At 71.3% G+C, this 57,671-nt stretch carries 44 protein-coding genes, 6 tRNA genes and 1 riboswitch; of the genes, 21 read left to right on the plus strand and 29 right to left on the minus strand.

Annotation, left to right across the window (positions count from 1 at the left end):
* Positions 1-421: 421 nt before the first annotated feature.
* Positions 422-970 (minus strand): MarR family winged helix-turn-helix transcriptional regulator, encoded by a 549-nt coding sequence (locus ACZ4O3_RS17615; protein WP_362727621.1) that lies wholly within the window; start codon positions 968-970, stop codon positions 422-424.
* Positions 971-1,110: 140 nt separating this feature from the next.
* Between ACZ4O3_RS17615 and ACZ4O3_RS17620 the strand changes: the two genes are divergently transcribed.
* On the plus strand, positions 1,111-2,382 hold the full coding sequence (locus ACZ4O3_RS17620; RefSeq protein ID WP_467723249.1) for an MFS transporter: 1,272 nt from the start codon (positions 1,111-1,113) through the stop codon (positions 2,380-2,382).
* 144 nt (positions 2,383-2,526) lie between these two features.
* Here the strand turns inward: ACZ4O3_RS17620 and ACZ4O3_RS17625 are convergent, their stop codons facing one another.
* Positions 2,527-4,173, minus strand: a complete 1,647-nt coding sequence (locus tag ACZ4O3_RS17625; RefSeq protein ID WP_362727619.1) for an ATP-binding SpoIIE family protein phosphatase — start codon at positions 4,171-4,173, stop codon at positions 2,527-2,529.
* Positions 4,174-4,354: 181 nt separating this feature from the next.
* The gene (locus ACZ4O3_RS17630) at positions 4,355-5,734 is read right to left on the minus strand and encodes an NAD(P)/FAD-dependent oxidoreductase (protein ID WP_467722867.1); all 1,380 of its coding nucleotides are present in this window, start codon (positions 5,732-5,734) and stop codon (positions 4,355-4,357) included.
* A 394-nt stretch (positions 5,735-6,128) separates the two neighbouring features.
* On the opposite strand from ACZ4O3_RS17630, the gene ACZ4O3_RS17635 reads away from it, so the two are divergent.
* Positions 6,129-6,896, plus strand: a complete 768-nt coding sequence (locus ACZ4O3_RS17635) for a TetR/AcrR family transcriptional regulator (RefSeq protein WP_362729416.1) — start codon at positions 6,129-6,131, stop codon at positions 6,894-6,896.
* A 254-nt stretch (positions 6,897-7,150) separates the two neighbouring features.
* Complete coding sequence (locus ACZ4O3_RS17640; protein ID WP_467722869.1) at positions 7,151-9,064, plus strand: sigma-70 family RNA polymerase sigma factor; 1,914 nt, start codon at positions 7,151-7,153, stop codon at positions 9,062-9,064.
* Here the strand turns inward: ACZ4O3_RS17640 and ACZ4O3_RS17645 are convergent.
* Entirely contained in the window at positions 9,051-12,335 is a 3,285-nt protein-coding gene (locus ACZ4O3_RS17645; protein WP_467722871.1) for an AfsR/SARP family transcriptional regulator, read from the minus strand. The two genes, ACZ4O3_RS17640 and ACZ4O3_RS17645, sit on opposite strands and share 14 nt — an antisense overlap.
* A 512-nt stretch (positions 12,336-12,847) precedes the next feature.
* Positions 12,848-14,926: an asparagine synthase-related protein gene (locus ACZ4O3_RS17650; protein WP_467722873.1), complete on the minus strand. Its 2,079-nt coding sequence runs from the start codon at positions 14,924-14,926 to the stop codon at positions 12,848-12,850.
* Between the two features lie 725 nt (positions 14,927-15,651).
* Between ACZ4O3_RS17650 and ACZ4O3_RS17655 the strand changes: the two genes are divergently transcribed.
* The 4 genes from ACZ4O3_RS17655 to ACZ4O3_RS17670 all read left to right on the plus strand — a co-directional run bounded on the left by ACZ4O3_RS17655 (position 15,652) and on the right by ACZ4O3_RS17670 (position 20,807).
* The gene (locus ACZ4O3_RS17655; protein ID WP_362578463.1) at positions 15,652-17,076 is read left to right on the plus strand and encodes an MFS transporter; all 1,425 of its coding nucleotides are present in this window, start codon (positions 15,652-15,654) and stop codon (positions 17,074-17,076) included.
* 224 nt (positions 17,077-17,300) lie between these two features.
* Positions 17,301-18,521: an L-2-hydroxyglutarate oxidase gene (lhgO, locus tag ACZ4O3_RS17660; RefSeq protein WP_467722875.1), complete on the plus strand. Its 1,221-nt coding sequence runs from the start codon at positions 17,301-17,303 to the stop codon at positions 18,519-18,521.
* Positions 18,522-18,598: 77 nt separating this feature from the next.
* Positions 18,599-19,480 (plus strand): tRNA (guanosine(46)-N7)-methyltransferase TrmB, encoded by an 882-nt coding sequence (gene trmB, locus ACZ4O3_RS17665; protein ID WP_467722877.1) that lies wholly within the window; start codon positions 18,599-18,601, stop codon positions 19,478-19,480.
* 10 nt (positions 19,481-19,490) lie between these two features.
* Positions 19,491-20,807, plus strand: coding sequence for a PrsW family intramembrane metalloprotease (locus tag ACZ4O3_RS17670; RefSeq protein ID WP_467722878.1), 1,317 nt, complete (start codon positions 19,491-19,493; stop codon positions 20,805-20,807).
* Positions 20,808-20,820: 13 nt separating this feature from the next.
* On the opposite strand, the gene ACZ4O3_RS17675 is transcribed toward ACZ4O3_RS17670, so the two are convergent.
* The 5 genes from ACZ4O3_RS17675 to ACZ4O3_RS17695 form a co-directional block, all read right to left on the minus strand.
* On the minus strand, positions 20,821-21,798 hold the full coding sequence (locus tag ACZ4O3_RS17675; RefSeq protein WP_467722880.1) for an aldo/keto reductase: 978 nt from the start codon (positions 21,796-21,798) through the stop codon (positions 20,821-20,823).
* A gap of 155 nt (positions 21,799-21,953) precedes the next feature.
* Positions 21,954-22,988 (minus strand): M23 family metallopeptidase, encoded by a 1,035-nt coding sequence (locus ACZ4O3_RS17680; RefSeq protein WP_384990752.1) that lies wholly within the window; start codon positions 22,986-22,988, stop codon positions 21,954-21,956.
* Between the two features lie 9 nt (positions 22,989-22,997).
* Positions 22,998-23,156, minus strand: a riboswitch (cyclic di-AMP (ydaO/yuaA leader).
* A 267-nt stretch (positions 23,157-23,423) separates the two neighbouring features.
* Positions 23,424-23,636, minus strand: coding sequence for a hypothetical protein (locus ACZ4O3_RS17685; protein ID WP_467722882.1), 213 nt, complete (start codon positions 23,634-23,636; stop codon positions 23,424-23,426).
* Between the two features lie 343 nt (positions 23,637-23,979).
* Positions 23,980-24,053: transfer RNA gene (locus ACZ4O3_RS17690), tRNA-Met, on the minus strand.
* Between the two features lie 56 nt (positions 24,054-24,109).
* Positions 24,110-25,240, minus strand: a complete 1,131-nt coding sequence (locus tag ACZ4O3_RS17695) for a dihydrofolate reductase family protein (protein ID WP_467722884.1) — start codon at positions 25,238-25,240, stop codon at positions 24,110-24,112.
* 69 nt (positions 25,241-25,309) lie between these two features.
* Between ACZ4O3_RS17695 and ACZ4O3_RS17700 the strand changes: the two genes are divergently transcribed.
* A complete protein-coding gene (locus ACZ4O3_RS17700; protein ID WP_467722885.1) occupies positions 25,310-25,837 on the plus strand; it encodes a MarR family winged helix-turn-helix transcriptional regulator in 528 nt (175 codons plus the stop codon).
* A gap of 182 nt (positions 25,838-26,019) precedes the next feature.
* Positions 26,020-26,661, plus strand: coding sequence for a GTP cyclohydrolase II (locus ACZ4O3_RS17705; protein ID WP_362724443.1), 642 nt, complete (start codon positions 26,020-26,022; stop codon positions 26,659-26,661).
* A 43-nt stretch (positions 26,662-26,704) separates the two neighbouring features.
* Here the strand turns inward: ACZ4O3_RS17705 and ACZ4O3_RS17710 are convergent, their stop codons facing one another.
* The 9 genes from ACZ4O3_RS17710 to ACZ4O3_RS17750 all read right to left on the minus strand — a co-directional run bounded on the left by ACZ4O3_RS17710 (position 26,705) and on the right by ACZ4O3_RS17750 (position 36,559).
* Positions 26,705-27,433, minus strand: a complete 729-nt coding sequence (locus ACZ4O3_RS17710) for an SDR family oxidoreductase (RefSeq protein WP_467722887.1) — start codon at positions 27,431-27,433, stop codon at positions 26,705-26,707.
* Between the two features lie 107 nt (positions 27,434-27,540).
* A complete protein-coding gene (locus tag ACZ4O3_RS17715; protein ID WP_467722889.1) occupies positions 27,541-28,209 on the minus strand; it encodes a nitroreductase in 669 nt (222 codons plus the stop codon).
* Positions 28,210-28,438: 229 nt separating this feature from the next.
* Entirely contained in the window at positions 28,439-28,924 is a 486-nt protein-coding gene (locus ACZ4O3_RS17720; protein ID WP_362724432.1) for a MarR family winged helix-turn-helix transcriptional regulator, read from the minus strand.
* A 245-nt stretch (positions 28,925-29,169) separates the two neighbouring features.
* Positions 29,170-29,242: transfer RNA gene (locus ACZ4O3_RS17725), tRNA-Lys, on the minus strand.
* A 98-nt stretch (positions 29,243-29,340) separates the two neighbouring features.
* The gene (locus ACZ4O3_RS17730) at positions 29,341-30,855 is read right to left on the minus strand and encodes an amino acid permease (protein WP_467722890.1); all 1,515 of its coding nucleotides are present in this window, start codon (positions 30,853-30,855) and stop codon (positions 29,341-29,343) included.
* 84 nt (positions 30,856-30,939) lie between these two features.
* The gene (locus ACZ4O3_RS17735; protein ID WP_467722891.1) at positions 30,940-33,069 is read right to left on the minus strand and encodes an FG-GAP repeat domain-containing protein; all 2,130 of its coding nucleotides are present in this window, start codon (positions 33,067-33,069) and stop codon (positions 30,940-30,942) included.
* 148 nt (positions 33,070-33,217) lie between these two features.
* Complete coding sequence (locus ACZ4O3_RS17740) at positions 33,218-35,386, minus strand: DEAD/DEAH box helicase (RefSeq protein ID WP_467722893.1); 2,169 nt, start codon at positions 35,384-35,386, stop codon at positions 33,218-33,220.
* A 215-nt stretch (positions 35,387-35,601) separates the two neighbouring features.
* The gene (locus ACZ4O3_RS17745; protein WP_467722895.1) at positions 35,602-36,126 is read right to left on the minus strand and encodes a hypothetical protein; all 525 of its coding nucleotides are present in this window, start codon (positions 36,124-36,126) and stop codon (positions 35,602-35,604) included.
* Between the two features lie 79 nt (positions 36,127-36,205).
* The gene (locus tag ACZ4O3_RS17750) at positions 36,206-36,559 is read right to left on the minus strand and encodes a metallopeptidase family protein (protein WP_362723100.1); all 354 of its coding nucleotides are present in this window, start codon (positions 36,557-36,559) and stop codon (positions 36,206-36,208) included.
* 217 nt (positions 36,560-36,776) lie between these two features.
* Between ACZ4O3_RS17750 and ACZ4O3_RS17755 the strand changes: the two genes are divergently transcribed.
* The 8 genes from ACZ4O3_RS17755 to ACZ4O3_RS17790 all read left to right on the plus strand — a co-directional run bounded on the left by ACZ4O3_RS17755 (position 36,777) and on the right by ACZ4O3_RS17790 (position 44,340).
* Positions 36,777-38,330 carry a metallophosphoesterase family protein gene (locus ACZ4O3_RS17755; protein WP_362723097.1) on the plus strand — a complete coding sequence of 518 codons (1,554 nt, stop codon included), beginning with the start codon at positions 36,777-36,779 and terminating at the stop codon, positions 38,328-38,330.
* Between the two features lie 80 nt (positions 38,331-38,410).
* Positions 38,411-38,483 (plus strand) — tRNA-Glu (locus ACZ4O3_RS17760).
* A gap of 37 nt (positions 38,484-38,520) precedes the next feature.
* Positions 38,521-38,595 (plus strand) — tRNA-Asp (locus ACZ4O3_RS17765).
* 24 nt (positions 38,596-38,619) lie between these two features.
* Positions 38,620-38,693, plus strand: a tRNA-Phe gene (locus ACZ4O3_RS17770).
* Positions 38,694-39,030: 337 nt separating this feature from the next.
* Positions 39,031-39,342, plus strand: a complete 312-nt coding sequence (locus ACZ4O3_RS17775) for a hypothetical protein (protein WP_362723094.1) — start codon at positions 39,031-39,033, stop codon at positions 39,340-39,342.
* A gap of 81 nt (positions 39,343-39,423) precedes the next feature.
* Complete coding sequence (hrpA, locus tag ACZ4O3_RS17780; RefSeq protein WP_467722896.1) at positions 39,424-43,368, plus strand: ATP-dependent RNA helicase HrpA; 3,945 nt, start codon at positions 39,424-39,426, stop codon at positions 43,366-43,368.
* Positions 43,369-43,461: 93 nt separating this feature from the next.
* Positions 43,462-43,536, plus strand: a tRNA-Asp gene (locus ACZ4O3_RS17785).
* 612 nt (positions 43,537-44,148) lie between these two features.
* A complete protein-coding gene (locus ACZ4O3_RS17790; protein ID WP_362729472.1) occupies positions 44,149-44,340 on the plus strand; it encodes a DUF6274 family protein in 192 nt (63 codons plus the stop codon).
* Positions 44,341-44,866: 526 nt separating this feature from the next.
* Here ACZ4O3_RS17790 and bldC read toward each other — a convergent pair.
* Entirely contained in the window at positions 44,867-45,073 is a 207-nt protein-coding gene (gene bldC / locus ACZ4O3_RS17795) for a developmental transcriptional regulator BldC (RefSeq protein WP_003949541.1), read from the minus strand.
* A gap of 619 nt (positions 45,074-45,692) precedes the next feature.
* The gene (locus ACZ4O3_RS17800) at positions 45,693-46,535 is read right to left on the minus strand and encodes a DUF8083 family protein (RefSeq protein ID WP_467722897.1); all 843 of its coding nucleotides are present in this window, start codon (positions 46,533-46,535) and stop codon (positions 45,693-45,695) included.
* 235 nt (positions 46,536-46,770) lie between these two features.
* On the opposite strand from ACZ4O3_RS17800, the gene ACZ4O3_RS17805 reads away from it, so the two are divergent.
* Positions 46,771-47,862 (plus strand): Leu/Phe/Val dehydrogenase, encoded by a 1,092-nt coding sequence (locus ACZ4O3_RS17805; protein WP_467722898.1) that lies wholly within the window; start codon positions 46,771-46,773, stop codon positions 47,860-47,862.
* 300 nt (positions 47,863-48,162) lie between these two features.
* Positions 48,163-48,423 carry a DUF3073 domain-containing protein gene (locus ACZ4O3_RS17810; RefSeq protein WP_132888208.1) on the plus strand — a complete coding sequence of 87 codons (261 nt, stop codon included), beginning with the start codon at positions 48,163-48,165 and terminating at the stop codon, positions 48,421-48,423.
* A gap of 93 nt (positions 48,424-48,516) precedes the next feature.
* On the opposite strand, the gene purM is transcribed toward ACZ4O3_RS17810, so the two are convergent.
* The 4 genes from purM to ACZ4O3_RS17830 form a co-directional block, all read right to left on the minus strand.
* On the minus strand, positions 48,517-49,587 hold the full coding sequence (purM, locus tag ACZ4O3_RS17815) for a phosphoribosylformylglycinamidine cyclo-ligase (RefSeq protein WP_362727288.1): 1,071 nt from the start codon (positions 49,585-49,587) through the stop codon (positions 48,517-48,519).
* A 31-nt stretch (positions 49,588-49,618) separates the two neighbouring features.
* On the minus strand, positions 49,619-51,148 hold the full coding sequence (gene purF / locus ACZ4O3_RS17820) for an amidophosphoribosyltransferase (protein WP_467722900.1): 1,530 nt from the start codon (positions 51,146-51,148) through the stop codon (positions 49,619-49,621).
* 221 nt (positions 51,149-51,369) lie between these two features.
* Positions 51,370-51,849, minus strand: coding sequence for an META domain-containing protein (locus ACZ4O3_RS17825; protein ID WP_467722902.1), 480 nt, complete (start codon positions 51,847-51,849; stop codon positions 51,370-51,372).
* An 18-nt stretch (positions 51,850-51,867) separates the two neighbouring features.
* On the minus strand, positions 51,868-52,665 hold the full coding sequence (locus tag ACZ4O3_RS17830; protein WP_362732134.1) for a maleylpyruvate isomerase family mycothiol-dependent enzyme: 798 nt from the start codon (positions 52,663-52,665) through the stop codon (positions 51,868-51,870).
* 87 nt (positions 52,666-52,752) lie between these two features.
* Between ACZ4O3_RS17830 and ACZ4O3_RS17835 the strand changes: the two genes are divergently transcribed.
* Together ACZ4O3_RS17835 and ACZ4O3_RS17840 are read left to right on the plus strand one after the other, a co-directional pair.
* Complete coding sequence (locus tag ACZ4O3_RS17835) at positions 52,753-52,956, plus strand: helix-turn-helix domain-containing protein (protein ID WP_181803533.1); 204 nt, start codon at positions 52,753-52,755, stop codon at positions 52,954-52,956.
* Positions 52,957-52,963: 7 nt separating this feature from the next.
* A complete protein-coding gene (locus ACZ4O3_RS17840; RefSeq protein ID WP_384990803.1) occupies positions 52,964-53,428 on the plus strand; it encodes a Clp protease N-terminal domain-containing protein in 465 nt (154 codons plus the stop codon).
* A gap of 13 nt (positions 53,429-53,441) precedes the next feature.
* Here the strand turns inward: ACZ4O3_RS17840 and ACZ4O3_RS17845 are convergent, their stop codons facing one another.
* The 4 genes from ACZ4O3_RS17845 to purS form a co-directional block, all read right to left on the minus strand.
* Positions 53,442-53,954: a GNAT family N-acetyltransferase gene (locus ACZ4O3_RS17845; protein WP_362716662.1), complete on the minus strand. Its 513-nt coding sequence runs from the start codon at positions 53,952-53,954 to the stop codon at positions 53,442-53,444.
* A 215-nt stretch (positions 53,955-54,169) separates the two neighbouring features.
* A complete protein-coding gene (gene purL, locus ACZ4O3_RS17850) occupies positions 54,170-56,428 on the minus strand; it encodes a phosphoribosylformylglycinamidine synthase subunit PurL (protein ID WP_362716659.1) in 2,259 nt (752 codons plus the stop codon).
* Positions 56,425-57,105 carry a phosphoribosylformylglycinamidine synthase subunit PurQ gene (gene purQ / locus ACZ4O3_RS17855; RefSeq protein WP_362716656.1) on the minus strand — a complete coding sequence of 227 codons (681 nt, stop codon included), beginning with the start codon at positions 57,103-57,105 and terminating at the stop codon, positions 56,425-56,427. The genes purL and purQ overlap by 4 nt, the downstream gene beginning before the upstream one ends.
* On the minus strand, positions 57,102-57,365 hold the full coding sequence (gene purS / locus ACZ4O3_RS17860) for a phosphoribosylformylglycinamidine synthase subunit PurS (protein ID WP_093501106.1): 264 nt from the start codon (positions 57,363-57,365) through the stop codon (positions 57,102-57,104). Before purS ends, purQ begins: the two co-directional genes overlap by 4 nt.
* Between the last annotated feature and the right edge of the window lie 306 nt (positions 57,366-57,671).

Consider the following 57,671-nt stretch of genomic DNA (forward strand, 5'->3'; position numbering starts at 1 on the left):
AGACCGTTTTCCGATCCGATTTCCTCGGTGCTTTCCAGGTTCCCGCTCTCGCGTTTCCCTTTCCGGCGGTTCCGACTCTATCAGACCCTTTCGGCGTCTGATTCCCAGTCAGCGGGTGTTGTCTTCGCGGCTGTTGGGCCGTTCCGACGTCTCAAACCTTAGCGGATCCGCTCCCCGATGCCCAATCGGGCTTTAGCGGCTCGACCGGACAGCACGGAGACCCGAAATCGAATTGAATTCGGGCACGCCGAAATCAACCCGGTCGGGAGATCGTACTGATGGTGTGAGTGCCGCTTTATGCGGCGGACGTGCTGTCGAAGAACCGTTACGGCTCGGCGGCAACCCGAAGAACTTTACGGATCAGGCAGGGCGGCGTCAAGTACCCCCTGTCAAGATTTTTTTCCCGACCCCGTGACCTGCGTCAGTCCAGGTCGGTGAGCCGGCCGCCTGCGTCGGGCTGGGCATGCTCGACGCGGCGCAGCAGCCTGGTGAGGACCTCCCCGAGCACACCGCGCTCGGCGGAGGTGAGGTCCTGGAGCAGCTCCTCCTCGAAGACGGAGGCGAGGCGCATGGCCTCCAGCCACTTCTCACGTCCCTCGGGGGTCAGCTCGACGATCACCCGGACACGGTTGGACTCGTCCCGCTCCCGGGTGACCAGACCCTCGGCGACCATCCGGTCGATGCGGTGGGTCATCGCGGCCGGGGTGAGACCGAGCCGCTTGGCCAGCTCGCTGGGGCCCAGACGGTAGGGGGCGCCGGAGAGGACGAGGGCCTTGAGGACCTCCCACTCGGCGTTGCTGATGCCGAGGGCCGCCGTCTGACGGCCGTAGGCGACGTTCATCCGGCGGTTGAGCCGGGACAACGCCGAGACGACCTTCTCGACCTGGGGGTCGAGGTCCTGGAACTCGCGCTGGTAGGCGGCGATCTGCTCGTCGAGTGTCGGCTCGCCGGCGCCGGTGGTCTCGGCCATGCCCGCAGTATCGCACGAACGAGCTTGGCGTTGAAGTCCTTCACGATGTAGTCTTTAGCTTCGAACTTTAGCTTCTAAGTCTTCAGGCTTCAGCAGTCCGGGGACTTCACGACCTGAGAGAGGTGAACGTGACCAGGGCGATGGGCGCAGCGATGCGCCGGATCCACGTGGGCAACGCACTCAGCGCGTTCGGGCTCGGCTTCACCGTCCCCTACCTGTACGTCTACGTGGCGCAGGTGCGGGGGCTGGGAGCCATGACAGCGGGTCTCGTGCTCGCTGTCTTCGCCGTGGCCGCGCTGATCGTGCTGCCGTTCGCCGGCCGGGCGATCGTGCGGCGAGGCCCCCTGCCGGTCCTTCTCACCGCCTTGGTCATGGCCGCGATAGGTGCGCTGAGCCTCGGTCTGGCGGGACAGGCGGCGACGGTGCTGGCCGCGGCCGCGCTGCTCGGGGCCGGACAGGCCGTGATGCAGCCTGCACTGGCGACGATGATCGTGGACTGCTCGTCGGCGGAGACCAGGTCACGGGCGTTCGCGATGCAGTTCTTCCTGCAGAACCTGGGGCTTGGTGTCGGTGGCCTCATCGGCGGCCACCTGGTCGACACGACCCGCGTCTCCTCGTTCACGCTCCTGTTCGCGATCGAGGCCGCGATGTTCCTGCTGCTGGCCGTGGTGATGGGGACGGTACGGATGCCGCGCGCCCCGCGGATCGCGCACGCTCCGGCCTCCTCCGCCAGGAGCGGCCGGCAGCAGTTGCTCGGGAACCGGGCGATGGTGCAGCTGTGCGTACTGGGTTTCGTGCTGTTCTTCGCCTGCTACGGGCAGTTCGAGTCCGGGCTGAGCGCGTACGGCGTGGAGGCGGCGGGGATCTCGACGTCCGCGCTGGGGACCGCCCTGGCGGCGAACACGCTGACGATCGTCGTCGCCCAGTTCGCCGTGCTCAGGTTCGTGGAGCGCCGGCGGCGGTCCCGGGTGATCGCGGGGGTCGGTCTGATCTGGGCCGTCGCCTGGGTCACGGCGGGCTACGCCGGACTGGGACACGGCAGCCAGGAGATGGCGACGGCCGCGTTCGTGTCGACCTACGCGCTGTTCGGGCTGGGCGAGGCGATGCTGTCGCCGACGGTGGCCCCGCTGGTGGCGGACCTGGCTCCGGCCGGCCAGGCAGGACAGTACAACTCGGCGTTCGCCCTGGTGAAGCAGCTCGCGCTGGCGGTAGGCCCGGCGGTGGGCGGCCCCCTGGCGGCGTCACTGCCCGCCCCGTACGTCGTGACGTTCCTGCTGTTCTCGCTGGGGATCAGCGTGCTGGCGATACGGCTCGGGCGGCGGCTGACCCCCGCCCAGGACCAGCCGTGGCTCGCCTCGAAGAGCGTGGTCGTGGCACGGGGTGGTGCTGCGGCGGAGTCCGTGTCCGCTTAGGGGCTGGACTGGGGGTCGCCTGCCGGCCCTGGCAGGGTGCCGGCGTGAGTGGAGCACCCCGCAGGGGCGCTGGGGGTACCCCCAGGCCGGAGGCTGGGGTTGCGCGACCAGCCCCCACTCACCCGCGGACGAAGCTCGGCCCTCTCACCCCTTCGGCAGGACGAACTCGCACCACACCGCCTTGCCGCCCCCGGGGGTTCTTCTCGACCCCCACCCGGAGGCGATCGTCGCCACGATCGCGATGCCCCGGCCCGACTCGTCACCCGGTTCCGCGCGTCTGCGGCGCGGCAGGTGGTCGTCGCCGTCGGTCACCTCGATGATCAGGCGGCGGTCGGTGCGCCGGAGCCGCAGCCGCATGGGCGGGGTGCCGTGCTGGAGGGAGTTGGCGACCAGCTCGCTCGTGGCGAGGACGCCCAGGTCGTGGAGCTCGACCGGGAAGCGCCAGCTGGTGAGCACACCGGAGGCGAACGCACGCGCGCGTGGCGCCGCCTCGACGCCGCCGAGGAGTTCCAGGGCCGCGTTGCGGAACAGCTCGCCGTCGGGTCCGGTACGGGCCGGGTGCTGGAGGACCAGGACGGCGACATCGTCGTCGTGGTCGGCCGTGACGCCGGCCGAGCGGACCAGGCGGTCGCAGATGACCTGCGGGCTTCCGGTGGCTCCTGCCAGCGCGCGTTCGAGCGCGGCGATGCCCTCGTCCAGGTCCTCGTCACGGCGTTCCACCAGGCCGTCCGTGTAGAGGACGGCCGTGGAGCCGGGGCCCAGCGGTACCGAACCCGACGTGTGGATCCAGCCGCCCGTGCCCAGCGGCGGGCCGGTCGGCTCGTCGGTGCGGAGCACGCTGCCGGTCTCGTCGCGGACCAGGATCGGCAGATGGCCGGCCGACGCGTAGACCAGCCGGCCCTCGTTCGGGTCGTGGATGGCGTAGGCGCAGGTGGCGATCTGGTTGGCGTCGATCTCGGTGGCGAGGCCGTCGAGGAGCTGGAGTACCTCGTGCGGGGGGAGGTCCAGACGGGCGTAGGCGCGGACCGCCGTCCGGAGCTGGCCCATGACGGCCGCCGCCCGCACGCCCCGGCCCATCACGTCGCCGATGACGAGGGCGGTGCGGCCGCCGCCGAGGGTGATGACGTCGTACCAGTCGCCGCCGACCGCGGCCTCGGTGCCGCCGGGCTGGTAGGTCGCGGCGATGCGCAGGTCGTCCGGCTGTTCGAGTTCCTGCGGGAGAAGGCTGCGCTGGAGCGTCACGGCCGTCTCGCGCTGGCGGCGCTCGCTGGCGCGCAGCCGCTCGGCCGCCTCCGCGTGGTCGGTGACGTCGGTGGCGAAGAGCAGGACACCGCCGTCGTGGTCGCTGTTCTCGGCGACCGGGGTGCAGGTGAATGTGTAGGTGCGGCCGTCGAGTGCCTTGCGTGACTTCAGGGTGCGCGGCCTGCCGCTGCGCAGAACCTGGTCGAGGAGCGGGAGGAGACCGAGCTCGGCGAGTTCGGGCAGGGCCTCGCGGGCGGGGGCGCCAGGGACGCGTACACCGAACGCCGTCGTGTAGGCGTCGTTGACGTAGGCGATGCGGTGGTCGGGGCCATGGACGAGGGCGACCAGGGCCGGGACGCGGTCCAGGACGTCACGGGCGGGCAGTTCGTCGACGGCGGGCACACAGGGCGGATCGTCGGTCAGTTGTTCGACGCGGGCTGCGGGTACGGAGCCATCCCCCCGTCGGTCCGGGGGGACCGCGTGCTCGGTCCGCGCTGCGGCGCGGCGCTGCGTTCCGGGGAGCCGGGCGCTCCAGCGCGTGAAGTTCACGAATCCTTGCCTCGTGTCGTCGTCTCCGGCCTGCTGCGTGAGCGGCCGGGGTCCGGGGGAGATCCCCCGGTGCAGTTCTGGGGAGAAGCCTTGTGCTCGGTCGGGGGGCAGTCTGGCAGGGTGGCCGTCGGCGGCGACATCCGTCAGACGCCGGGGCGGGCCGTGGAGTTCCTCGGTTCCGTCAGAACGACCCGTTCGAGTCGTCGGAGGGACTGTGAGGAGGCTTTCCACCGGCCGCGAGTTCGAACTCCGCTCGGGGGTGTTCGAGTGATCCGAGCGAGACGATCTCCCGTTTGAAGAGTCCGGAGAGGATCCATTCGGCGAGCACACGGGCCTTGCGGTTGAAGGTGGGCACCCTGCTCAGGTGATAGACGCGGTGCATGAACCAGGCAGGGTAGCCCTTCAGCTTGCGCTCGTAGACCTGGGCGACGCCCTTGTGCAGTCCGAGGGAGGCGACGGAGCCGACGTAGGCGTGGGCGTAGGTGTCGAGGGGTTCGCCGCGCAGGGCGTGCGCGATGTTGTCGCCGAGGACCCTGGCCTGGCGGACCGCGTGCTGAGCGTTGGGGGCGGTCTCGGTGCCGGGTTCGGCGGCGGTGACGTCGGGAACGGCGGCGGCGTCGCCCGCGGCCCACGCGTGGTCGACGCCGTCGATCGTCAGCTCGGCGGTGCATTTCAGCCGCCCGCGCGCGGTGAGCGGCAGGTCGGTGGCGGCGAGCACGGGGTGCGGTTCGGCGCCGGCCGTCCACACGAGCGTGCGGGTCGGGAAGCGCTGGCCGTCGCTGAGCACGGCGATGCGGTCGGCGCAGGATTCCAGGCGGGTGCCCAGCAGCACCTGGATGTTGCGGCGGCGCAGCTCGGTGACGGTGTAGCGGCCCAGCTCGTGACCGACCTCGGGGAGGATCCGGTCGGTGGCCTCCACGAGGATCCATCTCAGGTCCTCGGGCCGGACGTTGTGGTAGTACCGGGTGGCGTAGCGGGCCATGTCCTCCAGTTCACCGAGGGCCTCCACGCCCGCGTAGCCGCCGCCGACGAAGACGAAGGTGAGGGCCGCGTCGCGGATCGCGGGGTCACGGGTGGAGGAGGCGATGTCCAGCTGCTCGATGACGTGGTTGCGCAGGCCGATGGCCTCCTCGACGGTCTTGAAGCCGATGCCGTGCTCGGCGAGACCGGGGACGGGCAGCGTGCGCGCGACCGAGCCGGGGGCGAGGACCAGTTCGTCGTATGTGAGGAAAGTGGCGCCTTTTCGCTCCTCGGCGGTGGCGAGGGTGGTGACTTCGGCGGTGCGCTTGGCGTGCTCGATGGACGTCACCTCACCGATGACGACATGGCACCGGTCGAGAACGCTGCGCAGGGGTACGACTACATGACGAGGGGAAATCGAACCCGCGGCCGCTTCGGGAAGGAACGGCTGGTACGTCATGTAGGGGTCGGGGCTGACGACAGTGATGTCGACCTCGTCCCGCCTGAGCTCCGCCTTCAGCTTCCGCTGGAGCCGCAGGGCCGTGTACATCCCGACGTAGCCACCGCCGACAACGAGAATGCGCGCACGTTCCTTCACCATCCCATGACGCACCCGTGACTGTTGTTTGTCCACAGCCCCGGCAATTTGTGTGACCGGCGGTCTGCCGCGGGGCGCTTCCGGCGCGCGGCCGGGACCGGACGAAAGGGACCAGGTCAGCGGCGGCGGGCGAGGGGGTGCGAAGGCAGCGGATCGGGAGGTAAGCGACCCGTACTCCGATCGGGGGGCGCTCCGTGCGGAACGTGCCCCTTCTGAATTGACAGCCTCTCAACTATGTTCGTGTGTCGACGGGGTGTAGGGGATGTGGCCGAACGGTCCGCGACAGGCGGGTCCGCCCGGCCGCCGGCCGATGGATCGGCGACAGTTCCACTCGCTCCGGCCTTCACAGTGCGGGGAGCGTCTCCGGGGGGAGACGTCATTAACCGGGGGAACACAGATGCATATTCAGGACACGCATTGGGCATCGGCTTCCGCGCTCGCGACGGGCGGCGGAACGGTGAGCGCGGCGACGGGCAACGGACGCGGCGACGGGCCGCGCACGACCCCGCTGCGGGTGGACGCACAGCGCAATCTGGAACACGTGCTGCGTGCGGCACGGGAGGTCTTCGGCGAGCTGGGCTACGGCGCGCCGATGGAGGACGTGGCACGGCGGGCGCGGGTCGGGGTCGGCACGGTGTACCGGCGCTTCCCCAGCAAGGACGTGCTGGTCCGGCGGATAGCCGAGGAGGAGACCTCCCGGCTGACCGACCAGGCGCGCGCCGCACTCGGGCAGGAGGACGAACCGTGGTCGGCGCTCTCGCGCTTCCTGCGGACGTCGGTGGCATCGGGGGCGGGGCGGTTGCTGCCACCGCAGGTGCTGCGCGTCGGGGTGCCGGACGAGGTCGGCGCCTCCGGGGCCGGGGCCGAGGAGGTCCGGGTGCCGCAGCAGCGGACTCAGCCGGGCGTCGGCGAGTTGCGGCTGGTGCCGGAGGAGCGGGAGCCGGTGGCCGACGAGGACGCGGGAGCGGCCGCGCTGCTCGAAGTCGTCGGGCGGCTGGTGGAGCGGGCCCGCGCGGCGGGTGAGTTGCGGCCCGACGTCTCGGTGTCGGACGTGCTGCTGGTGATCGCCACGGCGGCGCCCTCGCTGCCGGACCCGGCGCAGCAGGCGGCCGCTTCGTCGCGGTTGCTGGACATCCTGCTGGAGGGACTGCGGTCCCGCCCCTGACGGCTTCCTGGCCGTGCCCTGTCGCTCGACGGGGCGGCGCAGCAGCATGTGCCGTCGAACCCGCGCCCCTTGCCAGGGCGCGGGCTCGCGGCCGTTGACGCCTCCCCCTCCGGGTGAGCGCCGGTGCACGGCGCTGACCGGTGCGCTCGGACGAGTGGTAGGTCCGTCGCGCAGGGGCCTGAACAAAAGCCAGTGTGGCAGTCTGAGCCGGTGATTCGGTCGGGGTTGGGCAGGGGCATCGGGGGCGTTGCGCGATGAGCGTTGACGGGCGGGACGAGTCCGCCGATGAGTCCGCGGGTGAGGAACTGGCCTCGCCACAGGTGCCCAGTCAGGGCGGGCGGGCCGCCGTACCGCCCGCCGGCGAACCGCCGGAAGGGAACGTGCCGGCGCAGCGGAGCGGGAGCGTGCTGCCCCCTCGCCGGGAACTGCCGCCCGCCGACGCCGGGTTGATCGAGCGGATGCGGAGCGGCGACGACGCGGCGTACGAGGAGCTGTACCGGCGGCACGCGAACGCGGTGCGGCGCTATGCGCGGACCTGCTGCCGGGACGGGCACACCGCCGACGACCTGACCGCCGAGGTGTTCGCCCGGATGCTGCAGGCCGTGCGCGGCGGCTCCGGGCCCGAGTACGCCGTGCGCGCCTATCTGCTCACGTCCGTACGGCGGGTCGCCGCGCAGTGGACCAAGTCGGCCCGGCGGGAGCAACTGGTCGACGACTTCGCGCTGTTCGCGGCGCAGTCGGCACGCGGCTCCGAGGGGGACGACACCGCGTCCGGCGGCCCCTTCGGAGCGGGGACGGACCTCGGCGCCGATGTGCGCGCGATGCACGAGGCCGAGCAGTCGATGGCGATGCGGGCCTTCCGTTCACTGCCCGAGCGCTGGCAGGCCGTGCTGTGGCACACCGAGGTCGAGGACGAGTCGCCGAGCGAGGTGGCCACCCTGTTCGGGCTGGACGCCAACGGCACCCGCGTCCTGGCCAGCCGGGCCCGTGAGGGGCTGAAGCAGGCCTATCTGCAGGCCCATGTGAGCGCCTCCCTCATCGACGACGAGGAGTGCGCCCGCTACGCCGACCAGCTCGGCGGCTACGCCCGCCGCAAGTTGCGCATCCGCGCGGAGCGGGGGCTGCGCAAGCATCTGGAGGAGTGCGCCAAGTGCCGGCTGGCCGCCACCCAGATCGAGGAGGTCGCCGCCGGCATCCCGGCCGTCGTACCGGTCGCGGTCATCGGCTGGTTCGGGGTCGCCGGGTACGCCAAGGCACTCGGGATCATCGCCGGCGGGGCCGGAGCGGGGGCCGCGGGCGCGGCCGCGGCGGCGGGCGGTTCGTCCGGCGGGGCCGGTGGCGGCGGCGTCGCGGCCTCGGAGGGACTGGGGGCACCGGTGAAGGCCGGTATCGCGGCCGGGGTGGTCACGGTGGCCGCCGCCGCGCTGGCCCTCGCCCTGGTGAACGACGGCCACCCGGCCAAGGAGGTGGCCCGTCCGGCCCCCTCCACGCCGGTCGTCGCACCCGGCACCCCGACCCCGACCCCGGCCCCCACCCCGCCTCGGCAGGCACCGCACCCCGAGCCTGTCGTCCTCGCCCCAGAACCGACCCCGGGGCACACCCCGAGCCCGACCCCGACTCCGTCCCCCACCCCGAGCCCAGCGCCGAAGGCCGCCCCCACTCCGACGCCGAGCCCGACCCTGCGGCCGGCCCCCACCCCGGCCCCCACTCCGCCGCCCACTCCGCCCCCCACCCCGGTCGTCTACCAGTGGAACGAGCTGCGCTTCGACGTCACCGGCGACGGCACCCGCCCCGAGATGCGGCTGGGCGAGAGCAGCTGGGTGTGGCAGCGCTACGGGGTGACGGTCGCCGGCGAGCAGTACGCGAACGGCGTCACCGTGCACGGCCGTTCCTCCGTCACCATCGACCTCAACCGGGAGTGCACCGCGTACGACGCTATGGCCGGGGTGGACGACCTGACGCTCGGCCTCGGCAGGGTCGCCTTCTCCGTCTACGCGGACGGGGAGCGGCTGTGGCGGTCCGGGACGGTCGAGGGCGGGCAGGCGGCGGTCCCCGTGCATGTGAACCTCACCGGGCGCCGGGCCGTGCGGCTGGTGGCCGAACCGGGCACCGGCTTCGACGCGCCGGCGCTCGCCGACTGGGCCGATTCGAGGTTCACCTGCCGGTAGCCGTCCCCGTGGGCGTCCCGCCCAGGGCGCGCAGGACGTCCTCCTCGGTGAGGGACGCGCCGCGGGCGCGCTCGGCCGCGTAGCGGCTGGGGGCCAGCGCCGCGCGGGCGGCCGCGTCGATGCGCTCGGCGCGGGTGCGCTCAGGCTCGGAACGGCCGGTGCCGGCCCGCCAGTGGTCGGTGGCGGCGAACAGCCGTACCGCGCCCGCCAGATCGCCGAGCCGGGCCAGCAGGTCGGCGCCGACGTCCGCCAGTGCCGCCGTGATCACCTCGGCGCACCGGGCCTCCATCGCCTCGCGCAGTCCCCCGGCCACGATCGGCAGCCCCTGCCGCGGGCCGTGCTCCATCGCCGTGATCAGGGCCTCGACCGCGCGGAACCCCGCCATGAACTGCGGAGGCGGGGTGCCGCCCAGCGTCGCCGCGCGGGCGGCCTCCCAGAACGCGCGGGCCTGGGCCAGGTCCCCTTCGTGCTGGGCCATGTGCGCCCGCAGCAGCGCCACGAACGCCTGTGACTCCGCCACCCCGTACCGCTCGGCGGCCTCGCTCGCCCGGTCCAGGGTGGCCCGGGCGGTCGCCCGGTCGCCGGAGCGGTAGGCGATCTCGGCGAGCCGCGCGATCAGGAACGGCGTCTCGGCGTGCGCGCCGACCTCGTGGGCCAGCCGCAACGCCTCCTCGTACTCGGTCTCCGCCTCCCGGTACCGGCCGCGTGCCATGGCCGCCTCGCCGGCCGCGCTGCACACCTGTGCCCCCATCCAGCGGTCCCCGACCCGCCGGCTGAGGATCCGCAGCTCCGCCAGGTCCTCGTCGACGCCCCGCAGGTTGCCGGGCGAGTCGACCAGGACATGAGCGCGGTACATCAGGGTGACGCCGATCTCCCAGTCGCCGCCGTACATCCGGCAGTTGGCGACGACGGCGGTCATGTCCGGGCCGATGTCCGCCGAGCTGCCCAGGAACCAGGCGGTCAGCGGCCAGATGAGGCCGGGCAGCCGGGCGGCCCGCGGACCGCCCGCCTCGAAGGCGGCCCGGACCAGCGCGATGTACTTCGGGGCCCGCTCGTCCGCCACCAGGCCACCGGGCGAGGGGGACTCGGACGCCAGGAGCAGGTCGAACAGCCGCAGGTCCATGCGCAGCTCGTACAGCGGGTGCCCGGTGTCGGCGCCCGGGGCGGCCAGCAGCGCGCCCGCCGGGTCCGCCGCGTCGGCCAGCGCGCGCAGTTCCTCCGGTCCGGCACCGTCCGGCAGGGCGTCCCGCGCGACGCCCAGGCGCAGTACCGCACCGATCCAGGTCATGGCCTCCAGGCGGTAGTTGCGCAGCCACCAGAACCAGCTGACGGCGAGGACGATCCGGCCGGCCAGCGCCTCGTCGCCGGCGCGCACCGCGCGGTCGAGCGCGGCGCGGATGTTGTCGAGGTCGGTCTCCAGGCGGCGGATCCACGGAAGCTGCTCGGCGGACCGCAGTTCCGGCGCCGCCTCCTCCACCAGCGCCCGCGCCCAGGCGCCGTGCCGCCGCTCGGCCGCCGCGCGCAGCCCCGGGACCTCGGCGGCGCGCTCGTCGGCGTACTCGTGGATGGTCTCCAGCATGCGGTAGCGCATACCGCCGGTGCCGTCCGGACCGTCCGGGGTGGCGACGATCAGGGACTTGTCGACGAGCGCGCCGACGAGGTCGGCGACGGGGCCGGTGCACACCGCCTCGGCCGCCGTGAGGTCCCAGCCGCCGGCGAAGACGGACACCTCGCGCAGGACCGTGCGCTCCCCTTCGTCGAGCAGGTCCCAGGACCAGTCGACGACCGCGCGCAGGGTCTGCTGGCGGGGCAGGAGCGTGCGGCTGCCCGAGGTGAGCAGGCGGAAGCGGTCGTCGAGCCGGTCGGCGATCTGCCGGGGCGTCAGCAGCCGCAGCCGGGCCGCCGCGAGCTCGATGGCGAGCGGCAGTCCGTCCAGACGGCGGCAGATCTCGTCGACCGCGGTCCGGTCGCCCGGCGCCCCGTGGGCGTCGGGGCGGACGGCGGCGGCGCGCTCCTCGAACAGGCGGTGCGCCTGTTCGGGGGCGAGGGGCTCGACCGGGCGCACCGACTCACCGGGGACGCCGAGGGGTTCACGGCTGGTGGCCAGGATCGTGAGCCCCGGGCAGTGGGTGAGCAGGGTTTCCGCGAGGGCCGCCGCCGCTTCGACGACATGTTCGCAGTTGTCGAGGATCAGGAGTTGGCTGCGCCGCGCGCAGTACTCGACGAGCAGGGCCGTGGGGTCGGCCTGCGGGGTCGCCAGCTCGTTGGTCAGGAGCACGGTCTCGCGCAGACCGAGCGCGCTGACCACCGCTCCCGGCACCGCCTCCGGCCGGTCGAGCGGGGCGAGCTCGACGAGCCATGCCTGGGGGAGCCCGGCGGCGGCCTCCTCGGCGAGACGGGTCTTCCCGGAGCCGCCCGGTCCGGTGAGGGTGACGAGGCGGGCCCTGTGCAAATCGGAACGAACCGCGTCGAGTTCGGGTTCCCGGCCCACGAAGGAGGTAAGCCGTGGACGCAGGTTGCCGGTGCGGGGCGCGGGGCCGCCCGGCGGGATCTGCTCCTGTCTCAGCAACGACTCGTGCAGGGACCGGAGTTCCTGGCCGGGGTCGGTGCCGAGACCCTCGGCGAGGATGCGGCGGGCGGTCTCGTACGCGGCGAGGGCGTCCGCCGGGCGGCCGGTGTCGCGCAGGGCGCGGATGAGCAGCGCGTGCAGCGTCTCGTCGTACGGATGCGCCGCGGTCAGCTCGGTCAGCTCCGGTACGGCGTCGGAGGCGCGGCCGAGGCGGAGGGCGGCGTCGGCTCGGGTCCGGGTGGCCTCCAGCCGCAGCGCCTCGGGGCGGGCGGCGGCCGTCGCACGGTCGGGGAGGTCGGCGAGGGCGGGGCCGCGCCACAGGGCGAGGGCCTCGGTGAGGAGACGGTGGGCGGTCGCCGGGTCGGCGGCGGTCACGCCCTCGCGTACCCGGCGCTCGAAGACGTACAGGTCGACGTCGTCCTCCGTCGCCTCCAGGCGGTAGCCGCCGGGGGCGGAGGTGATGCTGTCCTTGCCGAGGACACGGCGGAGCCGGCCGACCAGAGCCTGGAGGGCGGCCGGGGCGTCCTGCGGCGGGTCGTCGTCGGCCGCCCAGACTTCCTGGATCAGGCTCTCGGGGGTGCGGGTGCGGTGGGGGTGGAGAGCCAGGACGGTGAGCAGCGCGCGCAGACGCGGGCCGCCGACGGGTATGGGGGTGCCCTGGTCATCGGTCGCTCGGGTCACACCCAGAATTCGGTACCGCACCGGGTCATTGTCGCCGGGCCAGGTGGATCGGGCACGGGGGTTTCCACCCGGCGAGTTTCGCCGTCCGGGGTGCCGCGGCACGGGCCGGGGACGGGATGTCGCTCACCGCCGCTCGCACGGTGCCGCCGCGCCCACCCGTGCCGTCCCAGCGGCACGACTGCCCGCAGCCATGCGGCCGACGCCACAACAGCGCCCCGCGTCAGGGGCGCCGGCGGTACCGCCGGCCGAAGGGCCGGGCGAGGAACTGCGCGACAAACCCCACCGGGCCTCAGCCGCACACACGAGGGACGCACCCGAAACCGGCGTCCGGGGCCACCCCGGCAGCTTCCCAGCCCAAGGCGGCACAGCCACGCACCCGCGGCCGCCCCGCCACCCCCTCAGGGACGCCGGGATCCCCCCGGCCGAAGACCGTGGGAGGAACTGCGCGACAAACCCCACCGGGCCTCAGCCGTGTACACGGGGGACGTGTCCCGGTGCGGGAGTCCGGGGGCGGCGGCCCCGGAGGGTCAGGGTCACGCCCCTGACGCCAGCGCGCCTCTCATCGGGCGGATCCCCGCAGGGACCGCACGCGCGCGTGCCGGGGTTCCCGTCCAGCACGTGCCCCGGCGGGACAGCAGGCGGCGCAGCCACAGCTCCAGGGAGACGAGGTCGGCCAGGCCGTCCAGCGGCAGGGGTTCGCCCGCCGCCGCCGCGCGGACCGCCTTGCGGACCACCCGGGCCTCCACCAGGCCCGCCTGCGCCAGCAGCGGCGTGGCGAAGAGCGCGATCAGATCGTCGGCCGCCACCCGCAGCCCGGTGCGGGTGGCGGCCGCCGAGGAGACGTGGGAGGGGGCGCCCCAGCCCGGCGGGAGGTCGGCGACGCCCGCGCCCTCCAGGACCGTGCGGAGGATGGTGGCGCGAGCCCCCGGCCGCACCCGCAGCGCCTCGGGGAGTTCGCGGCAGGCGCGGACCACCTGGTTGTCGAGGAAGGGGGCGTGCAGCCGCTGGGAGCGGATCTCCGCGGCCTGCTCCAGGACGCGGATGTCGGCCGCGTGGCGGGCCAGGACGGCACGCGCGCGATAGTCTCCGGGGCGCTGCCCGGGCCCGACACCGGAGCGGTTCGCGGCCCCCTGGAGCAGAACCGATACTTCAGCCAGCGCCTCACCCGTCAGCCAGCGGGCCGCCGGGCCGGGTCTCGCCCAGCTGAGCGCCGCCAGAGAGGCGCCCACCGCGCCTCCCGGTTCGTCGAAGCGCCGACGCATCAGGCGCTCGGCCAGGGACTCGACGCCCGCGCGGTACGGCGTTCGCGCCAGCCGGCGTGCCGCGCCGTACACGCGCGCGGAGACCATCACCGAGCCGTCGGCCTTGGCGAGCGCGGCGACCGGGCGCACGAGGTGCCGGCGCTTGCGGTCCATCAGCAGATCGGCGAGGCGCGCGGGGTGCGCGTCCAGCACCTGGCGGGCGCCGTAGCCGGTGAAGTGGTCGGCGCTGCCGGCGGCGAGGCGGGCACGGTGTCTGGCGGCGTGCACGAGGGACGGGCCCGGTTCGTCGGTCAGGGGGCCCTCCAGGTCGGCGTACGGGAGCATGTCCTCGCCGCCGGTCACCACCACGTGATGCAGCCGCGGGTTGGCCGCCAGGCTTCCGGCGCGCTCGAGTTCCGCCTCGCGGCCGCCGACGGCGAGGTCGTTGAAGGTGACCGCCAGGAGACGCTCGCCGGCGCCCGTGCCGTGGCCCAGGACCGTGCCGGGCATGCCGGGCAGCCCCGCGGCCAGCAGGGCGAGGGTGCCGGAGGCGGGGCCGCCGGACAGGTCGGCGCCGATGCCCGGCACCGGCATCCCGCGCGCCGCGCGCCGCTCGGCGGGGCCCATGCCGGGCACCGGACCGGGGTCGATGTCCGGGACGTGCCGGGGGGCCGACAGCCGCGCGCGTACGGCTTCTACGAGCGCGTCCCGTACGGCGTCCACCGCACGGTCGGGGTCGGCGGCGGGGGCCGCGACCGCGAGCGAGGCGACCTGCTCGTACCCGGCGACCTCGCGCGCCCCGGTGCGCAGGATCAGCGCATGCCCCGGCGGAATGCGCCGTACGCCCTCGTACGGAGTCGAGTCGTGCACCGCGGCGGGGACGTCGGGGGCGGCCAGGAGCGCGGCGAGGTGACCGTAGTCGAGGTTGGCCTCGATCAGGTCGGCGAGCGGCAGGGCGGCCGTGGCGTAGGCCGTACCGCCTGCCCAGGGGGTGTGGAAGACCGGGCGGGCGCCCGCGAGATCGCCGCAGACGGTGATCCGGCGGCCGACCTGGACGACGGCGGTGTAGCTGCCCGGCCAGGCGGTCAGATGCCGGAGTGCGCCCCCACGCGCCGTGAAGAGGCCGAGCCGGAGCTCCTCGTCGGTGGCGCCGCAGGTGCCGAGGACGGCGATGCGGTTCTGGGCGTCGGCCCGGATGACGCGCACCTCGTCGGGGCGCCAGTCGCCGACCGCCCAGAGCGGATCCGGGTCACCCCACAGCAGCTGGGAGCCGACAGGGTGGACGGTCTCGCCGTCGTGTCCCAGGGCGCCGGCGGAGCCGAGCGTGGCGGCACCGGAGGCGGTGCTGCTCCATCCCACCAACCACCGCATCGACGCCTCCACAGGCTGTGGACAACCATGCACGGTACGAACGGATCCCCATGCTGCCATGAAGGACGCGCTCCGGAGGGACGGTGGGGCCGCCTTTGATCCGCGGAAGATTTCCCGGAGTTGCCGCAGGAGCGGGCACGCGCGCGTGCCGCGGAAGTAGCGAACCGCCGTAGGGCGCACGGCAACTGCGACGCGAATGCGCCCCCTGTACGCTCCCCCAGGACGCCCTTAGCGCCCTCAATTCCCATGGTGGGAGCGTTGATCGCCCGCAAAAGGCGGAGTCGATTTTCGGCCAATTCGGCGAGGTCGACGCGGCGGCGCGCACGCTCCGTACATGCTTTGCGCACCGCACGCCGCCGTACTCGAACGCGCACAGTCCGGGAGGCGGGCATCGCCTCCCGGACCGGTCCGCCACCCGCGGGGATTGAGGTGGCGGTGTCCCCCAGCCCACTGGATCCAGTACAGCGGGCCGACCCACGCACCAATCATGGAATCGCTCCCCCGGTGGCCGGAGAAGAGCGCACGCACGGGCGCACGGCCACACGGCGGGGGCACGACGCGACATGGTGTGCACGGTGCGTATACGGACCGCACTCGCGTACGGACCACAATCCCGCCATCCGGAACAATGCCCCTTAACGCTTGGGATGCGGCGAACTACGCTGGGTTTACGAATGCCGCGTGGTTATGCCACCGCGGCAGCCGTCTGTGTCGAGGGGTGGCGCATGTCCAGGGAGCAACGCGGGCCGAACGAAAAGCTCGGCACCGTTCTCGCCCTCGCGGGAATCAGCAACGCAGGACTCGCGCGACGCGTCAACGATCTTGGCGCTCAGCGCGGGTTGACTCTTCGCTACGACAAGACGTCGGTGGCGCGCTGGGTGTCGAAGGGCATGGTGCCGCAGGGCGCCGCGCCGCATCTCATCGCGGCCGCGATCGGCCAGAAGCTCGGCCGCCCGGTGCCGCTCCACGAGATCGGCCTGGCGGACGCGGATCCCGCCCCCGAAGTGGGCCTCGCCTTCCCCAGGGACGTGGGACAGGCGGTGCGCTCGGCCACCGAGCTGTACCGGCTCGACCTCGCCGGCCGCCGCGCCGGTTCCGGCGGCATCTGGCAGTCGCTGGCCGGATCGTTCGCAGTAAGCGCGTACGCGACGCCCGCCTCGCGCTGGCTGATAACCCCCGCCGACAGTTCGGTCGCGCGCGAGGCGAACACCGCCGAGGCCTCCGGCGCACCGCTCAAAGTCGGCCACAGTGATGTGCAGAAGCTGCGGGAGGCGGCCGAGGACGCCAGACGCTGGGACTCCAAGTACGGCGGCGGGGACTGGCGTTCGTCGATGGTGCCGGAGTGCTTACGAGTGGAGGCGGCACCACTGCTGCTCGGCGCGTACTCCGACGGGGTCGGGCGGGCGCTGTTCGGGGCGAGCGCCGAGCTGACGCGGCTCGCCGGGTGGATGGCCTTCGACACGGGACAGCAGGAGGCCGCGCAGCGGTACTACATCCAGGCACTGCGGCTCGCCCGCGCGGCGGCCGACGTGCCGCTCGGCGGGTATGTCCTGGCATCGATGTCGTTGCAGGCGACGTACCGCGGGTTCGGCGACGAGGGCGTCGACCTCGCGCAGGCGGCCGTCGAACGCAACCGGGGCCTGGCCACCGCCCGGACCATGAGCTTCTTCCGGCTGGTCGAGGCACGGGCACACGCGCGTGCCGGCGACGCACAGGCCGCCGGGGCCGCGCTGAAGGCAGCCGAGGGGTGGCTGGAACGCGCGCGCGAGGGCGACAACGACCCCTCCTGGCTCGGTTTCTACGGATACGACCGGTTCGCCGCCGACGCCGCCGAGTGCTACCGCGACCTCAAGGCGCCGCGGCAGGTACGGCGGTTCACCGAGCAGGCGCTGTCGAAGCCGACGGAGGAGTTCGTCCGCTCGCACGGGCTGCGGCTGGTCGTCTCGGCCGTCGCCGAACTGGAGTCCGGAAACCTCGACGCGGCGTGCGAGCAGGGGGTGCGGGCGGTGGAGGTGGCCGGGCGGATCTCGTCGGCCCGGACGACCGAGTACGTGAAGGATCTGCTGCACCGGCTGGAACCCTACGGCGACGAGCCGAGGGTGGTGGAGCTGCGGGAGCGGGCCAGGCCGTTGCTGATGGCGCCCGCGTGAGGGACGGGGACCGGGACCGCTGAGCGTCTGCCGGGCTGACGTCGTGCGGGTGTGCGGGGGGCTGGACGGTTCCCCCCGGCCTTCGGCCGGGGGTGCCCCGGCGCCCCTTCGGGGCGCGTGCCGGCGGCCGTGGGTCGAAGGCGCCCCGCGGCCCGAGCAGCAAGCCGCGCTCCCCCGCGTTTGAAGCGGCTGTCAGTGGCGCAGTGCACTATCGAGCGTGGGAGGTGGTGCAGGTGTCTGCCGGGACTGCTCATGACTGTGATGTGCTCGTCGTCGGGGGTGGGATCGTCGGGCTGTCCACGGCGTACGCGATCAGCCGTGCCGCGCCGGGCACCCGCGTCACCGTCCTGGAGAAGGAGGCCGGCCCGGCGAGGCATCAGACGGGGCGCAACAGCGGGGTCATCCACAGCGGGATCTACTACCGGCCCGGCTCGCTGAAGGCGCGGTACGCCGTCAAGGGGGCCGCCGAGATGGTCAAGTTCTGCGCGGAGTACGGCATCGCACACGCTGTCACCGGCAAGCTGATCGTCGCCACCGACCGGGCCGAGCTGCCCCGGCTGCACGCGCTCGTGCAGCGCGGCCGGGAGAACGGAACACCGGTGCGGGAGCTGGGGATGACCCAGATCGCGGAGTACGAGCCCGAGGTGCGGGGGCTGGCCGCCATACACGTCGGGACCACCGGCGTGTGCGACTTCGTCGGGGTCGCCCGGCAGTTCGGCGAGGCCTCGGGGGCGGAGATCCGCTACGGGGCCCGGGTCGAGCGCGTCGACCGGAGGCCGGAGCGCGGCGTGGCCGTGCTCACCGCGCGCGGGGACGTCGTACGCGGACGCGTGCTGGTGAACTGCGCCGGGCTGTACTGCGACGAGATCGCCCGGCTGACCGGGGACGATCCGGGGATGCGGATCGTGCCGTTCCGTGGGGAGTACTACGAGCTGGCCCGGCGGGAGCTGGTGCGGGGGCTGGTGTACCCGGTGCCGGACCCGGCGTTCCCGTTCCTCGGGGTGCACCTGACCCGTGGCATCGACGGAGGTGTGCACATCGGGCCCAACGCGGTGCCGGCGCTCGCCCGGGAGGGGTACGGGTGGGGCGTCGTACGGCCCCGGGAGGTCGCCGGGACGCTGGCCTGGCCGGGGTCGTGGGAGCTGGCCCGGCGGCACTGGCGGTACGGCGGCGGGGAGCTGCGGCGGTCGGTCTCCAAGCGGGCGTTCACGGCGGCCGTGCGGCGGCTGCTGCCGGCCGTGACGGAGGCGGACCTGGTGCCGGCGGCGGCCGGGGTGCGGGCGCAGGCCGTGCTGCGGGACGGCTCGCTGGTCGACGACTTCCTGATCAGGGAGGGCGCCCGGACGGTCCACGTGCTGAACGCGCCCTCGCCCGCGGCGACGGCCTCGCTGCCGATCGGGCGGGAGGTGGCGCGCCGGGCACTGCAGATGCTGGGCTCGGTATGACACCGGGTGTGAGGCCGGGGACGACCGGGCGCGGGCCGGCCGCCCCGTCCCGTACGGGCCGTAAAATCGACTCCACTGTGTCTGACTCGCTCGATATCCCAGAGACCTCCCGGCCCGACGAGACCGTCCTCGGCGCGGGCTCCCCGCACGCTCCCGACGTGTCCGTGCGGCACACCCGGGCCAAGGGGGAACCCCGGTTCCCGGACGGGCCCAGCGCCGATCCGGCCGGGTCGCACTTCGAGCGGCGGATCCGCAGCTTCCAGCCACGGCGGAGCCGGGTCACCGCCGGGCAGGCCGACGCCCTGCAGCGGCTGTGGCCCACGTGGGGGCTGGACATCGACGGGCAGCACGTCATCGATCTCGGTGAGCTGTTCGGCAACGGCAATCCCGTGGTCCTGGAGATCGGCTTCGGGATGGGTGAGGCGACCGCGCAGATGGCCGCCGGGGACCCGGGCACCAACATCCTCGCCGTCGACGTGCACACACCGGGGCAGGGAAACCTGCTCAACCTCGCCGAACAGAACGGGCTGTCCCACATCCGGGTCGGCAACGGGGACGCGATCATCCTGCTGCGCGAGATGCTCCCGCCCGACTCGCTGGACGGACTGCGGGTGTACTTCCCCGACCCCTGGCCCAAGAAGCGGCACCACAAGCGGCGGCTGATCCAGGCCGAGTTCCTCGATCTCGCGGCGACCCGGCTCAAGCCGGGGGCGGTCGTGCACTGCGCGACGGACTGGGAGCCGTATGCCGAGCAGATGCTCGAAGTGCTGGGCGCGCACCCGGCGTTCGAGAACACCCGGCCCGAGGGCGGTTTCGCGGCACGTCCCGGCTACCGGCCGCTGACCCGTTTCGAGGGGCAGGGGCTGGACAAGGGACATGTGGTGAACGATCTGCTCTTCCGTCGCGTACAGCATCCGGTGCAGCAGGGCGAACCGCACCGACCGGAGTCACCTCGTTAGGGTCGATGCCGTGGCCACCTCCCCGCCGCTGTACCCGCCGTATCCGTCGTACCCCCCGGACTCCGCGGGGGGCGGGCTGCGGCATCCGCGCTGGTGGCAGCGGCGCTGGGTGCGATACGGGGCGTTGAGCACCCTGCTGGCCCTGTCCGGCCTGGTGATCCTCGCGCTGGTGCGGGAGCAGACGGGCACGGAGGGATTCCTGGTCGGGCTCGGCCTCGCGGTGCTGCCCGTGCCGCTGCTGATAGGCGCGTTCCGCTGGCTCGACCGGGTTCAGCCCGGGCCCTGGCGGAACCTGCTGTTCGCGTTCGCCTGGGGGGCCTGCGCGGCCGCACTGATAGCGATCGTCGCCAACAGCTTCGCGACGCGCTGGATAGCGACGGCGACAGCGGATCCGAGCAGCGCGGACACGCTCGGGGCGACCGTGATAGCGCCGGTCGTCGAGGAGTCCGCGAAGGCCGCGGCCGTGCTGATGGTCTTCCTGTTCCGCAGACGCGACTTCACCGGGATCGTCGACGGCGTGGTGATAGCCGGGATCACCGCCACCGGGTTCGCCTTCACCGAGAACATCCTCTATCTCGGTACGGCCTTCGGGACCGACCGGCTGACCGGCGACACCGGCATCGCCTCCGTCACCGCCGCGACGTTCTTCGTGCGCATCGTCATGTCCCCCTTCGCGCACCCCCTGTTCACCGTCCTCACCGGCATCGGGTTCGGCATCGCCGCGTTCTCCGGGGAACGGCAGCGCGTGCGGCGGGTCCTCGTGCCGGTGGCCGGTCTGCTGCTCGCGATGAGCATGCACGCGCTCTGGAACGGGTCGCCGACGTTCGGGCGGTACGGGTTCTTCGCCGTGTACGGCATGTTCATGGTGCCGGCGTTCGGGCTGCTGACGTGGCTGGCGATCTGGACCCGGCAGCGGGAGCTGCGGACCGTGCGGGAGGAGCTGCCCGCGTACGTCTACGCCGGGTGGCTGGGCGTGTCCGAGCCGTTCGTGCTCGGCTCGATGCGGGCGCGGCAGATGGCCCGGGAGTATGCCGCGTACCACTTCGGCAAGCCGGCGGGGCGGGCGGTCGCCGCGTACGAGGCGTACGCGACGACGCTGGCCCTGCTGCGCCGCCGGGGACGGCAGGGGCGGGCGGGCGCCGACTTCGTGGTGCGGGAGCGGGAGCTGCTGTCGGAGCTGTGGAGCCGACGCGAGCTGGTCCGCCCCGCCCTGGACTACGCGGCCCGCACGGCCGCCCCGAACGGCTGGCCGGGATACGCGCTTCCAACATGTACGGCACCGGGCTGGTACGGCACGACGGTGCCGTACCCGGTCTCCGACCCGTAACGGAGTTGGCACGTCAGGCGGAGGCCGCCGTGAGCCGCGTCAGTTCCTGCTCCGTCAGCTCCAGGTCCGCCACTCCGAGCAGCGCCGGGAGCTGTTCCACCGTGCGGGCCGAGGCGATCGGGGCCGTGACGGTGGGCTGGGCCGCGAGCCAGGCCAGGGCGACCGTGGGGACCGGGGCGGAGTGGGCCTCGGCGATCTCGTCGAGGGCGGTCAGGACCTGCCGGCCCCGCTCGGTCTCCAGGTACTGGGCGGCGCGGCCGGCGCGGGCGCTGTCGACCGTCGTACCGGGACGGTACTTGCCGGTCAGGAAGCCCGCGGCCAGGGAGAAGTAGGGGACCGCCGCCAGGCCGGTGCGGGAGGCCAGTTCCTGGAGGGGGCCCTCGTAGGTGTCGCGGGAGACCAGGTTGTAGTGGGGCTGGAGGGCGACGTACCGGGCGAGGCCCTCGCGGTCGGAGAGGTCCAGGGACTCCTGGAGCCGCTCGGCGGTGATGTTGGACGCGGCGATGTGCCGGACCTTGCCCGCCCGCACCAGTTCGTCCAGGGCGCCGACGATCTCCTCCACGGGGATCTCGGGCTTGTCGAAGTGCGTGTAGTACAGGTCGATGTAGTCGGTGCCGAGGCGGCGCAGGGAGGCGTCCGCGGCAGCCTTGATGTTGGCGCCCGACAGGCCGGGGTACTCGGGGTGCTGGCTGACCTTCGTCGCGATGACGACGTCGGCGCGGTTGCCGCGTGCCTTGACCCACTTGCCGATGACGGTCTCGGACTCACCGCCGTGGTGGCCCTCGATCCAGGCCGAGTACGAGTCGGCGGTGTCCACGAAGTTGCCGCCCGCGGCCGTGTACGCGTCCAGGACGGCGAAGGAGGCCGCCTCGTCGGCGGTCCAGCCGAAGACGTTGCCGCCCAGGCAGAGCGGGAAGACCTCGAGGTCGGATGCGCCGAGCTTGCGGAGGGAGCGGGGAGCGGGGGAAACGGAAGAAGAAGAAGGGGTCATGCCTCAGTTCAACACCGGCTGCACGCGGACCCATGGCGCCGCAACGCGAAGTTCTCGTAAAAGCGGAAGGCCCCCTCCGACTCCCGGACGCACCGGACCGGCGGCCCTGACGTCGGGGGGTCGTCGTCAGGGCCGCCGGGGTTCAGTGGGCTCCGTCAGGGGGTGAGGCCTTTGCCGCGCAGCCACGTCATCGGGTCGATGCCGGTGGCCTGACCGCCGGGATGGACCTCCAGGTGGAGGTGCGGGCCGGTGACGTTGCCGGTGGCGCCCACCCGGCCGATGACGTCTCCGGTGGCGACCTTCTGGCCGACCTTGACGCCGATCGAGGACTGGTGGCAGAACCACAGCTCGGTGCCGTCGTCGAGGGTGAGGATCGTGCGGTAGCCGTACGAGCCGGCCCAGCCGGCCTCCGTGACGGTGCCGCTGTGCACGGCCTTGATCAGGGTGCCGGTGGGGGCGGCGAAGTCGAGACCGGTGTGGTAGCCGGAGGCCCACATGGAGCCGGCCTGCCCGAAGGTGCCGGTGATCGTGTAGGAGACGACCGGCAGCGTGTACTGCTTGGCCAGCGCGGCGAGCCGCTTCTGCTCGGCCTGCGCCTTCTCGGCGGCCTGCGCCTGCTCCTTGGCGTCGGCGGCCTTGGCGGCCGCCGCCTTCTCCGCCTTGGCCTCCGCGTCGGAGACCGCCTTGTCGGCGGCGGCCACGGCCTTGGCGGTGGCCTTGACGTCGATCTGGGTCTGCTGCTGCTCGGCCTGGGCGATGATCCGGCTGCGCAGCGCCTCACCGGCGTCGGAGGAGGAGTCCGCGTCGGTGGCGGTCGTCGTGGTGACGCTGCTGAGCGCGGTCTGGGTGGCCTGGTGGCCGCCGCCGTCGCCGAGCAGGGAGTCGACGGAGGACGGCAGGTCGGGCAGCGAGATGGAGACCGGCGGCTTGCCGGTGTTGGCACTGGCCATGCCGCCCGCGCCGACGGCGGCGATGACGCCGACGCCGAGGACCGTGGAGCTGCGGGCGAGACCGCCGCCGCGCTGCTTGGCGACCCGGTGCCGGCCGCGAACCGGGGCGAGGGACTCCTCGGTGGGGTTCCACTCCTCCCAGGGGCCCTCGTCGGTGCGGTGTCCGTCGTAGCCGTAGACGTCGGGCTGACGCTGGCTGGGCACGAACGGGGCTGTCGGAGCAGGCCGGTTGGACGCCACGCGGGCGCACTCCTTTCCTTCCGCTGCCTACCGGGTTAGCTGACGGGTTCGGAGCAGGAAGGTCTCCTACGCGCGTATACCGACCGTTTGGTACCCGGTGGTACTTGCGCGATTCACCCCATGGTGGTGGTTCCCCGGTTCCCTTGCGGGATTCGGCGCGTGCGCACGGAGCCGTCGCGGGTGACGGCTGGGACGACCGCGCTGCGTTATCGAACGTTAATAGACCCGGATGGCAGATTCCAAGCCGTTCTCCTTGATCATTACGCATTCGAAGCCTGGACTTACCTGCCATGACGAATCAAAAACGGTCGAGTTGACCATGCATTCTGCGTGACTCAGGAGTCACACGCGTTTTGATGGTGACTCAGACGGTGCGCGGAGGGCGGTCGTACGTGCACCGAGAGTGATGACCCTGGCGGGGCCGGGTGCCCGCGCTCAGGGACCGCCGCACGGCGAGGCAGCGCCGTGCCGTCCGGCGGGCCGTCGCCGGGGCACCGGCGCACCTCGGCCGCGAGCCGGGCCGGCAGCGGGCCGGTCGCCGAGGCGGACGATCCGGTTGCTGCCGATGGCGAGGGCGGCGACGGTGAGCACGGTGACGATCCCGGTGGCGGCGCCGGTGTCCGGCAGGAGGCCGCGGCGGGCGCGCACGCCGCAGGTGGCGAGGAAACGCGGCGACGCCCGCGAGGAACGTGGTGCGCAGGGACGAGAGGGGTGCGGCGATCAGCGGGGCGGGCAGGAGACGAGCCGGGATCCGGGCGTCGGCGGCCCCGTCGTCCAGCACGTCCGCGGGGCCCGCGGTACGACTCCCCCCATGTCCCAGGTGTCCGACGGGCGTCCGTCCGGGTTTGCGGCTGCGAGCGAGCGGAGGCGATCGCCGTACGCCGGGCGGTTGAGTACGCAGGGGTGTGAGGGGGAACACGTAAATGAGCACGGGCCGGTATACGACTCAGGGCCGGAATCCTGTTTCTAGGATTCCGGCCCTGGTCTTCAGTAGCGGGGACAGGATTTGAACCTGCGACCTCTGGGTTATGAGCCCAGCGAGCTACCGAGCTGCTCCACCCCGCGTCGTTGAAACCAGCATACGCCATCGGAGGAGGTGAAGTCACATTGGTTAATTGCGGTCAGCCCAGCAGGTGACCGTTCGGGGCCTTCGCCAGGTCCTCGTACTCACCCAGCACCAGCACCGCCACCCCCGACTCGCGCAGCACGCCCGTCCCGTCGGCGGCCTCGACGAAGGTGTCCGGCTCGCGCCACGCCGTCACCACCCGCCGCACCCCGGCGCGGAGGATCAGCTCGGCGCAGGGGTGCGGCCGGGAGGCGCGGCGGGTGCAGGGTTCGAGGCTGGTGTAGACGGTGGCCGCGGCCAGCCGGGGGTCGGCCGGGGGGATCTTGGCCAGGGCCGCCTCCTCCGCGTGCACGACGGAGTCACCGGCCTCCCGGGAGTGGCCGCGGGCCAGTTCCGTGCCGTCAGTCGCGACCACCACCGCGCCGACGCTGAACGCGGTCCGGGAGGGCGGGCAGTCGGCAGCCAGCTCGCAGGCGATCCGCAGCCAGTGCCGGTCCGCGGGGGCCGCCGATCCGCCCGCGCCGGGGGCGGTGGGCTCGTACCGCATCAGGACCACATCGCCGACACGGCGGCTCTCCAGGAGCCGCAGCCGCCCCTGCTGGTATCCGCCGGGTCCGAACAGCCGCGGTGCCTTCGGGTCGCCGACGAGGAGGGGGGCCAGGACCAGCTGGAGTTCGTCGGCCAGGCCCTGCTGGAGGAGCTGGGTATGGACGGTGCCGCCGCCCTCGACCATCAGGCGTCCGACCCCCCGCACCTCGTGCAGGTCCGTCAGCAGCGCGGGCCAGTCGAGCTCGGCGCCGAGGGGGACGACGTCCGCGGCGAGACCGAGGCCGCGGATCCGCGCCGCGCCCGCATCCGTCGTGTACACGACCTTCCCGCCGCCGGTGTGCCAGAACCGCGCGTCCGGGTCGAGGTCGCCGCTCGCGGTGACCGTGACCTTGAGGGGGTACTCGGGCCTGCCCGCCGCGACCCGGGCCGCGCGCCGCCCGGGGTCGTTGACCAGCAGCCGCGGGTTGTCCGCACGGATGGTGCCGGCGCCGATCAGGATCGCGTCGACGGAGGCCCGCACCTCGTCGACGCGGTCGAAGTCGCCCGGGGACGAGAGCAGCAGGCGGTCGGGGCCGGTGTCGTCGAGAAAGCCGTCGAGGGAGACGGCGGCGGACAGCAGGACGTAGGGGTACGGCATCGGACGTGCTCACTCCCGGGGGCGACGGGCAGGCTTGGTTAAAGTTTGAAACAAACCTACACTGGCGCCATGACGACTCGCTGGCTGACGCCGAAGGAGCAGAGCGCCTGGCGCGCCTACATCTCGGCGACGAACCTCCTGGACGACGCGCTCGACCGGCAGCTCCAGCAGGACGCCGGCATGCCGCATCTGTACTACGGCATCCTCGTCAGTCTCTCCGAGGCACCGGAGCGCAAGCTGCGCATGACCGACCTCGCCGAGAAGTCGAAGATCACCCGGAGCCGGCTGACGTACGCGGTGACCCGGCTGGAGAAGGACGGGCTGATCCGGCGCGAGGACTGCCAGTGGGACAAGCGGAGCAGCTTCGCCGCCCTGACCGACGAGGGCATGGCGGTGCTGGAACGCGCGGCACCCGGACACGTGGAGACGGTACGGGCGGCGGTGTTCGACCATCTCTCCGCCGAACAGGTCGAGCAGCTGGGGGAGATCAGCACGGTGATCGCGCGGGCACTGGAGGGCAAGGCGTCGACCCCGCGGCCGACCTCGGACGAGGTTCCCTGGCGGCGCCGGTCCTCGCCCTGTTCCGGTCCGGCGTAAGGCCGTTCCGGCCGCCCGCCAGAGGTCGGCCCGCCGTGCGGTGCCACGGTGGGACCTCGTGGTTATTCCCGCAGGATCCTGTTGCTTCAAATTTAAAACATGGATAGTGTTCCAGCGGCGGATCTGCTTCAAATCTGAAACAGAGGCCGCTAGCGTCCTGCACCCGGACACAGGAGAGCCCGATGACCGACTTCCCCGCCGCCACCCAGCGCGCCCGCGTCCGGGTTCCGCTGCGCTTCGCCGACGGCTACAGCGTCGACGCCGAACTGGTCACCTTCCATGGCCTCACCGACGGCCTGGAACACGTGGCCGTCTTCCTCGGCGACCCCGCCCCCGGCACGCTTCCGCTGGTGCGGCTGCACTCCGAGTGCCTGACCGGGGACGTCTTCGGCTCGGCCCGCTGCGACTGCGGACCCCAGCTGCGGGAAGCCGTCGAGCGCATCGCGGAGCGCGGTGGCGTCCTGCTCTACCTGCGCCAGGAGGGACGCGGCATCGGCCTCTACAACAAGCTCGACGCCTACGCCCTCCAGGACCAGGGGCTCGACACGTACGAGGCGAACGCCGCCCTCGGCCTCCCCGAGGACGCGCGCGACTACACCGCCGCCGCCCAGATGCTGGCCGCGCTCGGTGTCACGGACCTCGACCTGCTCTCCAACAACCCCGACAAGGCCGAGCAGTTGCGCGGCCTCGGCGTCACGGTCCGCGACCGCGTGCCGACCGGTGTCTTCCGCACCGCGCACAACGTCCGCTACCTGCGCGCGAAGGTCCTGCACACCCAGCACACCCTCCCGCTCGGTGAGTTGACGGACCTCAACGCGGGCTGAGCAACGGGGCGGCGGCCGACGGCGTCCCCGTGGCGCCGGATCGTCAGGCGAGCCAGTCGGCGTACCGGGTGGGGGCGAGGTGTGCGTCCTTGTCGGTGAGGACGTCGCCCTTGACGACGGCGAACATGCCGGCGGTGGGATCCGTGACGACGGTGCGGTTGTCACCCTTGTGGGACAGGGTGATCCGGCCCAGCTCGTCCAGGGTGAAGATGTCGGGACCGGCGATGTCACGGATGCCGTTGAGCGGGGCGCCCGCGGCGACCTCCGCCACCTCCGAGGCCACGTCCGCGGCGGCGATGGGCTGGATGGGCGTGGCGGGCAGCCGGACGGTGTCGGCGTCGGAGGTCCAGGACATGACGTCGTCCATGAACTCCATGAACTGCGTCGCCCGGACGATCGAGTAGGGGACCGGCCCGGTCGCGAGGATGTGCTCCTGGAGCGTCTTGGCCCGGTAGTAGTCCATCTCCGGCACCTGGTCCACGCCGACGATCGAGAGGATCACGAAGTGGCCGACGCCGGCCCGGCCGGCCGCGGCCACCAGGTTGTCCATCGAGGTCTGGAAGAAGGCGGGGGAGGCTTCGTCGAAGGTCGGCGAGTTCGTCAGGTTGACGACGACGTCGGCCCCGGCCAGCGCCTCGTCCACTCCCTCGCCGGTGAGGACGTCGACGCCGGTGGACTTCGAGTGCGGTACGGCCTCGTGCCCGGCCGCGGCCAGCTTCCTGACGACCTGCGATCCGATCAGCCCGGTCCCGCCGATGACTGCGATCTTCATGGCATGCCTTTCGCGGGGTTCGTTGCGATGCCTTTATCTAGAAATATGACATCGAAACGACCGGGTGGGCGAGGCAGGAGGAAGCCCCCCTCCGCCCAGCGGCGTCGTCAGAGACCGTCGACGAACGTGACCGTCTCGCCGAGCGGTGCCCGGCCCGTGCGGGGGGAGTGCACCGAGACGTCCTCGTACCCGATCGACATGCCGCAGAAGAGGACGAGTCCGTCCGGCGGTGAGAGGACCTCCGCGACGGTCCGGCGGAACTTCGCCCAGGCCATCTGCGGGCAGCTGTGCAGCCCCTCGGCGCGCAGCAGCACCATGACGGTCTGCAGATACATGCCGACGTCGGACCACTGGGGGCGGCCCAGGTCGCGATCGATGTAGCAGAACAGGGCGGCGGGAGCGCCGAAGCACTGCCAGTTCGCGGAGGCGGCGCGCTGGCGGGCCTCCAGGTCCTCGCGCGGGATGCCGAGCGCGCCGTAGCGCTGCTCGCCGAAACCGGACCTGCGCTCACGGTAGGGGGACTTCAGTACGGCCGGGTACTGCTCGTACTCCGGCTCGTCCCAGGGGTCGCCCTCGGCCAGACGCCGACCCGCACGCTTCTCGATCTCGGCAAGCGGCGCACCGGTGACCACGTACGCGTGCCACGGCTGGATGTTCGAGCCGGACGGCGCCCAGGCCGCCGCGGACAGCACCCGCTCCAGCGACTCCCTCGGGACGGGTCGGTCGGCGAACCCGCGCACCGCCCGTCGGCTCGTGACCGCTTCGTAGACGTCCATGATCACCCGTCTCCGTCCGCCTGCCGCGCCCATCGTCGCTTCACCCACGATAGTATCACTCGATACGGTATTGAATGTAATGATCGCCTCCCGCACGCGGCCCCCGACCGGCAGACCCCCGAGCAGCCCGCCGCCAGGCCTCCTCGGCCTCCGAGCGGACCTCGACCTCATCGGCCCCGAACTCACCATGGCCGCCCACAACCCGGCCTGGCCGCATGGCCCCTCGGGCCTAGGCCTCGCCGTCCGCGGGATGGGCCAGCCTGGTCAGCAGGTCACTCAGCCGCTCGACCTCGCCGGGACCCAGTTCGCCGGCGAGGCGGTCGGCCAGCGGCTCCGCCGCCGCGTGGGCGGCGTCGAAGAGTTCCAGCCCCTCAGGCGTGATCTCCACCTCCCGCACCCGCCGGTCCCCCGGCACGGCCTTGCGCACGGCCAGGCCCTTGCGCTCCAGGTCGTCCACGACCCGCATGATCCCGGCCTTGTCCGACCCGGTGGCCGCCGCCAGGTCCCGCTGCACCGTGGGCCCGCGGTCCACGAGCACGATCAGCACCGCGAAGTGCCGCAGCTCGATACCGAGCGGCCGCAGCGCCTCCCCCATCACCGCGGCGGCATGCCAGTGCGCCCGGCGCAGCAGCAGACCGAGAGCGAAGGGCGAGGCGTCCCCGGGACGGTCCGTCGCCCGCGCGGCACTGGTTCGGTCGGGAGGGTCGGTGGCCACGGAGCCAGATTACTTCAGTCGATACGGTATCGACCGAAACGGAATGTGGATCCGGGAGCCGAGGGAACCCAACCGGGCCTCCCGCTCCGGGGGTTGGCGGCTCCCTCCGGCCATGTCCGGTCCACGGGCGACCGCTTCCGCTTTCGCGTACCGGCGTTCCGGAAACGACGCAGCGCCCGACCCGACCGAAGTCGAATCAGGCGCCGCACAGCAGGTCAGGGGCCATATCCCCCGCCCACCACCCGTAGGCCGTGTGGGACTCGAACCCACAACCAATGGATTAAAAGTCCACTGCTCTGCCAATTGAGCTAACGGCCCAGGCGATGTTGCCTCCCCGAGCATAGCCGGACGGAGCCGTGTCGCCGATCGGGTATCGGGGTCACGGCCGCGTCGTACGGCAGAAGTGGCCCGGAGGGTCAGAGATCGACCAGTTTGGCGGTCTCCTCGTGGCGTGCTCTGTCCGGGTGGAGGAACCAGTGCCGGGCCGAGACCCGCCACCAGATCGCGGCGAAGCCGAGGACCGCCAGGACGGCCACCGGGGCGTAGTTGAAGGACTTCCAGGTGACCGGGGAGACCTGCGGAAGCATGAAGAGGACGGTGATGACGCCGACCCAGGTCACCGAGATCACGCCGATCACCCCGGACCAGCGGCCCAGGTGCCACGGCCCGCGTTCGAACGCGGCACCCTTCCTGACCCGCAGCAGCGTCGGGATCACGTAGGCCACGTACAGCCCGATCACCGCGATCGACGTCACCGCGGCGTAGGCCGTGTAGTTGATGAGGTACGGCAGGCCCAGGGCGAGCGCGGACAGGGCCGCCAGCCAGACCGCCGCCACCGGGGTGCGGGTGCGCGGGCTGACCGTGTGCCAGACGCGGGAGAAGGGCAGCGCGCCGTCGCGGGAGAAGGCGTAGATCATGCGGCTGTTGGCCGTCACCGAGGCCATTCCGCAGAAGAGCTGGGCGCCGATCACGACGAGGAGCAGCAGCTTGCCCGTGGTCGCACCGAGGGCGTCCAGCAGGATCTGCGCCGGGGGCGCGCCCGTCGGGGACGCCAGTTCCTTGTCGTACGACTGGATGGCGAAGGTGAAGCCGAGGAGGAGCACGAAGCCGGCGATCCACGAGGTCCAGATCGAGCGGACGATGCCGCGCGGACCCGCCGTCGACGCGTCGTGGGTCTCCTCGGTCATGTGCGCCGAGGCGTCGTACCCGGTGAAGGTGTACTGGGCCATCAGCAGGCCGAGCAGGACGACGTACGGGCCGCTGCTCCAGCCGGTCTCGTTGACGAACTTCGTGAAGACGAAGGACGCCGACTGGTGGTGGTCGGGGACGAACGTCAGCGCGCCGACGATGACCGCGACACCGACGACGTGCCACCACACGCTCACGCTGTTGAGCAGCGCGACGATGCGGACGCCGAAGGTGTTGAGAAGACCGTGCAGGACGAGGATCCCGGCGAACAGGAGGATCGTACGGCCGGGGGTGACGGTGACGTCGAACTGCAGGTTCAGGTAGGCACCCAGGAAGGACGCGGCGCCGAAGTCGATACCCGCGGTCACCGCGACCTGGCCGAGCACGTTGAACCAGCCGGTGAACCATGCCCAGGCGGCCGCGGAGCGCGGCGGGGCCAGCCGGTGGGCCCAGAAGTAGAGGCCCGCCGAGGTGGGATAGGCGGAGCAGATCTCGGCCATGGAGAGGCCGACGAAGAGGGTCATCAGGCCCACGGCCACCCAGCCCCAGGTGATCACCGCGGGGCCGCCAGTGATCATGCCGAAGAGGTAGAGGGTGAGACAGCCGGAGAGGACCGAGATGATCGTGAAGGAGACCGCGTAGTTCGAGAAGGCCGACATACGGCGGGCCAGGACCTGGGTGTAGCCGAGCTGGGCCAGCCGCTCCTCGTCGGAGGTCGCTGTGCCTATCGCGTCATCTGTCATGCCCCCAGCGATTCCCTCACCGGGGGCGTGACATGCATCACAGCTTGGCTGAAAACACTCTGGAACCCGCCGGAAACAGGCCGCCTAGAAGAGCGCCCTGAAGCGCTGCCACCCCGTCGCGATCTTCACCCGGGCGGCGAAGGACCCCTTGCCGGTCCCGGTCTGCCGGTACAGATTGCCCGCGGTGTCCCGCATCACAAGGTCGTTCTTGCCGTCCCCGGTGATGTCGCCGACGCCCACGACCGCGTTGTACGAGGCGTTCCAGTGCGCCGCGACCATCACCCGCTCCTTCACCTGGCTCGTCCCGGTGCCGTCGTAGCGCCAGAGCGTGCCCGCCTTGTCGAGCGCCAGCACGTCCCCGAAGCCGTCGCCGTTCAGGTCACCGGCGCCGACGATCTTCGTGTACGCCGACCAGGTGCGGATCTTGACCCGGGCCTTCAGCCTGCCGGCCCCGTCGTTCGCGAACAGGTAGACGTCCCCGGTGGCGGACTTCCGGGCCAGCAGGTCGGTGAGGCCGTCGCCGGTGAGGTCACCGGGAGCGGTGAGGACGTCGTACCCGTTCCAGCCGGTGCCGAGGGAGGCGTGCCTGTCGGACGGCTTGTACGAGCCGTCGCACTTGCCGTCGTACCGGCGCAGCTCCCCGTTCGGCATCCGCACCAGCATCTCCGCGCACCGGTCGCCGTTCATGTCCCCGAAAGGAACGGCCGCCGTGCCCGCCGCCCAGCCGGAGGCCGCCCAATGTCCGGTGAACTTGCCGACGCCGGTGGTGGCGTACAGCATCAGGCCACCGGTGGAGTTGAGGGCCGCCAGCTCGCCGTAGTAGGAGCCGTTCTGGTCGTGGAAGCCCTGCGTGCCGCCGGTGTAGCCGAACTTCCCGCTCGTCGTGTAGGTGCCTGAGCCCTCCACCGCGGTGGCGGTCAGCGTCCAGGTCTTCGGACCGTTGAGCGGGTAGCCGCCCCTGTCGTTCGTCCCGTCCCAGTCGACGGCGACGGAAGCCCCGCTTCCCTTGATGGTGCGGTCGGTGCGCCCGTGCGTGTCCTTCACGGTGAAGGTCCAGTTCGCGGGCTTGCTGAGCTGCCAGAGGCTGTCCCAGGTGGTGCTGCCCGATACGCCGGCCCTCGGGTTCTCGTCCGAGTCGTCCGGGTCCGACTCGACCCCGGTCAGGGTCTGTGTCGGCACCCCGCTCGGCGCTATTCGGATCACGTCGTCCGGGCCGACGTAGGCGATGTCGCCACCGAACTTGTCCACGGACCAGGTCAGCCGCCGCTGGTCGGTGGTGTGCCCGGCGGGCAGGTCGGCGATGGCGCGGGCCACGGCCGCGGTCCCGGTGTGGAAGTCGGTCAGCATGAGCTTGCCCGCGGTCCGGTCGTGCTGGACGAGGTAGCCGTCACCGACGAGCGCCGGGCCGGAGGGCACCTTGACGTTCTTCTTCGCCGTGCGGTCGTACACGCCCGCCGCGCCGGTCGGGCCGCAGTTCCAGTAGACCCAGCGGCCGACGACCTGGAGCTCCTTGACCGTGCAGGGCGCACCGGTGGAGACGGTGGCGACCGTCTTCTTCGTCTCCAGGCCGTATCCGGTGACGACGCCGTTGCCGGTGCCCGGCGTCCACAGCGTCGAGCCCCACACGGAGGCGGCGGTGATGGACCGGGTCAGCCGGACGTCCTCGTAGCGGAACGGGTTCACCGCGTCGACGTACTGCTTACCGGTGGAGGATGCCTGGTAGACGTAGTAACGGCCGCTGGCGTCGACGAACCGGCCGCCGGTGACGGTCGGTTGGGACTTGCCGTCCAGGGTGTTGCTGCCCAGGTGGATCTGGGCCGTCTGCCTGCCGGTGCCGTCCTCCATGAAGTCGCCGACCCAGGTGTTGCCGAGGGAACGCATCGGCACGCACCCCTGCGGCCCCGCGTCGCACGGCACCCGCTGCGGATGGATGCCGGTGCTGTCGGCCATTCCCCGGTACGTCTTCTCCAGCACCGTGGAACCGTCGGCCGAGATCCGCCGGCCGACCAGCCACTGGTAGCCGCTCGGGGTGTTCTCCACGGAGGTCAGGAAACCGCCCGCGTAGTCGATGCCCCAGACGCCGTCCGTGGCGATGGGCGTCGGGGTGGTGTCCGCCGTGGCCGTGCCCGCGGTGGTCAGCGAACCGGCACCGAGGGCGGCCAGTCCGACAAGAGTGAGTGCGATCGGGGCGTGCCGGTTCAAGGAGTCCCCCAAGAAGTCCAAAATTCAAGAGATCCTAACCATCGCCGCACGGACACCCCTAGTGAATTGACCGTGAACAGAAGGTAGTTGCCGGGATCCGGGAACGCGGAAGGGCCCGCACGACCGGAGTCGTGCGGGCCCTTCCCCAGCTCACTGGATGTCAGCCGTTGCGCTTCCAGCGCGGCTTGTCGTCGCGGCGGCCGAAGGAGCCGGTGCCGCGGTGGTCGTCACGACGGCCGTAGGGGCGGTCGTGCCCGCCGCTGCGGAAGCCCGGGCGGTCGTCGCGGTGGTCGCGGTTGAAGGGACGGTCGCTGCCCCGGTGGCCGGAGGGACGGTCGTCGCGGCGGAAGCCGCCACGGTCACCGCCGTCACGACGGTCGTCCCGACGGAAACCACCCGACGGACGGTCGTCACGACGCTCGAAGGAACGGCCGCCACGGTCACCGTCACGACGGTCGTCACGACGGTCGTCCCGGCGGAAACCACCCGACGGACGGTCGTCACGACGCTCGAAGGGACGGCCACCGCGGTCGTCACGACGGTCGTCACGGCGGAAGCCGCCCGACGGACGGTCGTCGCGGCGGAAGCCGCCACGGTCACCGCCGTCACGACGGTCGTCCCGGCGGAAACCACCCGACGGACGGTCGTCACGACGCTCGAAGGAACGGCCGCCACGGTCACCGTCACGACGGTCGTCACGGCGGAAACCACCCGACGGACGGTCGTCACGGCGGTCACGGCGCTCGTAGTTGCCCCGCTCGTCGCGCTGCTGACGCGGACGCTCGTACGAGGAGGACTCCTGACGGACCGGTGCCTCGACGGCCGGCTGCTCCGCCACCTCGGCCTCGGCCTCGGCCACGGCAGCGGCCTCGGCCACCGCCGTCTCCGGGTCCTCGCCGCGCTCGCGGGCGGCACGGGCGACCAGACGGTCGGCCTCCTCGCGCAGCTCGGCCGCACGGCGGGTGGCCCGCTCCAGCTCCTTGGTGAGCTGGGTGACCTCGCGCTCGGCCTGCTGCGCCGCGTTGCCCGCGGACTCGGCCTGGACCTCGGTCATCGAACGGGCGCCGGTGATCTCGGCGACCTCCGGCTCGAAGGCCGTACCGGAGTTGATGATGTGACGGCCGGCGTCGACGCCCGCGTCCTCCATCAGCCGGAAGATCTGCCGGCGCTGGTGCGGGAGGGAGAGGGAGACGACGGTTCCGGTGCGGCCGGCGCGGGCGGTACGGCCCGCGCGGTGCAGGTAGTCCTTGTGGTCGCCGGCCGGGTCCACGTTCAGGACCAGGTCGATGCCGTCGACGTGGATGCCGCGGGCGGCGACGTCGGTGGCGACGAGCGCGTTGACGTAACCGTCCTTGAAGTCGGCCAGCGTCCGGGTGCGGGCGCCCTGGGTCATGCCGCCGTGCAGCGCGTCGGCCTTCACACCGGCGTCGCGCAGCTGCTCGGCGATCCGGTCGGCGCCCAGCTGGGTGCGGACGAAGATGATCGTGCGGCCCTTGCGGGAGGCGATCGCGGCGGTGACCGGCGCCTTGTCCTTCGGCTTCACGATGAGGATGTGGTGGGACATCGTCGTGACGTTGCCCTGGGCGCTGTCGACCTCGTGCGTGACCGGGTCGGTCAGGTAGCGCTTGACCAGCGTGGAGATCTCGTTCTCCATCGTGGCCGAGAACAGCATGCGCTGGCCGCCGGCCGGGATCTGGTCGAGCAACTCGGTGACCTCGGGCAGGAAGCCCAGGTCGGACATCTGGTCGGCCTCGTCGAGGACGGCGATCTGCACGTCCTCCAGGGAGCAGGCGCCGCGGTTGATGATGTCGCGGAGACGGCCGGGGGTGGCGACGAGGATGTCGACGCCGCGCTCCAGGGCGTAGATCTGGTTGCCCATGGACGTACCGCCACAGACGACCTTCATCTTCAGGCCGAGGACGTCGCCGTACGGCTGGAGGGCGTCCGCGACCTGCATGGCCAGCTCACGGGTCGGGGTGAGGATGACGGCGCGGGGGCGCTTCTTCTCGGTACGGCCGCCGGCCAGCGTGGCCAGGGTGGGCAGACCGAAGGAGAGGGTCTTGCCGGAGCCGGTACGGCCACGGCCGAGGATGTCCTTGCCGGCCAGGGCGTCCGGGATGGTCGCGGCCTGGATCGGGAAGGGGGTGGTCACACCGTTCTGCGCGAGCTTGCGCACGACACCCTCGGGGAGACCGAGGGTGGCGAAGGTGACCTGAGGGGTGTCAGTGGTGTCGGTGGTGTCAGCGGTCTCCTCGGAGACCTGGGTCACCAGCTCGTTGTCCTCGTTGTTCTCGGACACGACGAACTGATCAGTACTGGACACGGACATGCGAATGCGAAACCTTCCGGAGTCTCTTCGGCACGCGCCCGTCAACTCCGTGATTCGCTCACGACCGCCTCAATGCGGTCCGCCACGGCAAGGGGAGAGTACGCGCCACACGGCGCGCTCTGCGGTGGCGCCGGGCAAATGGGATCAAACGATCTACCACCATACGCACCCAACACCCCTCAAGGCAAACCCACCCTCAAAGGCCCAGCTCACAGCTAGGCCGGGACGCCCGCCATCGGGGCCGGTTCCCGCTGGACCAGCTGCGGCCCCGTGTCCTCGTGCGCCGACGAGGACGGCTCGGCGGACGGCGGGTCCGTGACCGGCGGTGGCGGTGTCGGCGAGTCCGGCGGCGGCGTGGGGGAGGCCGCAGGCGGTGTGGGTGACGCCGGTGCCCCCGTCGGCCCGGCCGGCGCTCCCGGCGGAGCGCTGTCGCCCGGCTTCACCACGGCCGTCGGCCCCGCGCTCGCGCCCTTGGCCGACTTGGCGGACGCCGACCCGGACTCCCCCGGCTTCGGCTTTCCTCCATGCCCCCGCTTCCCGTCGGCCGCCTCGCCGCCGTACCCGGCACCGCCCTCGCCGGACACCCCGGAGCCTCCGTCGCCCCCCTCACCGTCCCGGTGCCCGGCGGAGTGCGACGGCTTGACCTTCCCCGCGTCGTCCCCGACGTTCACACAGCCCGCGGCGGCCGCGACGGCCATCACGGTCACGGCCAGACGGACGGGTACGTACAAGGGGCGCACGGCGGCCACCTCCGGGGGCGGAGAAAGGAGTCAACCTCCTCAACTCCCGTCGCCCGCAGGAGGACACGCAACCGGGGCGTCACCCGTACCCCAGTGCGTGCAGCCGCGCGTCGTCGATGCCGAAGTGATGGGCGACCTCGTGCACCACGGTCACCTCGGTCTCCGCGACGACCTCCTCGCGTGACGCGCACATCCGCAGGGTCGGTCCGCGGTAGACGGTGATCCGGTCCGGCAGCACGCCCGCGTACCACTCGCCGCGGTCGGTCAGCGGGGTCCCTTCGTACAGCCCGAGCAGCTCGGGGTCGGACGGGTCGTCGGGCTCGTCCTCGACGAACACCGCCACGTTGTCCATCAGCCGGGTCAGCTCCGGCGGGATCCGGTCGAGCGCCTCGGCGACCAGTTCCTCGAACTCCTCGCGCGTCATCTCCAGCACAGGCCCATTGTCCGGTACGGAACGCCCGTACGAGAGTCCCGAGCGCCCCGGCATCCGGCCCGAGCGCCCCGGCATCCGGCCCGGGAGCCACGGCACCCGGGCCAGGAGCCCTCGGCACCCGGGCCGGCAGCCCCGGCGTCCGGGCCACGGGCCCCGCCGCCAGGCCGGGTCCGCACGCGCTCGCATACGCGCCCGCAATCCTGGGCATACGGCACCAATGGCCCGCGTCCGAGCCCGAGCCCGCACCCGCCTCCCCGACCTGGAACTCGCCCCCGATGCCCACGCACCGCCCGTCTGGATCCGTGTCCTCGGCCTGACAGCCGTCGTGCTGGCCGGCGCCTGGCTCGGCCTGCTGGTGGTCGGGAACGTCCGGGCCCAGGTCGGCCCGATGGACACGACGATGACCCTGCGCCCGTCACTGCACGGCGGCACGAAGATCAACGTCTCCCCGCTGGGCGCCCTCTACCTGGACACCCACAGCGCGCCGGTCCGCCTGGACGTCAACGTCGACCAGCTCGACCCGGTCCGTTCCCAGGCGCTGGTCGACCACCCCGAACGCCTCTCCGGTCTTCAGGACGAGGTCGCCCAGGACGTCGAGCACGGCACCCTGGACCTGGCCGAACGCTCCTGCGTGGCCGTCGTCTGCGGCGCCACCGCCCTCGGCCTCGCCGTCTACCGCCGCCCGCGCCGCGCCCTCGCCGCCGGTGGCCTCGCCCTCACCCTGCTCACCGCCTCCGGCGTGTCCGCGTACGCCACCTGGAACCCCGAGTCGGTGCTGGAACCGAGGTTTTCCGGCCTGCTCTCCTCGGCCCCCGCCCTGGTCGGCAACGCACGCAGCATCGTCACCGAATTCGACGTCTACCAGAAGGAGTTGGCGCGGCTGGTGACCAATGTGACGAAGCTGTACGACGCCACCTCCACGCTCCCCGCGTACACGCCGGACCCGACCACCCTGCGCGTCCTGCACGTCTCCGACATCCATCTCAACCCGGCGAGCTGGAAGATCATCGCTTCGCTGGTGCAGCAGTACGACGTGAATGTGATCGTGGACTCCGGCGACACCATGGATCACGGCACAGCGGCCGAGAACGGCTTCCTGGACCCGATCGCCGACCTGGGCGTTCCCTACGTCTGGGTCCGGGGCAACCATGACTCGGACCTCACGCAGCGCTACCTGTCCCGCATGAAGAACGTGCACGTCCTGGACGACGGCCACGCGGAGACGATCGCGGGGATGCGCTTCGCCGGGATCGGCGACCCCCAGTACACGCCCGACCGCTCGGCGGTGCCGGGCGGGGACGCCGCCGAGGAACAGGCCGGGGACCACCTCGCCACCGCCCTGCGGGAACAGCGGGCGGCCGACACCCCGGTGGATGTGGCCATCGCCCATGAGCCGGCGGCCGCGCGTATGTCGGACGGTGAGGTGCCCCTGGTCCTGGCGGGCCATCTCCACCACGAGCAGACCGAGATCCTGGCGCACGGCACCCGACTGCGGGTGGAGGGCTCCACGGGCGGCAGCGGTCTGCGCGCGGTCGAGGGCAAGTATCCGGACCCCATCGAGGCCTCGGTCCTCTACTTCGACCGCGACACCCGTCGGCTCCAGGCCTGGGACGAGATCAGGCTGGGCGGTCTGGGTGAGACGACGGCCGAAGTCAGCCGGCACCTGGCCGCGGAGAACCAGCCCGGCGCCACTCCCTCCCCCACGAAGAGCACGAAGAACCCGTCACCCTCAGGAGGCACGCCCGCCACCCCGGCGCCCTCGGGGTCGTAAACCGTTTTGGCGATACTCCTCGCCATCCCATATGCTTCTCACGTCCCCGACGCGCTGAGAAGCGCCCAGGCGGGCCGATAGCCCTCATCGTCTAGCGGCCTAGGACGCCGCCCTTTCAAGGCGGTAGCACGGGTTCGAATCCCGTTGGGGGCACGCAAGATCGTGTGCGACACTGTTGCACACAAAGCTTGGTCCTGTGGAGCAGTTTGGAGTGCTCGCCACCCTGTCAAGGTGGAGGCCGCGGGTTCAAATCCCGTCAGGACCGCTGGGGTTTCACGTGAAACCTCGTGGCTGGGTAGCTCAGTTGGTACGAGCGATCGCCTGAAAAGCGATAGGTCGCCGGTTCGACCCCGGCCCCAGCCACAGCAGACAGCCCCTCCGGGATTCCGGAGGGGCTGTTCTCTTTCGCCGCACGGACCGATTCCGGCGTTCCTTCGAGATCACGTTGAGTGCATGACGGCTGCATGCCAACGCGGTGGAACTTCACCAAGGGGCACACCGCGGCCGGCCGGGCGCTGGTCAGGGTCGGCTCCGACGGCGGGATCGACCTCCACAACGCCGGCACCGTGCCGGTGGACGCCTGCGCGGACCTGCTGGGCGATGACGACGTCTTCCCGGCAGGCCGGCCCGCTCTCCTTGGCGGCGGGGCCGGCGTGACGCTAGGTTCTGGCGCGTCGACACGTTGTCAGGGTGGGGAAAGATGAGCCGGGACCAGGAATCAGAGCTGGAGAAGGTCCGCGCGAGATACGGCCTGCTGGCCGTCGTCGTCAGCAACCTCGCGATCGCCGCGGTCGCGGTGTTCGGCGTCTGGCGGCTGAGCGGCGACACGTCGGTGATCATCGGCGTTCTCAGCGCGGCCTTCACGGCCGTGAGCAGCATGACCACCGCCTACCTGGGCATCAAGGCGGTGTCCAACACGGCGAAGTCCATGGCTGCGGCCTCGGCTCCCGCCACCTCCACCGCTCCGCCGCCTTCGGCCGCCGCCACCCCTCCAGCCCAGCGAACCCCGTAGGGCGCCCCCACAGCCCCGGCGAACCGCCGGAGGGAAAAGCGTTCGCCATGAATTTCGCCGAGGTGAGATCCTGGACCGCGTATGTCTACGCATCCCGCCCCCGCCCTCGGCGCTCTCGCCCCCCGCCTGACCGAGCTTTCGCTGCGCGACGCGCACCGGCTCGGGCGCAGGCTGGAAGGCGCACGCAAGATCCGTAAGCCGGAGGCCCGGTCCGCCGTCCTCGCGGAGATCGAGGCCGAAGTGGCCAGGGCCGAGGAACGGATGGCCGGCCGACGCACCGTCGTGCCCGCCGTCTCGTACCCCGAGCAGCTGCCCGTCAGCCAGAAGAAGGACGAGATCGCCGAGGCGATACGCGATCACCAGGTCGTGATCGTCGCCGGTGAGACCGGGTCCGGCAAGACCACGCAGATCCCGAAGATCTGTCTGGAACTCGGGCGCGGTGTCCGGGGCATGATCGGGCACACCCAGCCCCGCCGGATCGCAGCCCGTACCGTCGCCGAGCGGGTCGCCGAGGAGCTGCGCACGCCGCTGGGGGAGGCCGTCGGCTGGAAGGTCCGCTTCACCGACCAGGTGAACCCGGACGCCACCTTCGTCAAGCTGATGACGGACGGCATCCTGCTCGCCGAGATCCAGACCGACCGCGAGCTGCGCGCCTACGACACGATCATCATCGACGAGGCCCACGAGCGGTCCCTCAACATCGACTTCCTGCTCGGCTACCTGGCACAGCTGCTGCCCAAGCGGCCGGACCTGAAGGTGGTCATCACCTCCGCGACCATCGACCCCGAACGGTTCTCCCGGCACTTCGGGGACGCCCCGATCGTCGAGGTCAGCGGTCGGACCTATCCGGTGGAGGTGCGCTACCGGCCCCTCCTCGAAGAGGACACCGAGGACGCCGACCGTGACCAGATCACCGCGATCTGCGACGCCGTCGAGGAGCTCCAGGGCGAGGGCAAGGGCGACATCCTGGTCTTCCTCTCCGGCGAGCGCGAGATCCGCGACACGGCGGACGCGCTGGAGAAGAAGAACTACCGGTTCACGGAAGTGCTCCCGCTGTACGCACGCCTCTCGCACGCCGAGCAGCATCGCGTCTTCCAGCAGCACACCGGTCGCAGGATCGTTCTGGCGACCAACGTCGCCGAGACCTCGCTGACCGTGCCCGGCATCAAGTACGTCATCGACCCGGGCTTCGCCCGGATCAGCCGCTACAGCCATCGCACCAAGGTGCAGCGGCTGCCCATCGAGCCGATCAGCCAGGCCAGCGCCAACCAGCGCAAGGGCCGCTGCGGCCGGACCAGCGACGGCATCTGCATCCGGCTGTACGACGAGGAGGACTTCCTCGCCCGCCCGGAGTTCACCGACGCCGAGATCCTGCGGACCAACCTCGCCTCCGTCATCCTGCAGATGACCGCGGCGGGCCTCGGCGACATCGAGAAGTTCCCCTTCATCGACCCGCCGGACCACCGCAACATCCGGGACGGTGTGCAGCTGCTCCAGGAGCTGGGCGCGCTGAACCCGGACGAGAAGGACGCCCGCAAGCGGCTCACCGACAGCGGCCGCAAGCTCGCCCAGCTGCCCGTCGACCCGCGTCTGGCGCGCATGGTCCTGGAGGCCGACAAGAACGGCTGCGTCCGCGAGGTCATGGTCATCGCCGCCGCGCTCTCCATCCAGGACCCGCGGGAGCGCCCGGCCGACAAGCAGACCCAGGCCGACCAGCAGCACGCCCGCTTCCGCGACGAGACCAGCGACTTCCTCGCCTTCCTCAACCTGTGGCGGTACATCAGGGAGCAGCAGAAGGAGCGCGGCTCCAGTTCCTTCAGGCGGATGTGCAAGCAGGAGTACCTGAACTTCCTGCGCATCCGGGAGTGGCAGGACATCTACTCGCAGCTGCGCACGGTCGCCAAGCAGATGGGCATCCACCTCAACGAGGAGGACGCCCCCGGCGACCGCGTGCACGTCTCCCTGCTCGCGGGTCTGCTGTCGCACATCGGCATGAAGGACGTCAAGGACGGCGCGAAGAACGAGTACCTGGGTGCCCGCAGCGCCAAGTTCGCGATCTTCCCCGGCTCGGCGCTGTTCAAGAAGACTCCCCGGTTCGTGATGTCGGCGGAGCTGGTGGAGACGTCCCGTCTGTGGGCGCGGGTCAACGCGAAGATCGAGCCGGAGTGGGTGGAACCCCTCGCCGAGCACCTCCTGAAGCGGACGTACAGCGAACCGCACTGGGAGAAGGACCAGGCGGCCGTGATGGCCCTCGAGAAGGTCACGCTGTACGGCGTGCCGATCGTCGCCGACCGGAAGGTCAACTACGGCCGGATCGACCCGGAGACCAGCCGCGAGCTTTTCATTCGCAACGCGCTGGTCGAGGGCGACTGGCGGACCCACCACAAGTTCTTCGCCGACAACCGCAAGCTGCTGAGCGAGGTCGAGGAGCTGGAGCACCGGGCCCGGCGCCGGGACATCGTCGTGGACGACGACACGCTCTTCGACTTCTACGAGCAGCGGGTGCCCGAACACGTCGTTTCCGGCGCCCACTTCGACTCCTGGTGGAAGCACAAGCGGCACGAGCAGCCGGAGTTCCTCGACTTCGAGCGCGAGATGCTGATCCGGGAGTCGGCGGAGGCGGTCACCAAGGCCGACTACCCGGACTCCTGGCGGCAGGGGCAGCTCAAGTTCCGGGTGACGTACCAGTTCGAGCCGGGCGCGGACGCCGACGGGGTCACCGTCCACGTCCCGCTCCAGGTCCTCAACCAGGTCAGGGACGAGGGTTTCGACTGGCAGATCCCGGGCCTGCGGGAAGAGGTGGTCACGGAGCTGATCCGTACCCTCCCCAAGCCCATCCGCCGCAACTACGTGCCGGCGCCGAACTTCGCGAAGCGCTTCCTCGACACCGCGGTCCCGTTGCAGGAGCCCCTGCCGGTGACCATGGCTCGTGAGCTCAAGCGCATGGTGGGTGTTCCCTTCGAGGCCGAGGACTTCGACTGGGCGAAGGTCCCGGACCATCTGAAGATCACCTTCCGGATCGTCGACGAACGGCGCCGGAAGCTGGCCGAGGACAAGGACCTGGAGGCGCTGAAGCTCCGGCTGAAGCCGAAGGCCCGCCAGGCCATCTCACAGGCCGCCGCGGCAACCGCGGAGCGCGAGGGCGGCGAGTCGCTGGAGCGCACGGGCCTGACGGACTGGACGATCGGCGCGCTCACGCGGGTCTTCGAGACACGCCGGGCCGGCCAGCCGGTGAAGGCGTACCCGGCGCTCGTCGACGACGGGGACACGGTCTCGGTCCGGCTCTTCGACACCGAGGAGGAGCAGGCCGAGGCGATGTGGAAGGGCACGCGCAGGCTGATCCTCCGCAACATCCCGGTGAACCCGGCGAAGTTCGCGTCCGAGAAGCTGACGAACGCCCAGAAGCTGGCGCTGTCCGCGAACCCGCACGGCACGATCCAGGCCCTGTTCGACGACTGCGCGATGGCGGCGGCGGACAAGCTGATCGGCGACTTCGGGGGGCCGGTGTGGGACGAGGAGTCGTACCGGAAGCTGTACGACAAGGTGCGCGCGGAGATCGTCGACACGACGGTCCGCACGGTCGGACAGGTGCAGCAGGTGCTGGCCGCCTGGCAGGCCTGTGAGCGCCGTCTGAAGGGCGTTCGGAGCCCCGCCCTGCTGGCGAACCTGACGGATGTCCGCAAACAGCTGGACGCCCTGGTGAAGCCGGGCTTCGTGACCTGGGCCGGTATACGGCGGCTCGGCGATCTCATGCGCTATCTGGTGGCCGCCGACCGGCGCCTGCAGCAGATGCCGACCAACGTCCAGCGGGACACCACCCGGATGGAGAAGGTCCACGAGATGCAGGACGAGTACGCCTGGCTCCTGGAGCAGCTCCCCAAGGGGCGGCCGGTGCCGCAGCAGGTGCTGGACATCCGCTGGATGCTGGAGGAGCTGCGGGTCAGCTACTTCGCGCACGCGCTGGGCACGGCGTACCCGGTCTCCGACAAGCGGATCGTGAAGGCCATCGACTCGGCCGTCCCGTAACCGACCGGGCACGCTGCGTGAGTTCGACCAGGACCCTCACCCTCCTGTACAGTCCTTCTCGCAGCACAGCGCAGACAAAGTGCCGCAAAACCTGGTCCTGTGGAGCAGTTTGGAGTGCTCGCCACCCTGTCAAGGTGGAGGCCGCGGGTTCAAATCCCGTCAGGACCGCAACAAGCCGAGGCCCGCATCCCCGCAAGGGGAGCGGGCCTCACGCCTGCGGCGTGTGCGCTGGCCACACCGTGCGGTGAGCGCGCCGGCAACGACCCTTCCCCGCCACCCGGCCAGGACGGAGGCCGCGCCCGCGGCACAGCCGCAATCCGACACAGCAAATCCCCTCAGGACCGCAACAAGCCGAGGCCCGCGTCCCCGCAAAGGGAGCGGGCCTCACGCCTGCGGCGTGTACGCCGGCCGCCGCCGGCCACACCGTGCGGTGAGCGCGCCGGCAACGACCCCTCCCCGCCACCCGGCCAGGACGGAGGCCGCGCCCGCGGCACAGCCGCAATCCGACACAGCAAATCCCGTCAGGACCGCAACAAGCCGAGGCCCGCGCCCCCAGGGGATGCGGGCTCACGCGCGTCCCCCGACGACTCCGCCGCCCCTCAGGACCAAGGCACCGACCTGACACCGCACAACCCGTCAGGACCGCACATCCCGGCGGCACCGGCGCGCCCCCTGCCCCCCTGGCCGGGTACAGAGGGTGCGCTCTTGACGGGGTCACATTCGGTCGGTACCCAGAAGACAGGGCTCGCTTCTCCTCGGCTCCCCCTCTGGAGGTGGCGCATGGCGGCTTCGGTGCGGCATGAGACGCGAGCCCTGTTGCGGGCCCACCTGGCGGCCGCCTCGTCGTACCGGCACCTGACCCGTCACTGCCCGGTCTGCCATCGGCTCCTGCGGCTGGCCATGGATTCCGCCCCGCACGCCGGCGACGCCCCCGAGGACGCCGCGGAGGACGAGGACCCCGTCGGCGCGTGAGAGGGGCGCCGGCCCCAACAGCCGTTCCCCTGTGGGACGGTGGAGCGGTCGGCTCCATTAGCGCACCCGGGTCGGTACAAACAAGCCGTGCGGTATGTGACGGGAGTCACCGTATAAGTTCCTGAAACGGCGGTACTTACACCCCACCTACAACAAGTCAATTTAATATGTGCAATTGCACCACCCTGAGGCGCCTCCCTCGGTATGCCCGCGAGCTCCCGCCGGACCTCCTTCCCCCCTCTCCCAGGGTGCGTTCACAGGAGATCCGACAGGCCTCCCCAGACTCCGACAAGGCTGCTCACAGAGCACCCGGTCACGGTCGGCCAGACCTCATGGACACACAAAAAAGATCGCGCTGGACCCGGCGGAGTCCAGCGCGATCTACGACGCACCCTGTGTCGCTGCCTGAGAAGTTCTGTCGGCTTGGGCGTGGGTCCCGTTGGGGCAGGTCCCGCGTCGCTCGGAGCTAGGGTCGGGGCAACTCGGCCAGTTGGGGGACCGGTCGGTTTGCCCGCTATTCAGTTGGTCAGGCCTCGCTGCGCTGCTGCGGAATGCCCGCGAGCAGTGCGCGGACCTCAGCCTCGCGGTAGCGCCGATGTCCGCCAAGCGTGCGGATCGACGTGAGCTTGCCGGCCTTCGCCCACCGCGTGACCGTCTTGGGGTCGACGCGGAACATCGTGGCGACCTCAGCCGGGGTCAGCAGCGGCTCGGCATCAGGGGTGCGAGCGGTCATGAGCGGCCTCCTCGGGAGAACCGAACCTTCTCGGTTCTTTCCTCTAAATTCTGCACCTTGACCCGCGTTGCCCGAAATGGCGGACGCGAGTCGAGTCGGTTATAGGACGAACGGCTTGTCCTCGGCACTACAACTACACCATCCGTCCAGCCGCGTCGGCCAAACCGATGGAATTGCCCTCCCAGGTAGTCATCAGCCGCGGAAGCCGATGGACCATGCCATAGCGGACAGTCACGCCTCTGTGACGATCAGTCACATGGCGATCAGGAGTCGTCAGACCCCCCAAAGCGAGTGCAATGCTGAGATTCCGCCCACAGTGCACCACAAGCGGACGGAAGGAGCCCTCCCCGGACTCCTTGTCCTATTTTGGCACGAGGAGTGGCAAGAGGCGCAAGAGCCGTGTAAGTGCGGTCCGTCACCCTTGACGTAAAAGCCCGGATCGGGACCAACGTCCCGTGCGTTCACTGAAGTGCCGTCAACGTACGTTGTTTCATGGCATCTGGGCCGTGACCTACATCACTCGGTGCGCACACGTCACCGAGGTGTCATCCGGCTGTCACACCATCAGGTGATCCAACAATCAGTACGGAGTGAACGGCATCGGCGCTCACGCGCGAGCTCAGTTCGCGGACCGCCGGTCCCGTACCGCCCGCCAGCGCTCCACCAGCCGCCCGTACGCCTCACCGGCCGCGGTCCCGTCGCCCTGCCGCAGCGCCTCGATGCCGGCCGCCACGTCGGCCGCCGAATGGTCGTCCTCCAGGTCACCGGCCGGCAGGGCGTGCACCAGGCCGCCGTAGTCCAGCTCGACCAGCGAACGCGGATGGAACTCCTCAAGCCAGCGGCCCACGTCCACCAGGCCGTCGATGAGCGGCCCTTCGTCGATGGCGTCCTTCAGTGTGCGCAGCGACCGGGCCACCCGGCGCCGGGCCTGCACCATCGGCGTGCGGTAGCGCAGCATCGGCGGGATCTCGCCGGTGCCCTTCTCATACCGGCGCTCCTCGTCGGAGACCAGCACGAACCAGCTCAGCGGGACCTGCCAGGTCGCCGTACGGATCCAGGGCCGGGAATCGGGGTTGTGGGCCAGCCACCGCTCGTAGTCCATCGCGGCCTGCCGGCGGACGACCGGCGGCAGCATCGCGTCCAGGACCACGTTCGGCAGGTCCTCGGGCAGCTCCTGAAGGGCCTGCCAGCCGCGCAGCCGCGTCCGCCACGGGCACACGCACACGACGCCGTCGGCCTCCAGCACGAAGGCCTCGGCGCTCTCCTGCACCGGCACCGGGATCGGCGGGGTGGGCAGCAAGTCGGCCAGCGCACGCCGGAGTTCGTCCTGATAGGAGGGCCGCTCAGGGCGGCGGGCGTAACGCGCCCAGTGGCCGCGCTCGGGCTCGGGAAAGGCGGCCAGCGGCTCGTACACACGCAGGTACGTCGCGTAGGGGACGACCACTGATGACACCTTGGGCACGCCTGCTCCCTCCCCACCGCACCGGGCTCGAAACCAGCGGAACCCACTTCGGAGCAGCCGCGAAACCACAGCAAATCGTCCCACGCTCATACGTGCACACGCGGCGCGAGAGAGTGATCCTGAACACGGCGCGGATGGTGGGCGGGCAGGAGCTCTACGCTCATGCCACGGCCCCCGCCACCCGTACGGAGGCCCCCGTCTCCACTCGCCGCGAACACAACCGGGAGTCACCACAGTGACCGACGTTTCCACCGGCGTCCTGCACACCCTGTTCCACTCGGACCAGGGCGGTCACGAGCAAGTCGTGCTCTGCCAGGACCGCAAGAGCGGCCTCAAGGCCGTCATCGCCATTCACTCCACCGCGCTGGGCCCCGCCCTCGGCGGCACCCGCTTCTACCCGTACGCCACCGAGGAGGCGGCCGTCGCCGACGCCCTCAACCTCGCGCGCGGGATGTCGTACAAGAACGCCATGGCCGGACTCGACCACGGCGGCGGCAAGGCCGTGATCATCGGGGACCCCGAGCGCGACAAGACCGAGGAGCTGCTGCTCGCCTACGGGCGGTTCGTGGCGTCGCTCGGCGGCCGCTACGTCACCGCCTGCGACGTCGGCACGTACGTCGCCGACATGGACGTCGTGGCCCGCGAGAGCCGGTGGACCACCGGCCGCTCCCCGGAGAACGGCGGCGCCGGCGACTCCTCCGTGCTCACCGCGTACGGCGTCTACCAGGGCATGCGGGCCAGTGCCCAGCACCTGTGGGGCGATCCGTCGCTGCGCGGCCGCACCGTGGGCATCGCGGGCGTCGGCAAGGTCGGCCACCACCTGGTGGAGCACCTGCTGGAGGAGGGCGCCCGGGTGGTGATCACCGACGTGCGCCGGGAGGCCGTCGGCCGGATCTCCGACCGGCACGCCCAGGTCCAGGTCGCCGCCGACACCGAGGCCCTGATCCAGGTCGAGGGCCTCGACATCTACGCACCCTGCGCGCTCGGCGGCGCGCTCGACGACGAGTCGGTGCCGGCGCTGACCGCCAAGGTGGTGTGCGGCGCGGCCAACAACCAGCTCGCCCACCCCGGTGTCGAGAAGGACCTCGCCGACCGCGGGATCCTCTACGCCCCGGACTACGTGGTGAACGCCGGCGGGGTCATCCAGGTCGCCGACGAGCTGCACGGGTTCGACTTCGACCGGTGCAAGGCCAAGGCCGCGAAGATCTTCGACACCACGCTGGCCATATTCGCTCGTGCGAAGGAGGACGGGATTCCGCCTGCCGCGGCGGCCGACCGGATCGCCGAACAGCGGATGCACGAAGCCGCCACGGCGGGTGGCCGCTGACCGAACGCGGGGTTTCCGCACGGATTTCCGGTACCCGTCGGCGGGCAGTTGGAGAGAACTCTCACGTTCGTCGGCGGGTCGCCCGCCAGGAAGTGGTTAAAATCGTCGTTGACCAGCGGGGACGGGGCACCTCGCGGGTCGTGCAGCCAGGCGCGTAGTGCGGGCGACGTACCGTATGGGCGCGGGCTCAGGTACCGTGGAAGCCCTACGGACCGGTCTCTCCGAGGAGAGTCCGTTCCGGATCATGAACGCGTGTCAGACTCTGGGGCCGTCGAGCCCCGTCACCGAGGGGGTCGAGCCATGGGGCGCGGCCGGGCCAAGGCCAAGCAGACGAAGGTCGCCCGCCAGCTGAAGTACAACAGCGGTGGGACTGACCTGTCACGTCTGGCCAGCGAGCTGGGCGCATCGACTTCGAGCCAGCCGCCGAATGGCGAGCCGTTCGAGGACGACGACGAGGATGACGACCCGTACGCCCAGTACGCGGATCTTTACAACGACGATGACGACGAGGACGAGGACGACCAGTCCAGTCCCCAGTCTCAACATCGTCGCGGTGCGTAATGCCCGCGGCTGCTTAGCCGTTCACATACCCGGTCCGGGGTTCTGACGCCGGACCGGGTTTTGTGCTGGCCTCATGGCCGGTCGGCCCAGGCGCTACGCGTAGTCGCCGACCAGCTCCGCGCCCGTGGTGTGCTCGCCGCGCTCGGTGATCTCGCCGGCCACCCATGCGTCGACCCCGCGGTCGGCCAGTGTGGCCAGCGCCACGTCCACCGATTCCTGCGGGACCATCGCGATCATGCCGACACCCATGTTCAGCGTCTTCTCCAGTTCGAGCCGCTCGACGTTGCCGGTCCGGCCGACCAGGTCGAAGATCGCACCCGGCGTCCAGGTGGCCCGGTCGACGCGCGCGTGCAGGTGGTCCGGGATCACCCGGGCCAGGTTCGCCGCGAGTCCACCGCCGGTCACATGGCTGAAGGCGTGCACCTCGGCGGTGCGGATCAGGGCCAGGCAGTCCAGCGAGTAGATCTTGGTCGGCTCCAACAGCTCCTCGCCGAGGGTGCGGCCGAGCTCCTCGACATGGGCGTCGAGAGCGAGCCCTGCCTGGTTCAGCAGCACGTGCCGGACCAGGGAGTACCCGTTGGAGTGAAGCCCGGAGGACGCCATGGCGATCACCGCGTCACCCGTACGGATACGATCCGCGCCGAGCAGCCGGTCGGCCTCCACCACACCCGTACCGGCGCCGGCCACGTCGAAGTCGTCCGCGCCCAGCAGGCCCGGGTGTTCGGCGGTCTCGCCGCCCACCAGGGCGCAGCCGGCCAGCACACAGCCCTCGGCGATGCCCTTGACGATCGCGGCGACCCGCTCGGGGTGGACCTTGCCGACGCAGATGTAGTCGGTCATGAAGAGCGGCTCGGCACCGCACACCACGATGTCGTCCATGACCATGGCGACCAGGTCGTGGCCGATGGTGTCGTACACGCCCAGCTGCCGGGCGATGTCGACCTTGGTGCCGACACCGTCCGTGGCGGAGGCGAGCAGCGGGCGCTCGTAGTGCTTGAGGGCGGAGGCGTCGAAGAGGCCGGCGAAGCCGCCGAGGCCGCCGAGGACCTCGGGGCGTCTGGTCTTCTTCACCCACTCCTTCATCAACTCGACGGCGCGGTCGCCCGCTTCGATGTCGACGCCGGCAGCCGCGTAGGAGGCACCGGAGGACTGGCTCTCAGACATTGCCTGGGATCTTTCGGGTTGATGACGAGGCTTACGGGCGACGGATCGCGTCGGCCGCGGCCGTGGCTGCCGGACCGGCGGCCAGCTCGGTCTCCAGGAGCTGCTTGCCCAGCAGCTCGGGGTCCGGGAGCTCCATCGGGTACTCGCCGTCGAAGCAGGCACGGCACAGGTTCGGCTTGGCGATGGTGGTCGCCTCGATCATGCCGTCGATGGAGATGTAGGCCAGGGAGTCGGCGCCGAGCGAGGTGCCGATCTCGTCGATGGTCATGCCGTTGGCGATCAGCTCGGCGCGGGTGGCGAAGTCGATGCCGAAGAAGCAGGGCCACTTCACGGGCGGCGAGGAGATCCGGATGTGGACCTCGGCGGCGCCGGCCTCGCGCAGCATGCGCACCAGGGCCCGCTGGGTGTTGCCGCGTACGATCGAGTCGTCGACGACGACCAGCCGCTTGCCCTTGATGACTTCCTTCAGCGGGTTCAGCTTCAGGCGGATGCCGAGCTGCCGGATGGTCTGCGAGGGCTGGATGAAGGTCCGGCCGACGTAGGCGTTCTTGACCAGACCGTTGCCGAACGGGATTCCCGAGGCCTCCGCGTATCCGACGGCGGCCGGGGTGCCGGACTCCGGGGTCGCTATCACCAGGTCGGCGTCGACCGGGGCTTCCTTGGCGAGCTTCCGGCCCATCTCCACCCGGGACAGGTAGACGTTCCGGCCGGCGATGTCGGTGTCGGGGCGGGCCAGGTACACATATTCGAAGACACAGCCCTTGGGCTTCGCATCCGCGAATCGGGAGGTGCGCAGACCGTTCTCGTCGACGGCGACGAACTCGCCCGGCTCGATCTCGCGCACGAAGCTGGCGCCGCAGATGTCGAGGGCGGCGGACTCGGAGGCGATGACCCAGCCGCGCTCCAGGCGGCCGAGGACCAGCGGGCGGATGCCCTGCGGGTCGCGGGCCGCGTAGAGGGTGTGCTCGTCCATGAAGACCAGCGAGAAGGCGCCCCGGACCTTCGGCAGGACCGCGTGCGCGGCCTCCTCGATGGTCAGCGGCTTGCCGTCGGCGTCGACCTGGGCCGCGAGGAGCGCGGTGAGCAGGTCGGTGTCGTTGGTCGCGGCGACCCGGGTGGACCGGCCGTGGGTGTCCTTGGGGAGGTCGGCGACCATCTCGGCGAGCTGCGCCGTGTTGACGAGGTTGCCGTTGTGGCCGAGCGCGATCGAACCGTGCGCGGTGGCACGGAAGGTCGGCTGGGCGTTCTCCCACACGGACGCACCGGTGGTCGAGTAGCGGGCGTGACCGACCGCGATATGACCCTGGAGCGATCCCAGGGAGGTCTCGTCGAAGACCTGGGAGACCAGTCCCATGTCCTTGAAGACGAGGATCTGGGAGCCGTTGCTGACCGCGATACCCGCGGACTCCTGGCCCCGATGCTGGAGGGCGTACAGCCCGAAGTACGTGAGCTTGGCGACCTCTTCACCGGGAGCCCAGACACCGAAGACGCCGCAAGCGTCCTGGGGGCCCTTCTCGCCGGGGAGCAGATCGTGATTGAGGAGACCGTCACCACGTGGCACGGCTCCGAGTGTAGGCGAGATCGACCACTGGTCCGAATTGGGGATACCGGGCCTTAGTGGATCTACGGCCGCGGACGCATTGGTGGCTTTCTTCATCTTCGCAGGTCAGCGCGTTGAGAGGATTCTCCAGCCGGGGTGCCTTCGGGCGGGCCCAAGCCCGCGCAACCCCCTCGCACCGTTTCTCTGAGTGAGGTGTCGCACATCATTCGGGGCACCGGAGGTCATTTCCTGGACAGCTCGACCCGGTCGCCGCCGGCGGTGGTGAGGGTCAGGTCCCGGCCGTCGGTCCGGGTGGTCAGCGGGCCCGCGGTGAGGGTGCGGGCGAGCGCGCGCTCGAAGGTCATGCGGCTGTTGTCGCAGGCCATGCGGGTGGTGCGGGCGTTGCTCAGCCGGATCCGGTCGTCCGTCGCCGTCGCCGTGGCGCTGAACTGGTTGCAGCCGAAGCCGCCGGCGGCCCTGCCGTCGTCGATCCGCAGGTGGGCGTGGGCGTGGGACGGGGCGCGCCGGGTGGTTCCGTCCACGGTCACGCTGTCGACGGTCCACTCGATCCCGGTCACCGGTGGCCGGGCCCCCACGGAGACTCCTGCCTTCTCTCCGCCGCAGGCCACCGCGAGCGGGACGAGCACGGCGGCGGCCGTCATGGTCAGGGTCCTGTGCTGCGTGCGCTGCTTGTACCCGTACATGCCGGTTCGACGGAACACTCCGGTCGATCGGTTCCCTCAGCCCATCAGGGGCAGCAGGCCTCCGATGTCCGCACGCTCCCCGCTGGCGCTGACCTTGGCGTCCGCGAGCGCCTCCCGCCAGCCCACCCGTCCGGTGGCCAGCCGGATCCAGGTGAGCGGATCGGTCTCGACGACGTTCGGCGGGGTGCCACGGGTGTGCCGGGGTCCTTCGACGCACTGCACCACGGCGTACGGCGGCACCCGCACCTCGGTGGAGCCGCCTGGCGCCTTGACCGCCAGCGCGTCGGCGAGCAGCCGGGTGCAGGCGGCCAGGGCCTGCCGGTCGCAGGGGATGGCTGATCCCGGGATCGCCGCGTTGAGGTCGTCCGTGTGGACGACCAGTTCCACGGTCCGGGTGACCAGGTAGTCGTCCAGGGACATCGCGCCGGCGCTGGTGGCCAGCAGCCGGGTGCCGGGGTGGCCGGCGAGGAGGGCGCGCAGGCCCTCGTCGGCGCCGGCGAGGTAGGCGTCGAGGTCGCGGTGGCCGTCGGCGAGCCGCCGGGTGAAGTCGGAGATCGCCGAGGAGTTGGCGGCGGTCCGGAAGGGCCAGTCGAGGAGGACCGCGTCCGCGGTGGCCGGCTCGGGCTCGTCCAGAGCCCGCTGGACGGCGGTGACGGCCATGCCGACGTGGACGACGAGGTCCCGGACGGTCCACTCGCCGAGGCGGGTGGGGAGCGCGAGCTGCTCGGGGGTGAGGGTGCGGACGGCGGCCCGCACGTGCGCGAGCTGGGCGAAGACCGCGGTGCGGGTCCTGGCCGGGTCGTACGTCCTGGGGCGTTTCCTGGCAGGCGGCATGGCGGTGAGCGTATGCCCTGGGTCCGACGGCCGGGTCTCTGTCAGTCTGGGTTGACAGAGACTGCCCGTCAACCCAGACTGACAGACATGGAAGCGCAAGAGCTCTCGGAGCGCCTGAGGTCGCACGACCCCGCGGTGGGACTGCGGGCGGTGGGTGCCCTGCACCGACTGGCCGAGCAGGTCGAGGCCGCGGCGGTCGTACGCGCCCGTGAACAGGGCTGGTCCTGGGAGCAGATCGGAGACGCCCTCGGCGTCTCCCGGCAGTCCGTCCACGCCAAGTACGGGAAGTGAGACGATCATGTTCGAACAGTTCGCGGCAGAGGCCCGGGCGACGGTCGCGGCGGCGCTCGAGGAGACCACGCTGCGCGGCGACCGCCGCATAGGTACCGAGCACCTCCTGCTGGGAGTGCTGCACGACCCCGGCGCGGTCCGGGCCCTCGGCACCGGTCTGGAGACCGCCCGCGCCGCCCTCGACGCCCTGGACCGGACCGCGCTGGCCGTGGTCGGCGTCGACGTCCGGGGGATCGAGCGCGCGCCGGTCCCCGCGTCCCGCAAGCGGACCCCCCTCACGTCGGGCGCCCGCGCCGTCCTCCCCCGCGCCCTGGCCGAGACCAGGAAGGCCCGCAGCCGCCGCATCACCCCGGAACACCTGCTGCTGGCCCTGCTCGACTGCGAGCGGCCCGATCCCGCGGCGGACCTCCTGACCGAACTCGGCGTCGACCGCCCCGCGGTCCGCGCCCGCCTGGAGCACCCGGGCCGCTGAGCCGCGCCGGCGGTCAGGGGACGAGGTCGGAAGCCGGGGTGATCACCCAGTGGTTGCTGTGGATGACCCGGTCGGCGAAATCGACGTCGGTCTCACCGAGGAGGCGGAAGCCGAGGGACCGGCAGATGCCGTTCGAGGGGCCGTTCGCCGTCGCCGGGAAGGCGTGGATGTCGCCCCAGCGGTCCTCGTCCCGGGCCTGTTCGAGGAGAGCGCGGGCGGCGAGCTTACCGAGCCCGCGGCCCTGGAACTCGGGCAGCACCATCCACCCGATCTCCGAGAACGGCTTCCCGCCCTCGTCGTGCGTCCAGACGCAGACATGGCCCGCGACGACCTCGGGGACGCCCGGATCAGGGACGATCATCTTGATCCACCCGATGTCGGAGGCCGCCGTCTCGGCATCCCGGCGCACCTTGTCCCGCATCCCGCCCTCGGGCAACGGCCCGCCGAGGTCCCTCATCATCACGGGGTCGCAGCGCATCCGGACATAGGCGTCCACGTCGTCCTCGGTGACATTTCGCAAGCGCATGCCAGCAGCATGGGGTGTCAGCCCTCCGGTCCGAAAGGCTCCGAGCGTCATCCGGGGCGTTCGGACGCGATCACTCGCGAGTGTGACCGGCACGGATTCCCGTCCCGCGCGGCCCCGGCGTCCGGCGACACCTGCCTTCGCCCGGATCCGACGAGGCCGCGAAGGCCCCGCCCGGAACATGCGTCCGGGCGGGGCCTTCGTCGTCGTGGCACCGACTACGCGAGCAGCGCCTCGATCGTGCCCTCGTGCGCCTCGCGCAGTTCGGACAGGGTGAGGCTGAACTCGCCCTGGATCTCCACCGAGTCCCCGTCCACGACACCGATGCGCGTCACCGGCAGGCCACGCGCGCCGCACATGTCGTTGAAGCGGACCTCCTCGGAGCGCGGCACGGCCACGACCGCGCGGCCCGCCGACTCGGAGAGCAGGAACGTGAACGCGTCGAGTCCGTCCGGTACGACCAGACGCGCGCCCTTCCCGCCGAGCAGCGCCGACTCCACGACCGCCTGGATCAGGCCGCCGTCGGACAGGTCGTGCGCCGAGTCGATCATGCCGTCGCGGGAGGCGGAGATGAGGATCTCGGCCAGCAGGCGCTCGCGCTCCAGGTCGACCTTCGGGGGCAGGCCGCCGAGGTGGTCGTGGACGACCTGGGACCAGGCCGAGCCGCCGAACTCCTCGCGGGTGTCACCGAGGAGGTAGAGCAGCTGGCCCTCCTCCTGGAAGGCGACCGGCGTGCGCCGGGCGACGTCGTCGATGACACCGAGGACGGCCACCACCGGGGTCGGGTGGATGGCCGCCTCGCCCGTCTGGTTGTAGAGCGAGACGTTGCCGCCGGTCACCGGGGTGCCCAGCTGCCGGCAGGCGTCGGCCAGACCGCGCACCGCCTCGGCGAACTGCCACATCACCGCGGGGTCCTCGGGCGAGCCGAAGTTCAGGCAGTCGGAGACGGCGAGGGGCTTGGCGCCGGTCGTGGCCACGTTCCGGTAGGCCTCGGACAGGGCCAGCTGCGCGCCCGTGTACGGGTCCAGCTTGGCGTAGCGGCCGTTGCCGTCCGTCGCGATGGCGACCCCGAGGCCGGTCTCCTCGTCCACGCGGATCATGCCGGAGTCCTCCGGCTGGGCGAGGACGGTGTTGCCCTGCACGAAGTGGTCGTACTGCGAGGTGATCCACTTCTTGGAGGCCTGGTTGGGGGAGCCGACCAGCTTCAGGACCTGCTGCCTGAGCTCCTCGGCGGTCGCCGGGCGGGGCAGCTTGTTCGCGTCGTCCGCCTGGAGGGCGTCCTGCCAGGACGGGCGGGCGTACGGGCGCTCGTAGACCGGACCGTCGTGCGCGACCGTGCGCGGGTCGACGTCGACGATCTTCTCGCCGTGCCAGAAGATCTCCAGACGGTCGCCGTCGGTCACCTCACCGATGACCGTCGCGATGACGTCCCACTTCTCGCAGATCTCCAGGAAGCGGTCGACCTTCGCCGGCTCGACCACCGCGCACATGCGCTCCTGCGACTCGCTCATGAGGATTTCCTCGGGCGAGAGGGTCGAGTCCCGCAGGGGCACGTCGTCGAGCGTCACCGTCATACCGCCGGAGCCGTTCGAGGCCAGCTCGGAGGTGGCGCAGGACAGGCCCGCCGCACCGAGGTCCTGGATGCCGACGACCAGCTTCTCGGCGAACGCCTCCAGCGTGCACTCGATGAGGAGCTTCTCCTGGAACGGGTCGCCGACCTGGACGGCGGGGCGCTTGGAGGGCTTCGCGTCGTCGAAGGTCTCGCTCGCCAGGATCGACGCGCCGCCGATGCCGTCGCCGCCGGTCCGGGCGCCGTACAGGATGACCTGGTTGCCCGCGCCGGAGGCCTTGGCGAGGTGGATGTCCTCGTGCCGCATCACACCGATGGCACCGGCGTTGACCAGCGGGTTGCCCTGGTAGCAGGCGTCGAAGACGACCTCGCCGCCGATGTTGGGCAGGCCCAGGCAGTTGCCGTAGCCGCCGATGCCGGCGACGACGCCGGGCAGCACGCGCTTGGTGTCGGGGTGGTCGGCGGCGCCGAAGCGCAGCGGGTCGACCACGGCCACCGGGCGCGCGCCCATCGCGATGATGTCGCGGACGATGCCGCCGACACCGGTCGCGGCGCCCTGGTAGGGCTCGACGTACGACGGGTGGTTGTGCGACTCGACCTTGAAGGTCACCGCGTAGCCCTGGCCGACGTCCACGACGCCCGCGTTCTCGCCGATGCCGACGAGCAGCGCGTCGCTCTGCGGGGCCTTCTCGCCGAACTGGCGGAGGTGGACCTTGGAGGACTTGTACGAGCAGTGCTCGGACCACATGACCGAGTACATGGCGAGTTCGGCGCCGGTCGGGCGGCGGCCGAGGATCTCCACCACCCGCTCGTACTCGTCCTTCTTCAGGCCGAGTTCGGCCCAGGGCAGCTCGACGTCGGGGGTCGCGGCCGCGTGTTCGACCGTGTCCAGAGGCGTCCGGCTCATGCGCCCACCAGCTTCTTGAGGATCGAGGTGAAGAAGGGCAGACCGTCGGTGCGGCCGCTGCCGATGAGCGGCTCGACGGCGTGCTCCGGGTGCGGCATCAGGCCCACGACGTTCCCGGCCTCGTTGGTGATGCCGGCGATGTCACGGAGCGAGCCGTTCGGATTGACGTCGAGGTACCGGAACGCGACCCGGCCCTCGGCCTCCAGCTTGTCCAGCGTGTACTCGTCGGCGACGTACCGGCCGTCCATGTTCTTCAGCGGAATATGGATCTCCTGGCCCTCGCGGTAGTCGCTGGTCCACGCGGTCCCCGCGTTCTCCACCCGCAGCCTCTGGTCGCGGCAGATGAAGTGGAGGTGGTTGTTGCCGAGCATCGCGCCGGGGAGCAGATGGGCCTCGGTGAGGACCTGGAAGCCGTTGCAGATACCGAGGACCGGAAGGCCGGCCCTCGCCTGCTCGATGACGGTCTCCATCACCGGCGAGAAACGGGAGATGGCGCCGGCGCGCAGATAGTCGCCGTACGAGAAACCGCCCGGGAGGACCACCGCGTCGACCTGGTGGAGGTCCTTGTCCTTGTGCCAGAGGGCCACCGGTTCGGCACCCGCGAGCCGGATCGCACGCTGGGTGTCCCGGTCGTCCAGACTTCCCGGGAAAGTGACGACGCCAATACGAGCGGTCACTTGGCCGCCTCCGCGACTTCATCCACCCGAACGGTGAAGTCCTCGATCACGGTGTTGGCGAGGAAGGATTCCGCAAGATCGTGGATGCGGGCGAGCGCGGCCTCGTCGACCGGCCCGTCAACTTCCAGTTCGAATCGCTTTCCCTGACGTACATCGGAGATGCCTTCGAAACCCAGGCGCGGCAGCGCACGCTGGACCGCCTGGCCCTGGGGGTCGAGGATCTCCGGCTTGAGCATGACGTCGACTACGACGCGTGCCACTGGCACTCCCGGTGTTGTGGTGCTGGCTGCTGAGCAGTTACCCGCCGAGGCTCCGACAGGCGTCTTCAGACTACCCGCACAAAATTTCTACGCGGGTAGAGTTGTAGGAAACTACGTGAGCCGCATCACGATCGGGTGACGGCGGGGGATCCGCGCGAAAAGTTCTGGGAAAGTTCCCCGGGTTCGCCCACGACATCTATTGCGCTGGAGACACGCGGCGGATTTAGTCGGGCTTCACTTTGTATTGCCAGGCACTGTACAAATGAATTGGCAATAGCCGATACTCGGCACGTCATCTCCACCATC

The sequence above is a fragment of the Streptomyces sp. NPDC026515 genome (assembly GCF_055567595.1).

Bases quoted from the DNA above. Each gene is read 5' to 3' on its own strand.
- ACZ4O3_RS17840 (WP_384990803.1), top strand. From the start codon at position 52,964: ATGTTCGAACAGTTCGCGGCAGAGGCCCGGGCGACGGTCGCGGCGGCG.
- purM (WP_362727288.1), bottom strand. From the start codon at position 49,587: ATGTCTGAGAGCCAGTCCTCCGGTGCCTCCTACGCGGCTGCCGGCGTC.
- ACZ4O3_RS17775 (WP_362723094.1), top strand. From the start codon at position 39,031: ATGAGCCGGGACCAGGAATCAGAGCTGGAGAAGGTCCGCGCGAGATAC.
- ACZ4O3_RS17655 (WP_362578463.1), top strand. From the start codon at position 15,652: ATGTCCAGGGAGCAACGCGGGCCGAACGAAAAGCTCGGCACCGTTCTC.
- ACZ4O3_RS17790 (WP_362729472.1), top strand. From the start codon at position 44,149: ATGGCGGCTTCGGTGCGGCATGAGACGCGAGCCCTGTTGCGGGCCCAC.
- ACZ4O3_RS17715 (WP_467722889.1), bottom strand. From the start codon at position 28,209: ATGGACGTCTACGAAGCGGTCACGAGCCGACGGGCGGTGCGCGGGTTC.
- bldC (WP_003949541.1), bottom strand. From the start codon at position 45,073: ATGACCGCTCGCACCCCTGATGCCGAGCCGCTGCTGACCCCGGCTGAG.
- ACZ4O3_RS17615 (WP_362727621.1), bottom strand. From the start codon at position 970: ATGGCCGAGACCACCGGCGCCGGCGAGCCGACACTCGACGAGCAGATC.
- ACZ4O3_RS17675 (WP_467722880.1), bottom strand. From the start codon at position 21,798: ATGACCCCTTCTTCTTCTTCCGTTTCCCCCGCTCCCCGCTCCCTCCGC.
- ACZ4O3_RS17730 (WP_467722890.1), bottom strand. From the start codon at position 30,855: ATGACAGATGACGCGATAGGCACAGCGACCTCCGACGAGGAGCGGCTG.
- ACZ4O3_RS17830 (WP_362732134.1), bottom strand. From the start codon at position 52,665: ATGCCGCCTGCCAGGAAACGCCCCAGGACGTACGACCCGGCCAGGACC.
- ACZ4O3_RS17705 (WP_362724443.1), top strand. From the start codon at position 26,020: ATGACCGACTTCCCCGCCGCCACCCAGCGCGCCCGCGTCCGGGTTCCG.
- ACZ4O3_RS17740 (WP_467722893.1), bottom strand. From the start codon at position 35,386: ATGTCCGTGTCCAGTACTGATCAGTTCGTCGTGTCCGAGAACAACGAG.
- ACZ4O3_RS17620 (WP_467723249.1), top strand. From the start codon at position 1,111: ATGGGCGCAGCGATGCGCCGGATCCACGTGGGCAACGCACTCAGCGCG.
- ACZ4O3_RS17695 (WP_467722884.1), bottom strand. From the start codon at position 25,240: ATGCCGTACCCCTACGTCCTGCTGTCCGCCGCCGTCTCCCTCGACGGC.
- ACZ4O3_RS17635 (WP_362729416.1), top strand. From the start codon at position 6,129: ATGCATATTCAGGACACGCATTGGGCATCGGCTTCCGCGCTCGCGACG.
- ACZ4O3_RS17810 (WP_132888208.1), top strand. From the start codon at position 48,163: ATGGGGCGCGGCCGGGCCAAGGCCAAGCAGACGAAGGTCGCCCGCCAG.
- ACZ4O3_RS17755 (WP_362723097.1), top strand. From the start codon at position 36,777: ATGGCCCGCGTCCGAGCCCGAGCCCGCACCCGCCTCCCCGACCTGGAA.
- ACZ4O3_RS17630 (WP_467722867.1), bottom strand. From the start codon at position 5,734: ATGGTGAAGGAACGTGCGCGCATTCTCGTTGTCGGCGGTGGCTACGTC.
- ACZ4O3_RS17700 (WP_467722885.1), top strand. From the start codon at position 25,310: ATGACGACTCGCTGGCTGACGCCGAAGGAGCAGAGCGCCTGGCGCGCC.
- ACZ4O3_RS17650 (WP_467722873.1), bottom strand. From the start codon at position 14,926: ATGCGGTGGTTGGTGGGATGGAGCAGCACCGCCTCCGGTGCCGCCACG.
- purL (WP_362716659.1), bottom strand. From the start codon at position 56,428: ATGAGCCGGACGCCTCTGGACACGGTCGAACACGCGGCCGCGACCCCC.
- ACZ4O3_RS17640 (WP_467722869.1), top strand. From the start codon at position 7,151: ATGAGCGTTGACGGGCGGGACGAGTCCGCCGATGAGTCCGCGGGTGAG.
- hrpA (WP_467722896.1), top strand. From the start codon at position 39,424: ATGTCTACGCATCCCGCCCCCGCCCTCGGCGCTCTCGCCCCCCGCCTG.
- ACZ4O3_RS17835 (WP_181803533.1), top strand. From the start codon at position 52,753: ATGGAAGCGCAAGAGCTCTCGGAGCGCCTGAGGTCGCACGACCCCGCG.
- ACZ4O3_RS17845 (WP_362716662.1), bottom strand. From the start codon at position 53,954: ATGCGCTTGCGAAATGTCACCGAGGACGACGTGGACGCCTATGTCCGG.
- ACZ4O3_RS17710 (WP_467722887.1), bottom strand. From the start codon at position 27,433: ATGAAGATCGCAGTCATCGGCGGGACCGGGCTGATCGGATCGCAGGTC.